This window comes from Pseudoalteromonas sp. BSi20495, from assembly GCF_000241185.1.
Lineage (GTDB): Bacteria > Pseudomonadota > Gammaproteobacteria > Enterobacterales > Alteromonadaceae > Pseudoalteromonas > Pseudoalteromonas fuliginea.
Genome location: NZ_BADY01000072.1, coordinates 1 through 57,671, shown reverse-complemented (window position 1 = coordinate 57,671; position 57,671 = coordinate 1). Strand labels below are relative to the sequence as shown.

Here is a 57,671-nt window from a genome sequence, read left to right as displayed (position 1 = left end):
CATGATTGTACTTTCATTTATTGTGATAATGTTGGATTTCACATTTTTACTCTTCATGCGTCTGTTCAGGTATGCAATTTATTTTATTTGAGTAAGGGATGGTTATGCCGCTTGTATGTGTGGATGGTGCTGCGATTAAAATTACAGTTAATGGCGCCCAGCAGCTAGTAAAAACCAGTGATAAAATTCCAACTGCGACTAAAAACAAATTCTCACAAGGTAAAAAAGCAGTGCTCACTGAGGATGATGTAAAACAGTGGTTGCAAAAATTTCAGTCAAACTACGATAACGCTGCTTTTAAGGGCGGTATTGCGATGGGTAAAGTCATTTCTGGTAAGCCAAATTTAACGGTTAAAGGTAAGTCTAAAACAGCGCTTGTCACCAAAGACACGCAAATAATGGCGCTACTACAAATTTCAAAACCAGCGCAAAGTCCACAAGGTGTACCCGATCCCGTACCTATGATCAATATTACTATTGAGTTTACTGATGCAGGGCAGACAAAGCTTACAGTTGTTTAGTTCGTGGAGTGTTATTACTCTTCATCAGTAAAAAAGCATATTTAATTTAAAGCAGGAGAATAAATGATGGGACTGTTATCGGTTTTATTTTCTTCCAAAGCACAAGAGCCTATTAACGCAATCGGCTCAATACTAGATGAGTTATTTACTAGTGATGAAGAAACGCTAAATTTAGATATTCTCAAACAACGTGTAGCGCAGCAACCTAATTTAGTTCAAGCAAAAATTAATCAAGTGCAAGCATCTCACCGTAGTTTATTTGTGGCGGGTGCCCGGCCTTTTTTAATGTGGGTGTGCGGCCTTGGCTTTTTATTTGCCTTTGTTATTAATCCTATATTGCAGTGGTTGTTGCCAGAGATTGGTACTCCACAATTACCACTCGACGTCATGATGGAGCTTACTTTGGCCATGTTGGGGTTAGCGGGCTTACGAACCGTTGAAAAACTCAAAGGTGTTTCTCGCTAGCTATAAAATAATGCATTACAAAATTATATTTCAATTAGTTTTCACATTTCTTATCGAACAACGTCTTCTGAACACAATATAAATAAACTTGTTATTAGGGCTGTTTACCTTTCGAGGTTGAATTTACAGCGGTATGTTTGGTTTGTAGGCAACGCAGCGCCTATGCTGCGTTATTCCCTATAAATAGGCGATAACGCAGTATAAAAAACCAAACATGTGTAGCCCTTTGGGTTCGCCCTAGGGGCGATTTACTCTTTGTTGCTTGGTTTCAATTTATTGTTACATGGATGTAAGCCAGTAGGGTAACGCAAGATCAGTTACCGAGCCCACTAGGTTATAAACCTCGCAACGCGATTAATCGTCCCTAGATAGAACAAGCTGTAATCTTAAAAGGTTAACAGGCCTTAACGTGACAGATGAAGCTGGTTGTGAGGTAACTCAAATTTTCTTCTAAGTAAGTTTCAATTATTTTGCCATCAGTTGTGACTGATGAGGCGGAGCCGTGGGTTAACCCATAAAGTCTTTTGAGTACTAAGTAGGATCCGCCAGGCGTTTATCCATTTTATTTGGTGGGTAGGCATTGATAAAAGGCTTGCTTGGTGCTCAATCCCTAATTCTTGCCATTTCGGCGTTTAAGAATGCGTTCTATTAACTAAAGGAAATACTATGTCTCAATATAAAACCCCTGACGTCTACGTTAGAGAAAAATCAATTCTACCGCCGTCAGTCGCAGAGGTGGCAACGGCTATTCCAGCATTTATTGGTCATACCACTCAACTTAATGAAGCCGGTGATGCTGCCAACTTTTTAAACATGCCAGTGCGTATTACTAGCATGGTGCAGTTTGAAGCAAACTTTGGTGGCCCATACAAAGAGAGCTTTACGCTAATGCCTAGCTCTAAAGGTTATGATATTACCAATGTAGCGGCTGTTGCTGATGATCTTGCAAAACTAGAAGGTGCTAAGTTCTTTCTTCATCAAGCAGTTAGTCACTTTTTTGCTAATGGTGGTGGGGCGTGTTATGTCGTTTCTATTGGTATGGCAGGTACACTTGCGTCAAAAGAGTCTTATAGCGCTGGCATTGACCTTTTAAATAAGGTTGATGAAGTAACACTTATTTCATCTCCAGAAGCAATTGGTTTAGACGAAGTTGGCCACTACGAGGTGCAAAATAAGGCGCTTAAACATGCAGAAAAACGCATGGACCGTTTTGCATTAGTTGATGTGCAAATGCAAGAAACGCCTGCTGGGACTACTGCAATTGTTCATGACTCTGAACGTTTGCGCGCCAAAGTAACGCAGGGTTTAAAATATGGTGCATCTTACTACCCATATTTAAAGACGACTATCGCACGCAGTTACGATGAAGCAAACGTGACTGTTAAGGTGGTAGAAGATGAAGCAGCAGACCCTATAACTTACAAAGATGTGATGCTATCTGTACTAGGTAATGATGACAGTACAAATACAGATTATAACGCGCAAATTTATAATCAAGCTAAGGCGGCGTTAGCAAAAAGTTATCTCGTATTGCCTCCGTCACCTGCCGTTGCGGGTATTATCGCTAAAACCGACAAAGAACGCGGAGTATGGAAAGCACCTGCTAACGTAGCTTTATCGCAAGTGCTTGCGCCAACGCTTGCTATTGATAGCACTGAGCAAGAGAGCCTTAACGTTGATGCCATTTCTGGTAAATCAATCAACGCGATTCGTACCTTTGTTGGTAAAGGGACTTTGGTTTGGGGTGCACGTACTCTTGCTGGTAATGACAATGAGTGGCGCTATGTATCGGTTCGCCGTTTATTTAACTTAGTGGAAGAGTCAATTCAAAAAGCCACACAGTTTGCGGTGTTTGAGCCAAACACGCCTTTCACTTGGTTAAAGCTCAAAACCATGATTGAAAGTTACCTTGAGAATTTATGGCGTCAAGGTGCTTTCTTTGGTGAGACCCCAGATCAAGCCTTCTTTGTAAACGTAGGCCTTGGCCAAACCATGACCGAAGACGACATCAATAATGGTGTAATGAATATAGAAATTGGTTTAGCTGCGGTACGCCCTGCTGAGTTTATTGTATTAACCTTCTCACATAAGAGCTTAGAAGGCTAACGAACCCGACCAAGGTTGGTTGGGGGTCATATTTATACGTTTTATGTTTTCTCAATCAGCCTTTTTAATTTACTTATTTACCTAAGTTTTATTGTAACTTGGGCACTAAAATTATTATTTTTTGGAGTTTTTTATGGCTACTACAGCAGCAGACATTGCAGCAGAATACCCGATCCCGGTATATCGATTTGTCGTTAGTTTTGGTGAGGAGAGCATTCCGTTTTCTGAAGTGTCGGGCTTAGACATTGGTGTTGAAACCATTACTTACAAAGATGGTTACGGCAAAAAGCACATGCCTGGGCAATCAACCGATGTGAATATCACACTTAAACGAGGTTTAGTGCGTCAAAAGAGTCAGTTTTATGATTGGATTTCATCAATTAGCTTAAATTTGGTTGATAAAAAAGACATTACTATTTCACTCACTAACGAAGACCGTTCACAGCCATTGGTTACTTGGAAGGTGATTAATGCTTTTCCTAAAAAGCTTACAGCGCCAAGTATTAATGGTGGCTCAAACGAAGCCAGTGTGGAGTCGTTAGAAATGATGGCCGATGATATTAAGATCGAATTCCACTAATTTTATTCTCCTTGTCTTGGGCACGTTAGTGCCCTTTTTGGACATTACTATGATTCAAGAACTAACAACACCTATGGTGGGATACCGCTTTGCTGCGCTAATTACATCAGCGGCTATACCGAATCCGATAGATATTTTTTTTAAGGAAATCAGTGGCCTAAAAGTTAATCGCAACATTGAGTATGACGGTAATCGAGCAACGGTAGGCAGTAATAAACAATCGCGCACCTTAACTTTGAAACGTGGTGTACTGCGCACTGGTAGCACCTTGGAATTAACAAACTTTATTAGTTTACCGCAGTGGAATCAGTTTGCGGTTCGCAACGATATTTTGATCACTTTACTTAGCGATAACAACCTACCCACAAAAGCATGGCTAGTCACTCGCGCATTTATGGAAAGTTGGGAGTGGGACAGTCTAGATGCAACGCGTAACGATGTACTCATTGAGTCTATTACGTTTAGCTATCAAAACTTGGTGACAGTGCCAATTCCTTTTACTTAACACATTAAAGACAAGGTGATGCTAATGGAAATTCAATGTGATGCGATTCATGTTAAAGCTCGTTTATCTGGACAAAGTGAACCTGATGGCGATAGGCCGCAATCACAAAGTACTAACACAGGCGAAAATACTGGGACTATTAATAATCAAGTTGAACAAATCGAAAAATCTTTAAAACGCTACATAGACAAGCAGTTTCAGCAATTTACTAAACAAAAAAGGCCATAAAAATGATAGGTATTGGCGCAAATGCGGCTGGGTCACCGCTATGTAAAGTGACCTTTTATAGTAAAATAGAGCGTGGCTCTGGTAACCAGCTGGCTGAGATGACACTTGCGTATGATGCAAAATCGTTGCAAACCAGCTATTCCAACAGTATTCAAAAATCACAAACGATAGGCGCCGAAAGCGGCGCAAGCCAATATCAAAAGTCTTCGCCTTCAAAGCTATCGGTGACCTTTTTGCTAGATGACACCATTATTGATTTACCCACCGAATTACTAGCAAAGTTGCAAGGGAACATAGAAACAGAAAAAAACATCCAAACTTTGTTGAAGTATGGCACCGCAGTTCAGAGTGAAACACACGAACCCACTTATGTGACAGTCCAACCATTGAATATGGTACTTAATCATGGCCCAAGTGGGACATTTGATGGCATGTTATGCACCACTAAAGTAGAAACTGAACTGGTAGATAACAAAGGACGCCGTTTAAAAGCCAAAGTTCATTGTTGCGTGGTGGAGTGTTTATCTGAAAAAGAAATGAAACTTAAATCAGGTAAAAGTTCTCCCGACTTAACTCATGTTATCCAACATAAGGCGGGCAGTTCGGTGCTTGTGCAAAGTGCAAAAATATACGGCAACCAACAGTTCGTGCATCAGGTGGCGATGGTTAATCGTCTACCTTCTATTCGTAGCGCTGAGGTGGGTACGCAAATCATTTATCCGCCGTTGGAGCGTTAGTATGGATTTGCGATATACCATTGCCGTAGAGGGCAACAAAATCAGTGATAAATTCGCCTTGCGAGAAGCAACTGTAAAAAACGGCGTTAATCAAATTGCGCATCTGAGTTTAGTAATTGACGACGGTGATATGGCCAAAGAAACCTTTGCTAAAACTGATGAAGGGCTATTCACTATGGGTAAAGCGATAGAGCTAAAAGCCGGCTTTGGTGATGGCGAACAAAGTGTACTATTTAGCGGTGTTATTACTGCTCAAGGTATAGGCTTTGAACGGCAACCATTTATGCATATTGAAGCTCGAGCCGATACAATTAAGCTGTGTCAAAGTGCCATGAGTAAACTCTATGATGAAAAAGCCAAAGACGGCGATATTCTCAGTGATTTACTCACTACATACGGTGCAACGCCTGGCACTATAGCGGCCAGTAAAATTGAACATCACCAATTTTTAGTGGTGGATGAACAGCCATGGGCGGTGTTTATGCGCCGAGTGCTGTGCAATGGTTTTGCATTTTTTAACGATGGCAAAAATCACGTTGTTGATTTGGCAAAACACACTCCCACTGCGCATGAATTTAACGTGGCAATGGATGGCTGTGTTGATTTCGCTTTGCACTGTGATGTGAGTTCGCATCTTAAAAAACTGCAATACAGTAGTTGGGATATAAAAGAACAAAAACTCTACGACAATGCTGATCCAGTCATGCCGGCTGCTAAGTTTAAAACTCACAGTGATGCAGATACGGCGATGGCTTTACCTGATACTTTACGCCTATCACAAGCACCTATTGAAAAATTAGAGTTGGCGGCTAAAGCCGGTGCTGAGCAATATTATCGATTACTCGATATGTACCAAGGGCATGTACGTATAGATATGTCTGCGCAAAAAGCGCTTACTAAAGTCAAGCATTTAGATGCACTGACACTCTCTGGAGTGGGAAAGGAATATAGTGGTGATTATGTGGTGGGTGAAATTCATCACCATTTGTCGAGTGATGGCTGGTTTAGTGAATTCATACTGGGTGTTCCTTTAACGCTAAGTATTTGGTCAGACTATGCTAAACCAAGTTATACCCCAATATTGATAGGGAAAGTAGCTGCATTTAAAGCCGATGCACAAGCATTACACCGTATCCCAGTTTTATTACCCAGTGCCAGTGGTGAAAAACCACTTTGGGCACGGTTAGCCAGTCCTTTCTCAGGAGCTGAAGAGGGGTTGTTTCTGCCCCCAGACATAGATACAGAAGTAATGGTTGGATTTATTGGGGGCGATAGTCGTTACCCTGTGATTTTAGGTGCATGTCATAACCCCAAAGCAAAGCCACCATTTGAATATGATGATAAAAATGAGCAGCGCGGATTGTTTTTTAAAGAGCAAGCATTAGCGTTGCAATTCACCTTAAAAGAGCCGCTACTTACACTACAAAGTAGCGCCGATCACACCATCACTTTTGACGCTAAAGAAGGCTTAAAACTAACCCAAAAAGACATGACGTCTTTGGTTGCAGGGGAGTCATTAATGATTGAAAGCAAAGATAAGTCTACCTTAGAGGTGGCAAAAGCCATTAATTTTAAAACTTCAGATAGCATCACACTAGAAGGCAAAGGTGTGGATGTAAAATAACCTCAAATTAAGGCTAAAAGGAGCAGCAATGTTAAATCAAGCTTTTCTAGGAACTGGCTGGAGCTTTCCCGTGCAGTTTAGCAACCCCGCCACAGGGCCTGGTATGGATAGCGGTGAAACCTTACTTAAACAAGCGATTCATTTGACTTTAAATACCTTAGTCGGAGAGCGGCCTTTGTCGCCCAATATGGGTTCTGGTCTTTCGAGTTATTCATTTGCTGATGCTAATGAACAGAGTTTATCGCAACTAAGACAAGAAATTGCCACCGTGTTACTTAATCATGAACCTCGTATTACTCTGCAAACCATCGAATTTGATAGTAGCGAATTGTACGACGGCGTGCTGTTAATTCAGCTTAACTACGTGATACGGCAAACCAACAGCCGTAGCAACATGGTGTTTCCATTCTACTTGACTGAGCAGTCAGTTTAGCCACTATCAAAGTACGTTCTGTCATCTTTGTGAGCACGCTTTATTTTATTGCATTTTAATTAAATCTATTACTTATCAAGGTACTATCATGACTTTGAAGTCTAACAACAACCTCACCGTTGCGACGCTTAATACAGTTAACCCAAGTGAAGTGGGACGAAGTCAACTAGGGCGGCATATTAAAGCGTTATCTCGTTCTTTTTTTGACATAGAGCCGCGTACTGTAGACGCTTGGTTGAAGTACTTATCTGTGCTGGCCAAACAAGTAAACTATATCGATGAGCGTGTATTATCAGCTAATGGCACATGGGAAAACCTACTACCCGAGCCAGAAAAGCTTGCGGGTCTTGCGCAGCTACTTGAACATGGTAACGCGGATGAACATATTAAACAGTTAGCCAGTCGTCCTGATATGGCGTTATTACTCACCTTTATAGATTTATTACAACACAGTAATGCTCAGTTTAATCAATTTGTAGCGCGGCATTTAGATCATTTTTATGGTGAAGTGTTGCGCTTTGAGCCGTTATCAGAAAGCGCAGACAGTGCGCATTTAGTAATGTCGTTGAATAATGTTGATATGCTGACTTTACCTGCGGGAACACAATTTGATGGTGGTAAAGATGCAGAGGGAGCCCCTCTTATTTACAGTACTGATGAAGTAGTGACTATTAGCAAAGCGCAAGTGGATTATGTTGCTACTGTTAATAAAATCAAGTCTTCAGACCGAATCAGTTTAAATCAGCAAGTATTACTTGATAATGAGCAGAGTATATTACTTGAGCAAAGCGAGCCTACTTTTGGGCAAAAGCTAGCTGAACAAGTGTCATCAAGTGTTGAGGTTGGCTTTAAAATTGCCTCACAAGATTTATTTTTAAGTGGCGGTGAACGTATCGTCAGCTTAGGTTTTGGAGAACAAGCACTGTTACAAAATTGGTTAACTTGGTTTGACTTCTATATTTCCACCAGTGAAGGGATAAAAGAAATCGATGCAGCTCAATTGAGCGTTGTTGAACAGCATCTGCAATTAACATTCAATAGTTTGTTTCCTGCCATAACACCATTAGAAGATACGCCTATTGGCGAAGATAAAGCCCTGCCTTTTATTGCTTTGGTACTTAAAAATGATTATTACTATCTGCTCTATAGTGATGATTCGAGTGTATTTACGCGCTTTAATAGTTTCACAATCTCACAAATGAGTTTAACTACACAAGTGAGCGGTCTAGGTGGCGTGGTTGCGAATAATGGCGAGATAGATTTAGATACCTCAAAGCCATTTGAGCCGTTTGGTCTGACGCCAAGGTTGGCGTCTAAAGTTCATTTTACTCACCCCGAACTGGTTATCAAAAATATCACTCATGCTAATGTCGAGTTTGCATGGCTAGATAGACCCGATAATTTTGATAATTATTATCGTGCCTACAGTTATTATTACAGTGAACAGCATAGTCTAGATGAACGCTATTTTGATAGCAGCGCCTCATGTGGTGTTGATCAACCTTGTGAAGGCATTGAATTGTTGGTGGAAACACTGTTTTCAAGTGATTGCCACTGCTTAACTTGGCCACACACTGTGGTGAATATTTCTCGCTCAGATGCGAGAAGTGATGCGCCAACGCATCTTGAGTTGTTTTATAATGAAGATTCGGGCGCGTTGCCTGAAGTAAAAAATAATATCGCTATTAACACACTAACCTTTGTGTATAACGATAATAATGCATTGCGTGACTATCAGTTATTACCCCTTGATGAGCCAACAGCTAGTAAATGGCCTAAGTATTATACCTTAGAGTTATCAGAGCAAGATTTTGCCCACAAAGATTATACCAAAGTGATTGAGCTATTTGCTTATAAGAATGCTAATTCAAATAACCCTGTATTAGTGAATGCACCTTACACCCCAACTCTTGATAGCTTAACTTTGCACTATGAGAGTGAAAGTATTACTTCATCAGCGCTGACAGTGGGTAATCCTATTTTTTTAGAGCATATAACTCCTGTTGGGCGACCAACTGAGCAATTGAACAAGCAAAGCCTATTGTCTTTACTGCCCAGAATAGAAAAATTTGGTTATTTGTATATAGCGCTTAGCCAAGTCAATACGCCAGGGCAAGTGCGTATGTACTATCAGGTTGACCCCGTTGATGGTTATAACATGGGTGATAACCCGTTATTTGTATGGGAGTACTTTAACGCAGGTACTTGGCATCGTTTCAAGCGTGAAGAATCACAAGGTCAAGCGGGTGAGGGGCGCATCCTCAGAGACAGCACTTATGATCTACTCGATTCGGGGTTAGTGGTATTTTATTTACCTGAACTGACACAAGACGGTTCATTTAATCACGATGGTAAGCTTTGGCTACGCGCCACGGTAGATCATAGTCAAACTGAAGTGCCGAGTAGCTTCGTTAATGCTTTTCCTATTTACTCCAAACTCAAAGGGGTGTTTGCGCAAGGTATGAAGGTGACTCTAACCAGCCAAGGTAATGACGCCTCTCATTTTGATCAACCATTACCCAGTGAGTCTATTAGTAAGTTGCTATTACCCAACCCTAACGTTGATAAAGTATTGCAGCCTTTTGCTTCTTTTGATGCCAAAGTAGCAGAAAAAACAGTGCAATTTGACCGTCGGGTGAGTGAACGATTACATCATCGACAGCGCTTATTAAGCGGGTGGGATTATGAGCACTTCGTTTTACAAACTTTCCCGCAGTTGCATTCGGTACGTCCTGTGGTTAATGCATCTGGTTTATCGCTTGTAGTTGTACCGCTTAATTATGATGTTACGGTGTTGCAGCCCAAGGTGCCGCGTTATCTTAAGCGACAAGTTAGGGAACAGGTAAATGCGTTGTCTGTACCAAACTTAACAATTGAAATAGATGATCCAAATTATGTTGAAGTACAGCTGGAATTGATCGTAAAAATTGATCCATTATACGATATTCAAAGCACTGTTATTGACCTGAACGAGATGGTAGTAGATTCACTAACACCATGGAATAAATTAGATAAACCGCTTGAGCGTACTATTTATTTAGCATCAATAGCACAAGTGCTAGAAACCCACCCTGCAGTGGATATGATTCAAGTGATCCGTGCCACTAAAAAAGGTCAAACTGAGAAACAATACAGCGTAATTAGCGCCGATAATGCACATGATATTTTAGTGCCTGCTCGCAATCACAAAATAGCCCTCGCTAATACCTTAGGCGATGTATTTGAAGGTATTGGCAAATGGGAAATTGAACTGGATTTTGTTGTTCAATAAGCCCGTATTCCCCCACTAAATTAATTATTAAACGGCCGCTTACAAAATAATTGAAATTAATTTTCACAGTTTTTGGATGCGTGCGTCTTGTAGTTATTCATATGACTAATTCAGGAATGTTATGGACAATCAAGTTCTGCAGATCTTAAATATTGCGCCCAGAAATACGGGGCAAGATTTAGAGGCACTGCGTCAGCAAGGCATAGCTAGAATACAACAATTCGCGCCCAATACCTGGACCGATCACAACCGTTTTGATCCTGGTGTAACGGTACTAGAAGTGTTGGTGTATGTGCTGTCTGATCTCAGTTATAAGTTGGACTATCCAATTCCGGAGCTATTAGCGCAACCACATAGTGGGGGGGGTGTTAAATTTTACGAGCCCGAGCAAGTGTTATTTAGTCACTGTGTGACAGAAGATGACTATCGACGCCTTATTTTAGATTTACTAGAAGTTAAAAATGTACATGTTATATCGCGTCAAACCGAAGACTCAAATGCCACTGTTTTAGATTTTAATGTGCTGTTGTACTCAACTAATGACGACAAAAAAACAAATGTAACACAGCTGATTAGCCGTGTATTTAGCCAAGCTCGATGCGTGAACCATAGACTAGGTGATATTACATTTTATGACGTCAGTAAAGTGACAATAGGCATGACCTTGTCATTACAACATGTTGATAATTTAGTGGCTTTATTAACGGATTTGTATACGTTAATCGGTCGGGAGATCTCCCCTGATATCCCTAAGTATTCTGCGCAGCAGTTATTACAACTTGGCATGTGTACTGGGCAAATCTATCAAGGACCCAAATTACATCATGGCTTTGTACTAGATGAAGACTTACATAAGTCATCTTATAGCGTGCGCTTGTTTAGCTCAGACATTTTAAGTGTATTACATGGGTATGAAAACATAGAGCGCGTTAACGCGTTTCGGTTTTTAGCCGATCAGAATAATGCGAATGGGAACTACAATGCTCAAGATGGTTATGAGTTTTGGCAAATTCAATTTGGTAGCGATGATAACGAGCAAATCGTTAACATCGCGCAATTAGGCTTTGATGAAGATAATTTTTTTAATGACTTAAATTTACTGATTGATGGTCAGTCATATCAGCTAACCGAACAAGAAAAAATCCTGATACGCCAAGGTTTGCAGGTGCTTAATCAAGCTCCTCAAGTTACTCAGTCAGTCATGTTACCTAAATTTGAGCAAGCAGGGCATTTAGGATTAAGTGACTATCGTTCATTACAGAATGAACTTCCACAAGTGTATGCTGTTGCAGAGCACACCTTAAATGAAGCTATTGATAGTACTGAAAAGGCTCGATTACTACAGTTTAAAGGGTATTTACATCTGTTTGATCAAATACTGGCAGATCAGCATAAACAACTTGATGTTTTGCCCGATATTCTCTCGCTTCCAAAGCCGCAATCATTTGAAAGTTTGGGTAAGTTACTCGATTGTATGTTGGCTAGTGAGTCGTTAAATGCTCAACAGGTCGACGTATTTTGGCAGCATGCTTGCACTTTACCGCATTCGCAATTAAGTCAGGCGCTAGAAGAAATAAGTGGAATTGAGCATTTGTTAGATACTCAATCGCTTAATTACAGGCAGCGGGGCATGCAACACAGCCTTGAGAGTGACTTTTCTATTGCACAATTGACACGATTAAATCAAAGCGTAGACCATTTACTAGCACGATTTGCTGAACGTCCTGTTGATAGTAATTTATTAAAATACAAAGCGGTATTTGCGCTTTATGCACCAAGCTTAAAAGATGAACGAGATCCTAACCCTGATGAATCATTGCTTGAGCGTTTGGTATTGTTGCGTCAGTACATAGATAAATGCCGTTTGCTAAGTGAGATTGGTGATTTAGGGCAGAATCGTTGTCGTGGTTTTGATTATCTTTCTAAAACTTTACAGTATCAGCATTGCAGTTCTATGGCTAAGGGTATTATGCGCCGCCTTGGCATGTCGCACCCTGGTCAAATGCCATTGGCCACCCATAACCGAGAAAGCTTTTACTTGGTTGAAGGGAGTTTACTTACAACGCCAGCACTGAGCGATACTTTACATGTCATTTTACCTGATTGGACAACTCGTTTTGCCACAGCAGAATTTCAGGATTTTGTACAACGTACGATCCGTGAATACACGCCGTTGCATATGCCTGTGCAATGTCTATGGCTAGACAGAGAAACGATGAGTTTATTTGAACGCTTATATTATGGTTGGTTGAATTATTTTGCGCAAACTCAACGTACTCGTTTTAGTGAGCAAAATGACACTCTGCTAAATATTACAGAGCAACTTAGCCAGCTACTAAGTTCTTTTTTAATTGAACCCAAAAGTACTGATGACAAAGGCCACACTCATTGGCTGCTTGCAGATTTAATACTCACGTATCAAGCACTGCAGCATGGTAATTGGAATGCAATAAAAGCCACCATAGTGGAGCTACTCAATACCTACGATAGTGAACATTCAAATACTGATTTTATTATCACAGGGCAAAACGCTGATCAAATACATGATTCGGTTAATGAGAATATCCTAAGCCACGATGCGAACTTTCCCGATGGATTTGATGCCGATACTATTTTTTATCTAACAGCACAGCATCACATTGATGAAATCTGTCGCCCTAGTCTACAAGAGCATGCATCCCGTCAGCAGCGGCTCGCCATTAGCTATACGCCTTTGGCTTATTTAAAGCCACTTTTTCCTGTGTCTATTTCTGCTATTAATCCAATTTCGCCAGAGAAGTACCAATTTATCGTTGCTAACAGCACGCCAAATCGAATTTAATTAAGGAACACATAATGACTACACTTAATGATCAAAATGCGACGTTACCTGCGCATGCAACAACAGTAATTGAAAAGGAAAACCGCGATTCACTTATTGAGAAGTTTGATGATCTAAAAACGCCCTCAGGCAATGATTTTGAGGCGTTGATCCGCTCTAGTTTCAATCAAGTAGATGATCCTATTCAAGTGGTTAAAGTAGATGATAAAAGTGAATTAGAAGTGTCTGCACCTCTGACTATCACATCTGATACACAAACCAATGAAAAGTTGAAATTAAGTGCTAACGAATTGAGCATGACACAAGGTGAGACGCAAACGCTAAATCTCGATAGTGACAGCATGGAAATGTTTGACGGTGTATTGTCGCTTTCAAAAGACGATAAAAAGCTGCAAGTTTCGGGCACTGTACAAGCAAGTATGCTCAATGCGACTGCTCAGGTGAATACGGTTCAACTTAATACTGATGCATTGCTGGTTAACAATGCCAGTACAGAAATCTTACGTGCCGAGCTTGATGAAAATACAGCACCTAAAGTCACGATATCTGGTGATGCAAACATCACAAAATCTGTTACAGCTCAATCACTTAATGTGACGGATACAATTGATGCGTCAGATTTGGTGGTGTCAGTATCATCGACACTTGCAAATGCCAGTGCCAATACATTAGTGGTTACAGGTAAAACAATACTTAGCGACAAGCTTGAAGGTGAAAATGCGATATTTACCAGGCATCTAGAAGTAAGTGACACATTAGGTGTGGGGATTGATGCGCAAAGTACGCAAGCTAAACTGCACATATCAAAACGCAGTAGTGATATGGATGCCTTGCTGCGAGTAGATGACTATAACAACGATACCACGCCATTTTTTATTAATTCTGAAGGTAAGGTTGGTGTGGGCACAACGGATGTTGCTGCCGATTTTCATGTGGCCAGTGATGCGCTTTTTGGTGATATACGAAATGCGCATTATGTGAAGCTTAACGGGCTAGATAAAAGTCACTTTGAAGGTAATGTTAGTGTCTCTGAATCAATGTCAGTGGGTGTGAATGAATTACCGATTGACGCTGGAAGCTTAGCGGTATCAGGTAAGCTTGCATTGGGCAAAGTTAACGCTACGGCTAAGTTAGATGTGAATGGTAACACCGGAGAGTCATTATTAAATATAGCGACGAACGCAGCACAGTTTGTCAAAGTCACAGATGCCCCATTGCTAGATGAATCAAAAATTACGGTGTACCAAGCAACTAAAATCAAAGATGCTTTAAGCGTTGAGGGACATGTCACTGGCGAAAGCGTAACAGTAAATCAGCACCTTGATAGTGATACAGCAACAATAAATGGCCAGTTAATTGCTGGCAGTACAACGACTGATAGTTTAACGGTGAATACTCACGCTGATATTGAACAAGCGCAGATTTATAATCAGCTTAATATTGCTTCAAACAATGATCAACTAAACTGGGAGTGCGACGCAAAGCTTGCTGTATTGAGTAGTCCAAGTAACCCTTCAGGCGTTGAGATCAGTCATTTTAACGGCCAAGCAGTGACGCCTATTATCACCAGTAAGATGGATAAATTAGGTCTTTTTGAATCTAACCCAATGAAGTCCTTGCACGTAGGAGCTGATGCGCTGTTTGCGCACTCTGTAGATTTTGCCAGTGATATTAATGTATTGAACAATAATGACGAAGCCATTTTTAGCGTCAACGATATGAATGTGGTTGTGGGGAACAGTAATTTTTCCACACAACTTAGTGTGCATGGCGGCGCTGGTATTTTTGGTAATACAGAGGTTCATGGTCAATTAACGGTGGGTGTTGCTGGTAATCCATTATTAAGAACTGCCAACTCGCAAGTGCATATCACCCAATTGAGTGAACAAGCGGCAATAAAAGTGGAACATGCCACTGAAGGTTTTGCAACTTATATGGCTGCCGGTCAACTTGCTATTAACCAGCCATTACCAGTATCTGATGTGAATTTTGCACTAACTGGCCAAGCTTGTGTGACTGGTCAAGTGCAGATCATGGGTGAGGCGAACTCAGGTGAAGAGGTTGCGCTTGAAGTTCAAGGCGACACTAAACTAAAAAACAAGCTGTGTGTTAATGGCACGGCTCAAGTTGATGATGGTTTATCACTTAGCGTAACGAATAATAGCGCGCAGCAACAAAAAGATGCCTTAGCTGTGCAAGGTTCTAGCCACCTAGCTGGCACTTTATCTGTGACAGATGCCGTTGATTTTCATAATGGCTTAACGGTAACAGATGGTGATGTGACCTTTTCTGATAACTTCAATGCTAATGGTCCAACGACCGTCGATAATACACTCACAGTGAATGGCCATGTGAGTGTTATGGATGGTATGAAAATATCGCCCACTGAAAGCGGTAATGCGTTACTTGTTGAAGGCGGAGCGCAATTTGATACTGATGTAGAGATAGAGGGTGACTTAAATCTATCAGATAAACCGGCAAACGCACGGTTACATATTCAAGAGCAAGGAAAGCAAGGGCTTTATATTGAAAGGCAGGGAGGCCAGGCGGGTTTAGTATTTAACGACGGTCGATTAGGTGTGGGTGTTGAGCGACCCGATTATGCGCTCGATGTTGCTGAAGATAGTCAGTTTAGAAAAGACGTTGGGATCAAAGGGCGCTTAGAGGTCGATGAAAGTTTACATGTTGATGAGTATGCCAGCTTTAGAAGTAACATAAATGTGTACGGTAATAGCGAACTCGCAGGAGAAGCGCGCTTTGGTTTACCTTTTAGTAGCGTTATTGATGACGAATCAGCCGGTATGCCTGCGGGTATAGCACAAGTGGCTATTGACCAAAATCATTTTGCAAAAGCTTTTGCTGTTTACCATCAAGGTGCAAAACCCGTTGTGATTGAAGACGGTAAGCTTGGTGTACAAACCGACTCACCAACACAAGCATTGGATGTTAACGGCAATGCAGTATTTAGAGGTGATGTTGAGCTTAAAGGAACGTTGCACGGCTCTGGTCGATTAGAGTGCTTGGATGGAGCAAAAATATTTGGCGATGTTGAGCTGCGATCGGACTTAACTGTTAGTGATGATGTTCATCTCAAAGATACGTTGTTAGTGGATGGTATCTCAACATTTAATCGCCATGTTGAAGTGAAAAGTGAAAGTACATTCCAAGGTTCGGTAAGGCTCAATGATGAGCTTTCGGTCCAAAATCACACGTCATTGCGAGATACCCTTACAGTTGCTAAGCAAGCAACGTTCCAAGGCGGTATAAACATTGAAGGATTAGAGGTTGGTTCACAGGTGTCTGTTACACCAGCAGCCACGTTCAATAATGCAGTAACAGTGCATGGTCAAGTTAATTTACTTAGTACTTTGCAAATGGGAAGCCGTATAACGGGGCCCTCTATGTCGGTATTTGGCACTGAGGGTGAGCATCTTATCAATGTTGAGTCGGGCAAAGATGCTGCTCCATTAATGATTCAAGCTAATGGCCACGATGCCCTACACATAACATCAGAAGGTAATGTTGGTATCGGCACGCAAACACCAAGCCATAAATTAGATATTGAAGGGGATGTACGTGTTCGCAATGCATTGCTGGTGGATAATAGCTTAAGCTTTGCTGATGGTGCCATCATACAAAGTGATTGCACTGTTAATGGGTCACTTAATTCATCAACACTCCAATTGGGTGAAACCCAAATGATTGACTGTATATCAGCTGATGTTGATCTTGGTGGTGATATGGCTTCAGATGAAGCTCTGGCAACACAGGCTGCCGTAAAAGCGTATATAGATGCGCATTGTTGGTCGTGGGCTAAAAGTAACAAAGTACTGTTGATACAAAATCAGCAAGAGTTTGATGAAGTGATGAGCCGAGAGTTGCTCTGCAATGTGACTCTTTTACTACTGCCACACACCAGTCATCCACAAATGAACCGAGTTTACAAATTGAAACAACAAGTACGCATAGGTTCAAACGTTAGTATTATAGGTTTTAATGAACGAGAAACGCGCATTGTAAAAGAACATGCAGGGTGTCGCTTTTTAATTCATGGTCAAAGTGACGCGCTGATCAAAAGTGTTGAAATGCGTGGTTTTACCTTCGATGGTTCATTACTTAATGGTGGCTTGTATGAAGGTAATGGAGGCGCATTTCATTTACGTTATGTGCAAAGCACAAAACTTAATTGTGTCATCGAAAATCACCATGTTAATGGTGATGGTGGGGCTATTTATGGTGAAGCTGACGTCAGTGGTCTCGAAGCTGGCAATATTAAACACTGTTCAGCAACACGCCAAGGTGGCGGTGTGTATGGTGTGCGAGAGTCAACTTTAGATGTGTCGTCATGTCACTCTGAATATGGCGCAGGTGTTGCGTATTGCGATGATTGTCAAGTAGTTGCACGTGCTAACACTGCGGTGCTATACGGTGGTGGCGCATATAAATGTCAAAACCTGATGGCACAGGGTTATTGGCGAAGTAACCGTGCGGAGGCGAGTGTTGGGCATCATATTTATAGTGCAGGAGGAGACATTAGTCACGATGACCATACACATCAAGATTACTGGTGGCATGCATTATATTTAGATGGCCCAGTGATGTGTGGTACTCAACCTTGGCGCAATGATCACTTTTAATTATGAAACTAACCATCAAACAGTTTAGGGCTGATATACAGGCCCCTCAATCAGCTTTGCGTGCATCAGACATAACCTTGGATGATGTTCAAAGTCAATTTTCAGAGTGGATCATGCAAGGTCTATCACAAATGGACTGGCCTGAATTAGATGAATCAGACTTACAGCTTGATACGATTAAGTTACCTGATTTGGTTATTGATTTGGCTGAAATTGATTGGCAATTTGTAATGCTAGACCCATTTGCAGCGTTTAAACATTATGTTTATCCGCTGCTGAGCGACAGCATAGCAAGGCCATTAAAACAATACCGTAAACAGAACTCTGCTCAGTTCGCGGTGATAAATAGCCAAGGTGCAACTCGTCTTAATAGGGTTTTACTTAGTTTACTTACAAAATTAAGTAAACAAAATCCACAGGGAATAATGGCCAAGACGACGCTTAGACTTGAGTTAAAAAGGCAAATTAGTGAAGCAATTAAAACCATCTCTAACCCGCTTCAACAACTCCAAGCAGAGCCAAATTGGCCGCAACTTAGGCAAAGGTTAGTACAGTTATTCAAACAAGATAAAACGGTACTCCTGTTGCTGGTGGCGCCACTTTATAATGCGCAAGAACAGCAAAGAGTTAGCAAATTGTTGGCTTGCTTAAGTATGGCGCAATGTGATCGTTTTATTTGCTTATTAGAATTTACGACGAGTATCACTGAGCATACTGAACGCGAACAACAGTGCATTTTGTTGCTCTCACTACATGAATTATTTGTTGCCCATAGCGCTTTTAGCGAGCGATTATTACTACAAACTACTGCTGTACTTAATACACCTAAATATAGGCAAATGCTCAGCATGTGGTGTGTATTAAATAAAGCGCAGTGTAATAAAAAATTACTGAGTGATTTACAGCGTATTATGACTAGTGCTGCGAAGCAAAGTGATCTAGCAATTGAGCTGGTTGAGCACACAGAGTTGGTTAACAATGACAGTAGGAAACTAAATATAGCCAAAAAAGTCAATGTTTTAGGGGTAAAGCAACAACAAACTTTAAAACAGGTATTAACATTATTACAGATCCTTGCTGATTCACATGCTTTACCAAAGCAAAGGCTAAAAGCTTGGTTCGCACTGCAGGTTATTCGCGCCAATCAAACACGACTCAGCGTAACTTTAGCTTCCAAATTAACCCAAATAACTCAAGCGGTCGGCGATATTTTTCGAAAGAGAGAAACACCGCAGCATACAGTAGATAAAATAGTAAAACTAACAGACAAGCTAGGTTCTGAAGGACTATTTAGTTGCCACGTAAATAACCAAAAATTGGGAGTGTTGAGGCTCTATAGCTTGTTGAGTCGGTTGCCTGATGTGCCAGCTCTACTCTTAGAGAGACCGATTAAATGGCAAGTAAAAAAGCGTATACCTGAACAAGAAATACAATTCTGGTTTGATGACGTAAATAGATGGAGTAAGCAATATCAGCAAATAGCGACGAAGAAGCAATTAGATGAGTTCGCTATACAAGTTAACCATAATGAACTATCGACTGTGCTCAAACAGATTAAAATTTGGTTGGTGCAGTATCAACAAACGATGTCCCTAGATGCCTATGATCACATAGTACTACCTTGTGTTATTGAACTATTGAAAAGCTTACCTATTCAAAAAAACTCGAACTTATGGTTGCAATTACACAGTACAGAAAGTGGTCATGCACTTAATCGGATCGTTGAAAAGTTACAGGTAGAGTGTCAACGCGCTCTTTCAGATGAATCAACTACTCAAGCTAACTTAACTGGATTGTTATTTGATGGTGCGCAGAGTGAAAAAGCTATGCATGAGTGTTTAGATAAACTTTATCAAAAACTTAACCGCAATTTAGTAAACATGGTTCAAAGTTTTGAGCAACAACATGCTTTAACATCTGGGCAAACTGCAATGAATAACCGTGGCTCTATTACTTGGCAATGTTACGCTAGAGTCACCCACATGGCTAAATTTGGGTATAAATTACAGTTTTGCTATCAGCCATCATTACAACGTGTTTATCGTTTTGTTTTAAATCAGCAAGTATGGCTTGCTAATGAACTAAGTTCATTACTTTTTGGTGAAATAAAGCAAGATGAGCAGTGCAAGCAGCTGCAAAAAATAATTACACAGCACGTTCAGTCGTTAGGTTTGATTGAAAAAGAGCTACTTCAAAAGTTACCGCTCATAGCGCGTGCCGAGGTTGGTTTGGATGCTTGGTTCACACCTTTGATTAGTCATGCAACAAAACATCTAACAGAAATGAATAGTGTATGGCTGCAGCCTTTTAATATTGAGGAACTTTATACATCACGCATAGCAAATTTCAATGATGAACAAGTTACGGTTTTTCAGCCACAAAAAAATGAGCGACGAGCTGACAGCGTTACTCATAACATAACCCAAGAATATGAGGTGGATGAAAAACCTCTAGCGGTGCAATGTAATTTGCAAAAGCATAAAGTTGATACGCATATTACACATGGAGCGGTATCAACCTTGGTTGAAGACGAGCAAGTGTCTTTCACTAAAGCTACCTTAAATGCCACTAAAGACGATGACAAACTACGTAATAATTTTCTACCAGATGTACTTACGCATGAAGATAACAATGACAGCGTATTGTTAAACATGCGTAGCGATATGAACATAAGTCATAAACCTTCAGAAACGTTTGAGTATAGCGATGAAAATCAAGTTAATGTCGATAAAACACAAGTGACACTCGATAAAAACTCAGCGCAAGTATCTAAGCTCAATATGCAAAAAATAGCGTTTGAAAATAATAATACACGTCAAAGTAAGGGGGGTATAAAACAAACTCAAAGCTCACATGTCGAGCTGGATATAGAGACAATTAAAGACGATGAAGTACACCATGGTTCAGCGTTATCAGCACAGAATAATAAGCTTAATAAAGTGAGTTCATATCCAGAGGAAACCATAGGTACTCATTCATCAATATTAGTTAAACATGACGCAAAAGAAGCATTGATAGCACAGACGCTCGTAACTTTGCCTCAAGGAGAGAAAAACCAAGTAGTAACCCCCTCAGAAACGCTACTTAACGCATTAATGGCGGTTGAACGCGTTGATGAAACGCAAAACTTATTAGCTCATATAGAAAAACGAGCTGATGTTCAATCAACACTGCAAAATTCTGATCTCAAACAGGCAATTAAACAAAGTAAAAGACTTTTAACAAAGCTTGCCAGAACCACGTCTTCAGAGTGCGAAAAAGGGGTTGTTCAAAGTGCTATTTCACAAGTTAAAACGCAGCTAGCGCAATTACAACAAATGAATGAACAGCAAAGTGAGCCTGTCACATTTGATGTGGGTTTGGTTATTCTATGGCCTTTTTTACCTACTTTGTTTACCAGGCTTGAGCTGATGGATGAAGGGGAGTTTAAAAACGATGACACGCAAATGCAGGCGCATGCCGTGCTTTGTTATATCGCTAATATTGATCCACTTATTGAAGTTAGTTTAACCGTTAATGCGTTGCTGGGACTGCCATTAGATACCCAAATAGAGGAACCCATTGAGTTGAATGAACAGACAATTATGGCAATTGATCATATGTTACATGCGCTTGTGAATCGTTGGGAAGTGTTAAAAAGAATGCCAACGATTGAGTTTTCTAAGATGTTTATTACACGAGAGGGGACGGTTGAGCAAACAGAATCAGGTTGTCATATTCGCGTAGTGACTATGCCGCAAGACGTTCTAATGTCAAAGTTGCCTTGGGGGCTTGGCATGGTGACATTGCCTTGGTTAGGTCAAGCGTTACTTCATATTGAATGGAAGTATGGTTTTTAACAAACAAGTTACAGAGGATTTTTATGCATACCTATAGCGAAACCAACACGCATGAGTTGATTCTTACACATCAGCATAAATCAACACTTTATGACGCTGCTAAAGCGAAAGCCGATAGCACTCGCCTACTTAGCGAATACGATCGCAAGCGTTACTTTGACGAGCTGTTTTCACACACAGTGTTAGCGCAGTTAAGTGATATAAAAATAGAGTTGGCCAGTCATGGTTACGCGAGTGAAGTTATAACGGAAACAGCTCAGTTAGAGAGTGGCAACACTGTTGTTGATTTTATTTATGAAGTCACATTTAAATTTAATGGTAATTTACAAAGTGACGACACAATAGCCTCCGGTGATAGTCAAATGGTATTTTTCACACAACCAGGCAGCAATCATATTGCTTGTCGTTATAAAACAGCACAGTTAAATAGTCAGATACAACACTTATATTTTGACGATGAAGGATACAGTCATTTTCTAGCGAATGGCGAGTCTAAGACTTTGTGGCACGGGCATTTAAGGAATCATTCAGAGCTAGCATCAATCCTTGATGATTTTATTTCACTTATTTTTATTGAAAAAAGGACTAGTTTGAGTCGAATTTAATTCACATTTCTAATGCCCGCACGTTATTCCTAGAAGTTCTAACAAAGGAAGTGATAATGGCAAATTATGTGCAGGCATTTGAAAAAGTCTTTGCTTTAAAGCGTGAAGCAGCAAACATTTATAGTGTCAATATTGAGGATCTCACCTGCTGGCAAACCATGAAGGACATTGGCTTCTCCTCATCTGAGCTATATCAACTATTTAAACATCATTACTGTGAAGAAATATGGCTGCAGTTGCAGGGAGAAAATATCCAGCAACAAAGTATTGCTAATTTATTATTTAAAGCATCAGTTAAAGGCTATGTTGACGAATTATTAGTGCAATTTCAGCAGTGTTTTTCACTCCCTATTAGTGGCGTAATGTGTTCGTACACGCTGCAACAAATTAATCAAACTGATCAGCCTAGGCTCACTATATGGCTTCGTTTATATACTCTTTATTTTGATATTTATGCCAATCAAACACACCTATATTCTCAACTCGAATATTCACCGGAACAACACTTTTTTAGTCCTCAAGTTTGGCTTCATTAAGTAGCCCTATTTAAAGACATAACCCTCTTCCATACTCTCCTTCCTTCTCCTGTTAATAACGACTATTGCAGCGACTGACTAAGGAGGCTTTTGCCTCCCCCTCCTTCCCCAAAAAAATTTATCAATCAGAGGAGTAATTTTGATGAAAAAAAATTTTGAGAGTTCATCGGACTGCGATGCAAAAACCAAATCTAACCCCGAGCTTGAGCAAACAAATATAGATCAATCTACCAATCGTACTATGCCTCAAGATATTGTCATTATGTTAATAGGACGATGGGCGATGCCCACTACGGTAGTGTTAGTCTTAGTAACTTGCCTTGCTGGATATTTTCTTGAGCTTCAAGCGTTTACTGCCGTGGTAGGAATGATATCGCCGGTAGTGATGGCACTAATTATGGTTATAAAAGAAGCTTTGATAGGAGGTAGAAACAAGCGTAACCGAAAGAAGTAACAAAGCTGGCAGTAAGTTCCCATACTGTTATCCAATTCAACAAAACATAAGACCGTAAGGCGATAATAAGGGTAGGGCGTTTATCAAGAAGTTTAAAAGTAGAATGGTTACCTACAGCCGTTTATCGAAATAACTCAGAAATAGAGAAAGATATAGGTTGTTACTGTATAGATTAAAGCTTGGAGGGCTACATAGTCACAATAGGCGGCTCGCCTTACTGCTACGGATGGAAAAATTAATTTACTGTCTAAAGTTAGTTGATCACTCCCCTCATTGATAAAGTGATTAATGCGGGGAGTTTAACGTTTTCAGATATTGAAAACGTTTATGTGTATCTTTTTTACACTAACCTCTCATGGTTACAAACTCTTCTGAGCCAGTCGGGTGAATAGCCACAACAGCATCAAAATCAGCTTTAGTTGCACCCATTTTCATGGCAACGGCAAAACCTTGAATCATTTCATCAACCGCAAAACCAATACCATGTAGGCCAACTACTTTTTCGTCTGGGCCGGCACATACAAGCTTCATTTTACAAGGCTGGCGATGTTTAGTTACCGCTGTGTACATAGCCGTAAAGCCAGATTGGTAAATCTTAACGTTTTCTTCGCCATACTGAGAAATAGCTTCTTGTTCAGTAAGGCCAATAGTACCAATTGGTGGGTGACTAAATACAACAGTAGGAACTAGGCTGTAATCCATTTTTAAATCATCAGGTAGTTCTTTATTAAATAAACGCTCTGATAAAGTTCGCCCTGCTTTAACTGCTACAGGCGTAAGTTCAATACCGTTTTCGATAATATCACCAACAGCATAAACGTTTTTAGCTGTGGTATTTTGAAACTCATCAACTTTAACAAAACCATCGCTGTTAACTTCTACGCCGGCAGCAGCTACATTAATTGCGTCTGTTGTTGGCTGGCGGCCAATTGCCCAAATTACTTGGTCAACGTTATGAGTTTTGCCATTATCTAAATGTAGCGTTACAGAGCCATCATCTTCTTTAACTAATTTATGAGGTACAGATTCTGTATGAAGAGTAGGGCCTTCAGCAGCCATAACATCAACAAGTGTTTCAACTATGTATGGGTCAAAGTTACGAAGTGGAGAATGTTTACGAACAAATAAATGTGTTTCAGTACCAAGGCCGTGTAATACACCAGCAAGTTCGACGGCTATGTAGCCTGCGCCAATAACGGCAACGCGCTTAGGTTGCTCTTTAAGCTCAAAAAAGCCATTTGAATCAATGCCGTGTTCAGCACCTTCAATATTTGGAATACTTGGGCGCCCACCAACTGCAATTAATATATGATCAGCTGTGTAATGCTCGCCATTTACTTCAACTGTTTTGCTATCTATAAATTTAGCAAAGCCTTTAATTACAGTAACGCCATTGCTGGCAAGGCCACTGTCATAACCTTTATGAATTCGGCCAATATAGGCTTCACGGCTTTCTACTAACTTGCTCCAGTCAAAACCTTTAACTTCAACATTAAAGCCGTAATCTGGGGCATATAAATTAATTGCTTCAGCAACCTGAGCACCATGCCACATTACTTTTTTAGGTACACAGCCTACGTTTACACACGTGCCGCCCATGTGTTTTGCTTCTATAAGTGCTACTTTAGCGCCACGCATTGCTGCTCTATTTGCAGAGGCAATACCACCACTGCCACCACCGATTGCAATATAATCAAAGTGTTGTGTCATTTTATGTCCTTAGGCGTTGAGTTTTATGCGCATTAGCATAACATTAAGTTTTAAAAATAAAGAGTGTTTAGGTGACCTATGTTTAGTAAAAAAACATTCGAATTTATCACTTTGCTTGAACAAAACAATAACAGAGAGCGGTTTAACAGTCACAAAATCAGAATATCAAGAATACGTAACAGAGGCCGCTTTAGATTCCATTAGGTAAAGTAAGCGTCATTTACCGATTAGATAAGAGTTGTTTTTTTACTTTTAGACCCAACTTAAACGTAATGCATTAACGCAAAGAGAGTATTTATGAGCAACCCATTAATTGGCCTTGAAGGCTTACCACCATTTTCAAAAATAAAGCCTGAGTACGTAGTACCAGCACTTAAAGACGGTATTGAGCTTTGTCGTAAAGCCATTGATGACGTACTTGCAAAAGGTTCGTACACCTGGGATGACTTAGTATTACCCCTTGAAGAAGCTGACGATAAATTATCGCGCATGTTCTCTCCTGTATCGCATTTAAATTCAGTAATGAATAACGACGAATTACGCGAAGCTTACGAGCAGTGCTTACCGTTAATATCTGAATATTCAACATTTGTAGGTCAGCATCAAGGTTTATACAACGCGTATAATACGCTTTATAGCAGCGACGAATTTAAAACGCTGACTACAGCACAACAAAAAACAATTACTAATGCGCTTCGTGATTTTAAATTATCGGGTATTGCATTATCAACAGAAGATCAAAAACGCTACGGTGAGATTAGCGCGCGTTTATCAGAACTTGCCTCAAAATTTGGCAACAACGTAATGGATGCCACACTTGCTTGGCACAAACACATTACTGACGAAGCCGATTTAGCCGGTTTACCAGAATCAGCCTTAGCACTTGCAGCCGACACTGCAAAAAGTAAAGAATTAGACGGTTGGGTATTTACCCTCGATTTCCCGTCGTATTTACCAATTATGACTTATGCCGATAACCGCGAGCTTCGCAGAGAAACCTACACTGCGTTTTCTACCCGCGCATCCGATCAAGGCCCTAACGCCGGTGAATTTGATAATTCTGATATTATGAGTGAGGAGCTTGCGCTTCGCCATGAACTTGCACAGTTACTAGGATTCAACAGCTACGCTGAAAAATCACTGGCAACTAAAATGGCCGAAACACCGGCGCAAGTATTCTCGTTTTTAGAAGACCTAGCGGCTAAATCAAAACCACAAGCAGAGCAAGAAGTGGCCGAGTTAAAAGCTTACGCTGAGCAAAAGCATGGTATTTCTGAATTAGAGGCATGGGATTTTGGTTACTACAGCGAAAAACTTAAGCAAGAAAAATACGCAATTTCAGACGAAGTCCTACGTCCTTACTTCCCAGCAAATAAAGTATTAAGTGGCTTATTCGAAACCGTTAACCGCTTATTTGGTATTAGCGTAAAAGAAGTTACTGACTTTGACAGCTACCACAAAGATGTACGCTTTTTTGAAATTGTAGACAGTAGCAATACTCTACGTGGACGTTTTTATCTCGATTTATATGCACGCGACCGTAAACGCGGCGGTGCGTGGATGGACGACTGTATGGGTCGTAAAGTACGTGCTAACGGCGAGTTACAAACACCGGTTGCTTATTTAGTATGTAACTTTAATAAAGCGGTAGGCGATAAGCCTGCACTGTTTACTCATGACGAAGTGACAACCTTGTTCCACGAGTTTGGTCATGGTGTTCACCACATGTTAACTCAAGTTGATGCAGCACCAGTAGCGGGTATTAATGGGGTTGCATGGGATGCAGTAGAGCTTCCTAGTCAGTTTTTAGAAAACTGGTGTTATGAAGAAGAAGCACTGAGCTTTATTTCAGGTCATTATGAAACGGGCGAGCCGTTACCTAAAGAACTACTTGATAAGTTACTAGCGGCTAAAAACTATAACTCAGGCATGCAAATGCTACGTCAAATTGAGTTCTCGTTATTCGATTTTAAAATACATAATGATTATAAAGCCGGTGAAGAATGCCAAATTCAAACGGTATTAAACGATGTACGTAGCCGCACGTCGGTGGTTAATCCGCCTGAATTTAATCGTTTTCAACATGGTTTTAGTCATATCTTTGCTGGTGGTTATAGTGCTGGTTATTATTCATATAAGTGGGCTGAAGTTCTTTCTGCTGATGCATTTTCTAAGTTTGAAGAAGAAGGTATTTTTAACCCAGAAACAGGGCAAGCCTTCATGCAAAATATTTTAGAAAAAGGCGGCAGTGAGGAGCCGATGGAGCTATTTAAAAAATTCCGTGGCCGCGAGCCAAATGTAGATGCTTTACTGCGTCATAGTGGTATTGCGGCTTAAAAATAAATTTTTTAGCACAAACCAAACTAAAGCGCCTTGATGGCGCTTTTTTATTATCTAAATTTTAGGGCGTGTTGATCTTTGGTGGGTGAATTTGCAGCAGACTGTTTGGTATTTAGGCAAGGCAGCGCCTATGTAGTGTGGTTATTCCCCATAAATAGGCGATAACGCAGCATAAATGCCAAACATGCGCTGCCCTTTGTGTTATTTATAGGGACAAATTTCAATCCACAAAGATCAATACGCCTTAACTTATTCACTAAAATTTTTAGTAAATTCAGTCTACCGAGCTATGCTCTTAACATACCTAATAAAATGGACTAGGGCATGGCAAAGCTAATATTGGCAATTGATGACGATAAGTTGGTTCACCATATAATAGAGGAGTCTTTAGCAGGGTTTTGTAAAATTATTCATGCAAAAGATGGGGATGAAGGTTTAAGGCTCGCTAATAAATATAACCCCGACATTATTTTGCTCGATATAGAAATGCCGGGTAAATCAGGCTTTGAAGTTTGCCAAACGATTAAAAAAAATGAGCTAACCAAAGATATTCCCGTTATGTTTTTATCATCCAACATTGAGTTGGCTGATCGTGTTAAAGGTTACAGTGCTGGTGCATCTGACTATATAGCTAAGCCTTTTAACGCAGAAGAATTAATGGCGCGTATAAAAGTGCTTTACGAATATCGACAGCAAGGCATAAAGTTAAAATATGATGTAGCTCACGCAAATAAAACAGCCGAAATGGCCATGACTGAATCAGGTGATATGGGCCGAATAATACGCTACGTTGGGCAAAGTTATCATGCTAATAATTTCTCATCATTAAGCGAATATTTTTTAGCATTTTTTACACATTTAGATTTAGATGTTGTTGTTGTTTTTTGGTATGAAAGTAGAGGCATATTTTATTCTCAGCAAAGTGCAGTGTGCCCATTAGAACAAGAGTTATTAGAACAACATAGGCATGCACAGCGGTTTGTCGATATTAGCTCCAGCACAATTATTAATTACCCTAAAATATCATTACTGATAAAAAACATGCCCGTTGACGATAGCGCTAAATTTGGGCATTACAAAGATTTGTTTCCACACATATTGGAGATCACCAATGAAAAAGTGATCACTATACAAAATAATGAAAATAGCTACGAACAGGCCACGCAAATAGGCATCGTGCTTGAAGACATAGTGAAGCAATTAGATTCTCAGGGCCAGGCAAAAAACAGTATTGCTAAACAGCTTATAGAGCAATTAAGTGAGCTTGATAGTGCAATTAAAGTGCAAAAAGAGAGTGATAATATTTGTGACTTAACGCCTTACTTTACCAAGCTAGATAAAACTATGCAGTTGTTTACTTCTGCTAATAGCGATCTAGCATTTATTAAATGTCAGCTTAAGCAAATTAGTGAAACTCGTAATGGGCTACTCGCTAGCTTGCGTAGTAACGATAGTGAAGTTGTCTTACAAAATACCACTGAAAATAACGATATAGAGCTATTTTAGTGCTTTAACCTGTACTGATTGATATACTAAATAGGTATTTTATCGTCGGAGTGTAGAGTGGTTATTCAGTGTGCTTTTAAAGAGTGTCGCCCTTATTTAAATGAGTTAGAAACGCGTTTTGGTTTGGCTCAATGGGCAGAGCAAAACAATGGTTTTCGGCTGAATTACGACGATAGCGGCCTGAGTTTATATAAAACGGATGAACCCAAATTAGGCGCGATCAACGTTGATTTTGTAACCGGCGCAGCGGCGCATAGGCGCAAGTTTGGTGGAGGTAAAGGCCAAGCAATTGCCAAAGCGGTTGGCTTAAATAAAGGCGCAACGCCCGTAGTGCTTGATGCAACTGCCGGCTTAGGGCGTGATGGTTTTGTACTTGCGTCACTTGGATGCAACGTTATATTACATGAGCGCCACCCCGTAGTCGCCGCGTTATTGTATGATGGTTTGCAACGTGCTTATAACGACATTGAAATTGGCGCATGGATGAAGCAAAGCATGAGCCTTATATTTGGTTCAAGCCACACTCTACTATCGCAATGTGAAAGCATGCCCGATGTGGTTTATTTAGATCCTATGTTCCCGCATCGCGAAAAATCAGCATTAGTTAAAAAAGAAATGCGCGTGTTTCAAGAGCTAGTTGGTGCAGATAACGACGCTGACGACTTACTCGAATTCGCCTACCCACTCGCTAGTAAGCGCGTAGTAGTAAAACGTCCCGATTACGCCCCATTTTTAAATGACAAAACCCCAAGTATGCAAATTAAAACCAAAAAGAATCGTTTTGATGTGTATGTAAAAGCGGCAATGGTTTAAAAATAACAACGCGATAAGCTTCCTACACAGATGTCTTGTCGCTGAAACCATAATTTAAAATAATTGCCTACATTAGGATAGTCGTTATCTTTAAGGTGGGTAATTGACTTCGCAATAAATTCATAACACCTTGATTATTATTTATCCATCCCAGATTAACATTCAAAAGCATTAATGCTGTCGTTAATAATTTTTAATTTATATTGATTAGATGTTTTTTAAATGTTAAAAAGACAACGTTGTTTATTTTCTGTGCCCAAGCGTAACCATAAAATTTGAGTGCAGAAAATATATTCACACGATAAAAAGACAACGTTGTTAATTTGTATGATGAAATCAACATTAATAATTAAAATGAGGACACACACAATGCTCATATTTCGAAAAAACAAACTTGCAGTTAGTGTTAATACAATTCTACTGGGCTGCACGTTACCACTCAGTGTTGTTGCCGCTGAACAGCTGCCAGAAAAAGCTATATCTAGTGATGGTATTGAAATAATAGAAGTTTCATATGGTTATGGTAGTGTCAAAAAGAAAGATTTAACAGGTGCGGTGAGCACTGTTAGCCTTGAAGATGTCGTTGACTTGCCGTCTGGTAATATCATGAAAAATTTGCAAGGGCGTGTACCTGGTTTGCAAATTACGACGAGTGGCTCACCCGATTCTACAGCAACTGTGCGTATTCGGGGGCAAGGTTTGGGACCTTTAGGTAACAACGATCCCCTTTATGTTGTTGATGGTGTACCCACTAAATCGGGCATGCATGAACTAAATAGCCACGATATTGCAGATATACAGGTACTAAGGGATGCGGCAGCTGCAAGTATTTTTGGTGCTCGCTCTGGTAATGGTGTCATTGTTATTACAACAAAAAAAGGGAATGAAGGGCTCGACTTCAATTTTTCTTTTAATCAGTCATATGATGATTTTAATTATGAGTTAAATCCATTAAATACACAGCAAAGATCACAAGCAGTCTGGCAAGCTGCAGTAAATGATAGGTCAGATCCAAATGCAGCAAGTTCTCTTTATACTTATGATTGGAATAATGATTTTAATAACCCTCAATTAAACAACGTTGTTTTACCTGAGTTCACAGATGCTGCACAGGTGCAGCGTCCTGCAGATACAAACTGGTTTGATGAAGTTACGCGATCTGCAAAAGTAACGGATCTTAATTTTTCAGTTTCAGGAGGTTCAGACAAAGCTTCGATATATAGTTCACTTGGATATTACGGCTCAGAAGGTATTGTTGATGGCTCAGAATTTGAGCGAATTAGTTTTCGCGTTAACTCGGATTATCAGTTAACAAATAAACTTAAGATTGGTGAGAACTTTATAGTGACAAACCAAGAGTCAAACTTGGTTAATGATCTGGCCGGTAATATTCTAAATTTGGCTATAGAGCAACAATCTATCGTTCCTGTATATAACGAAGATGGAGACTGGGGAGGACCGGTTCCTGGTGTAACTGACCGTGATAATCCAGTTCGATTAATTGAAATGAATCGAGATAATGTCAGTAGATTCAATAAATTAATGGGGAATATTTTTGTTGAATATGAAGCAATAGAGGGCTTAACGTTAAAAAGCTCTATCGGCTTAGATTACGGACAATACTATTTCAGGAATTATACCCGTGCTTTTCAAGCTGGTTCACTAAACTATGGTGATCAGCTGTCAGTGACAGAAAATTGGAATAGCAGTTTCAGTTGGACTAATACCGCAGAGTATAAGCTTGATTTAGATGCAAACCATTTCACGTTTTTGCTTGGTACTGAACAAATAGATTACGAGTATGAAGGGTCTATTGGTTATGGTTCTGGTTTTGCTTCTGATGATCGCGATTACGCTCATTTATCACAAGCAACTGGTGATGTTCGTGTGGAGGGGGATGGTGATAAATGGTCTCTTAATTCTTATTTTGCGCGTATGGACTATAACTATGATGATCGATATTTAGCAGGTCTAACAATACGTCGTGACGGTTCGTCTCGTTTTGGTAGTAATAATAACTATGGTAATTTCCCCGCTATTTCTGCAGGTTGGGTGATTAGTAACGAATCATTCTATGATATTGAGTTTTTATCTACTCTAAAGCTTCGTGCTAGTTGGGGCAAAACAGGTAATCAAGAAATCCCTACAGATGCAACGTACACAACCTATTTAAGTCGTTATGCAACGCAATCCTTATTCACTGATCAGCAAGATGAAGGAACGGCTTATGATATAGGCGGGGCTAATGGCGGCACGCTACCTTCTGGGTTTGTAAAAGCACAGACGGGGAATGATGACCTAAAGTGGGAAACATCAACGCAAACAAACATTGGTCTTGATTTTGGCATGCGTTACGAAACCATATACGGCAGTATCGATTGGTTTGAAAAAACGACAGAGGATATTTTAACTTTAACCAATCCACTTGCAACATTAGGCGAAGGCGCTCAGCAATGGGTTAATGGTGGCACAATTGAAAACTCTGGTTTTGAGTTTCTCATTGGATATGCCGACTATCTTACTTTTGATAGCTTAGATGGCGATATTGATGTCGATATTAGTTTTAATATTTCTTCAGCTAAAAATAAAGTTGTATCACTTCCAGAAGATGTTGTTAATTCATTCGGCGGTAATGGCAATGATAAAACGATTGTTGGTCATTCTATTAACTCTATTTATGGTTATGTCGCCGATGGTTTATTCCAAAATCAAGGTGAAATAGATACTCACGCAGCGCAATCAGGGGCTGGTTTAGGTCGAGTCCGCTGGAAAGATTTAGACGGCAATGGCGTGATTGATGAAAACGATCAAAGCTTTTTCACCGATACTGATCCTGACTTTATGTATGGATTGAACATGAATTTCAAATACAAAAATTGGGATTTAAATATGTTCTGGCAAGGTGTTGAGGGAGGTGAAATACGTAATAGCTGGCGTGGATTTACTGACTTCACATCATTAAATATAGGCTCTAACTACGGCGACCGAGTTCTTGATGCATGGTCAGTTAACAATACTGACACCAATGTACCTGCATTAACTTTAATTGATAACAATGGCGAAGGCCGTCAATCAAGCTTATTTTGGGAAGATGGTAGCTACCTAAAGCTCCGTAACTTATCTATCGGTTATACACCTGATGAACAGTGGCTAAGTCAATACGGTATTAGTTCTGCGCGAATTTATTTGCAGGGAAGCAACTTATTGACCATTACTCCATCCGGGACGCTAAGTCAGGATCCAGAGACGCCAAACAGTAACTTTCCAATTCCAAAACGTATCACGTTAGGCGTGAACCTTTCTTTCTGATTTATTAAAACGACAACGATACGAGCACATATTATGAAAAAAATAAAAACTCTATTTGCAGCAACTACATTTGTTCTTTCTTTAGCTTCTTGTGGTGGGTCTGATCTTGATGTTGCACCTTCGGGAGTATTGACCGAAGAACAAGTTTCTAATAGTGAAAATGTAGATGCGTTGATTATTGCTGCTTACTCATATCTAGGTAACGATCATTATACCGCGCCTAATTTTTTATGGCCGACAGGGAACTTACGCGCAGGAGATGCCCATAAAGGTGGTAATGGACCCGGTGATATATTTGCTTATCATGCTTTGTCTTTATATCAGCCAATAGTTCCAGATATGGAGTCTTTCCCGCCAGATTTGATTGATTTGAATAATAAAAAATGGACACGTAATTACACGGGGATCTCAAGAGCAAACTCAGCATTAGCAGTCATCGCAAATGCGCCCGATGCAATTGAAAACAGCGCTGAAAAACAATCTGAACTGCGATTTATTCGCAGTGTTTTTTACTTTGACTTAAAAATTCATCATAAGCATATTCCGTGGATTGATGAAACGATGACTCAAGATCAGATACTTACAGCAACTAATCGTGAGCTAAGCGATCAGGAGCTATGGGATAAGATTGCAGCAGACTTTGAGTTTGCCGCAGGCAACTTACCACAAACCCAAGATGATGTAGGGCGAGCTTCAGCGTTATCAGCCAAGTCATATTTAGCTAAAACATTGCTCTATCAGGCTTATGAGCAAAATGAATTACATCAAGTTATTAATATTAATAAAGATAAACTTGTAAAAGTAGTAAATCTCATTGATGAAATTGAACAAGCCGATGTATATGGTTTGTTTGATGATTACGCAAATAACTTTTTATTTGAAACTGAGAATGGCAAAGAATCAGTGTTTGCTATTCAGCGTTCTTTAAATGACGGTTCACCAGATGGTCGTGGTAGTTGGCCTAGTGCATTAAATGCACCAATGGCTGGAGGTTTTGGTTGTTGTGGTTTTCACGTTCCAACAGAAAATTTTGTTAATGCGTTTAAAACAGATCAACAAGGCTTGCCGTTATTTGACTCTTTTAACGATTTTAACTACGACATGACGACTGACTCAGTTGACCCTCGCCTAGATCATACTGTTGCAATGGAAGGTAAGCCATTTAAGTATGACGAAAACTTGATTCATGGCGGTGATAGTTGGTCACGTGCTCCAGGCATATATGGCAACTTTACGGCAATGAAAGATCTTGAACACCCAGACTGCAGTTGTCGCGGTGAGAATGGACCATTTCCTATTTTTTCATTAAATACACCGCTAATTCGTTACGCAGATGTATTGCTTTGGAAAGCAGAAGCATTAATTGAGTTAGACAGGTATGACGAAGCATTGCCAATTATTAACCGAATTCGTGAACGAGCTAAGCAAAGCACCGATAAATTACATAATGCCAGCATTTATAATATTGGCGCATATATAAGCTTTGATTCTAAAGAGCAAGCAAGAGAGGCACTGCGTTTTGAGCGACGCTTAGAATTAGGACTTGAAGGGCATCGCTTTTTTGACTTAGTTCGTTGGGGGATAGCTAAAGAAACTATTGATAAGTATTTAGCAATTGAGGCTGTACGTAAACCTTACTTAGTCGACGCTGTTTTTACTAAAGGTAAGCATGAGTATTTACCTATTCCAAACCAGCAAATGATTTTAAGTGGCGGGTCGTACACACAAAATCCAGGTTATTAATAGTGGTGGGTTTCGGCCCACCTTTTAATTGTTAAGTTTTAAGAGTGATTATGAAAAAAATTATTTACTGGTCAGTCACTGTTGCTGTGGCTGGTTTTTTATTTGGCTTTGATACCGCAGTTATATCCGGTGCTGATAAACCTATTCAAGCATTATGGAATACGAGTTCATTATTTCATGGCCTATTTATTATGTCTTCGGCTTTATGGGGAACACTCCTTGGCGCCTTAACAGGTAATTACCCGTGTGATAAGTGGGGTCGAAAACCCACATTGATTTTAGTTGGGGTGTTATTTTTTATCTCAGCACTTGGCTCTGCTATGGCTCCTGAAGTTTACAGCTTTGCAATATTGCGATTTATTGGTGGTGTGGGAGTGGGGATTTCTTCAATTGTTGTACCAGCCTATATTTCTGAGATTGCTCCAGCTAAGTTTCGAGGACGTTTGGTCGCACTTTATCAATTTCAAATTGTATTTGGTATTTTAGTTGCGTTTATTTCTAATTTTTTAATCGCTGGTACATCCGCAATTGATTGGCGTTTAATGTTAGGTGTGGAAGCAATACCTGCCTTAGCCTATTTATTAATGATTATTAAGGCACCTGAAAGCCCTCGTTGGTTAGTGCAAAAGAAAAATGAAAAAATGAAAGCGCGTTCAATTTTAGTCACTTTAGGTGAAGAAAATCCTGACCAAGTATTGAATGAAATTGAACAGGACAAGTTACAGAACAATCAATCAAAACTATTTGGAGGTAGTTACAATAAGGCTGCACTATTTGCATTTTTATTCGCTGCATTTAATCAGTTATCAGGGATTAATTTTATTATTTATTATGCACCGCGGGTATTTGAACTTGCTGGACTGGACGTAAATCAATCATTACTTTCAGGCGCAGGAATTGGCGTGGTTAACTTATGTTTTACCATGCTAGGTTTATCTTTGATTGATAAGTATGGTCGACGGTCACTGATGTATATTGGCTCAATTGGTTACGTTATTTCTCTTTCTATGGTGGCGTGGGCGTTTGGTACAGATTCTGGTGGCTTAACGGTTGTTGCGTTTGTCTTTGTTTTTATTGCCGCTCATGCCATTGGTCAAGGTACCGTTATTTGGGTTTTCATTGCGGAAATATTTCCTAACAAAGTCCGTTCTAAAGGTCAGTCTTTGGGCTCTGGTACGCATTGGTTTTTTGCCGCTGCAATTACTTTATTTATGCCATTTTTCTTAGAACATTTTAGTGCAACTGAAGTGTTCACTTTCTTTACTTTAATGATGTTAGGGCAGTTGATTTTTGTTGCGTGGTTCATGCCAGAAACAAAAGGACGTTCTTTAGAAGCTATTTCATCAGATACCAATAATAAACATGGAGCATTAGATGCGAACCGTTAATTTAGTTTTAATTTCATCATTTTTGGCAGCATGTAGCATGACAAACCAAACTGAAAAAACCACCCATGAGGGTTTAGATAAACTTGGTAAAGAGGCGTTTCGTCCCGCTTTTCATTTTACTCCAGAGAAGCATTGGATGAATGATCCTAACGGTATGGTTTTTTACCAAGGTGAGTATCATCTATTTTACCAGCATAATCCTGATTCATCTGTATGGGGACCAATGCATTGGGGGCATGCGATTAGTAAAGATATGGTTGATTGGCAGCACCAAGAAATTAAGTTGTTTCCTGATGAACTCGGTACTATTTTCTCAGGCAGTGCGGTGGTTGATTGGAAAAATAGTAGCGGTTTTGGCAGTAAAGAAAATCCACCATTAGTGGCTATATTTACCTATCATGACGATAAAAAGGCTGCACAGGGGGCAATTGATTTTCAAACACAAGGCATCGCTTATAGTATCGATAAGGGTCGTACATGGAAAAAGTACGCGAACAATCCTGTATTGAAAAACCCTGGGATCCGAGATTTTCGTGATCCTAAAGTAAATTGGCATGAGGGTACCCAGCAATGGATCATGGTATTGGCTCAAGATGATCATATTGGCTTTTACAGCTCAAAAGATTTAAAAACATGGCAATTTGAAAGTAACTTTGGCGCTGATTGGGGCAGTCACGCCGGTGTATGGGAGTGTCCAGATCTGATTCGCGTGCGTATTGAAGGCACTGATGAATATAAATATGTTTTATTAGTGAGTATAAACCCTGGCGCTCCAAATGGCGGCTCTGGTACGCAATACTTTGTTGGCGATTTCGACGGTGAAAAATTTGTACTTGATAGCGATTATCAAAAAATGCTCACAGCAACGCCAGCAGTTTTCCCCCATGGACTTGATTTTTCTGACTTCAAAAGTGGTTTAAAAAATTGGCAAGTATCAGGTGAAGCATTCCATATAGTTAATGCTCAACCGTCAAATACGATTGCTAGTTCTTTTAAAGGTTCGGATAAGGCAATTGGCACGTTAACCTCAAAATCATTTGCGATCGATCACGATTTCATTAACTTCAAGATTGCAGGCGGAAAGCATCACAATAGTACTGCAATACAGCTGTTAGTTAATGACGAGATAGTTAAAACCGCAAGCGGAAATAATACAGGTACTATGACTGAACGTTCTTGGAACGTGAGTCATTTAAAAGGTCAGCAAGCTTATATTAAAGTGGTAGACAATGAACGAGGTGATTGGGGGCATATAAAAATTGCTGATATCGTATTTTCGGATAAAGCAGCAAATGAAAAGTATGAACCTTCGATATGGTTAGACTACGGCACAGATAATTATGCTGGCGTGACTTTTTCTGATGTTCAAGACGGTAGACACTTATTTATGGGGTGGATGAGTAACTGGCAATATGCAAATCAAGTACCTACAGAAGCATGGCGCAGCGCAATGACTATTCCCAGAGAATTAAAGTTATTGCAAACGCCAACAGGCGTGCGTTTGGCATCCCAACCTATTAAAGAGCTAAATAGTTTATTGAGTAAGACACAACAAAAGGCAACCCTAACTGGCGCAAAGAGCTATCAGTTAGATGAGTTTTTTACTGTTGAACCTGGGCAATTTAAGGTGAGCTTTAGTTTATTAAATACTGAACAAGTTATTGATATCTTGCTTAGCTCTGAAACAGGTGAGTACACTAAGTTACAGCTAAATCCAGCTCAAGGACAGCTTGTACTTGATCGCAGACAATCAGGTTTAAAAGACTTTGAAGATGGTTTTGCTTCTTTACAAACTGCGCCATTACAGACTGGGCTTAAATCTTACGATGTCGATATATGGGTAGATAAAGCGTCGATAGAAGTGTTTGTAAATAAGGGGGTTAGCTCTATGACCTCGATTGTTTTTCCAACATCTCCTTACGATAAAATACAAGTTAGTGCTCAGCAGTCCATATCACTGAGTGACATTCGCTTAAATAATATAGCAATAGAAAAATAACTTCCAAAATGGCTCTATATTAATATAGAGTCATTAACCTTTCTCCAAGGCTATGCGATATATGAGTAGCAATTATCGGCTATTAAGTGTCATTTTCTTTGTCTATTTTATGGCATGGTCTTTTTCTTTTTCATTATTTCCGATTTGGCTTAGTCAAGAGGTAGGCCTCAACAGTGCTAAAGTCGGGGTTATCTTTAGTATTAATTCCATCATGGCTTTACTCGTGATGCCTTGCTATGGCATTTTTCAAGATAGACTTGGTTTACAAAAAACACTGCTTTACTTCATTGCATTTTTTATGATGTTGATTGGCCCGTTTGTTAGTTATGTATACGCACCACTGCTACAAACGCAGTTTTACCTGGCTGCGATCTTAGGTGGTGGGATTTTTTCATGTGCATTTTTGGCTGGAGTGGGAGTAATTGAGAGTTATATAGATAAACAAAGTCGAATCACGTATTTTGAATTTGGTAAGGCGCGAATGTGGGGATCTCTAGGTTGGGCTGCAGCAAGCTATTTCGCAGGTTTATCTTATAATTTAGCGCCCAACTTAAATTACTGGTTATCAAGCATTGCAGCGCTCTGTTTAATTGGTTTATTAGTTTTTGTTAAAGTCGCAAAAAGTAACCACGGGCGAGTTCCTTCTCAGGCTTTTTCTTCTACACGACAGTTTAAGTCATTTTTTAAAACGACGGGGTTATGGCGTTTAAGTGTATTTGTGATCGGTGTAAGTTGTATTTATGCGGTATTTGATCAGCAATTTGCTATTTATTACACTTCTTTTTTTGACACCCCAGAACAAGGTCGAGAGTTTTTTGGCTATTTAACTTCAGCGCAAGTTATGCTTGAGGCTGCTGCTTTGTATTTAGCTGTAAAGTGGGTGAATTATTTAGGCGTTAAAAACTCGTTGCTGTTAAGTGGTGTATTGATGGCGGTACGAATATATTGCTCGGGGATTGTTAATGACTCTATCAGTATTAGCGTATTGAAATTGTTACACGCAATTGAATTACCACTTATGCTGATTGCGTTATTTAAATATATAAACATGCATTTTGACGCTCGTTATTCAGCAATGATCTATATAATTGGCTTTCAATTTACGACTCAATTGATGGCGTCAATTCTAGCTGTCGTGGTAGGCGTTGTATATGATCATTTAGGCTTTGCGCTAGCCTACCAGTATTTGGGTTTGGTTATCAGTGTGTTTATCGTATTGTCGTTTTTCACATTAAAAAAAGACGTTATTAAAACGAATCGCGAGCAATCAATTTAAATGCTAAGTGGTGGTGAACAATATCAGTGCGCTGCTCTATAAGATACTCCATTGCCCAACGTCCCATTGCAAGATGTGGGAGTGCCATGGTGGTTAAGTTCGGTTGTAATAACTGTGGAATACTGCCCCAATCATCAAAACTGGCAATACCAATATCCTTACCAACGACCATTCCTTTGTCATGCACTACAAAGTAAATTTCCAGCGCCATGGGGTCTTGACCACATATAATGGCATCGGGTTTAAACTCGTCTATCACTCGCGCGGCTGACTCTCTTGAGGTAGAAATTTCACTGCCGTCTGCTTGGCTAATAATAACCGATTCAATGAGCAAATCTTCTAATGGTAAACCGTGCCTTTTAAATGAATTTATAACGCCTTGTTTTCGCCCTTTAGCTGCAACTATATTCTCATTTAAGTTTAAAAAAGCAATTCGACGATAGCCTTTACGTATTAATGCGTCGGTAATATCTTCACCTGCTTGTTGTTCATCAGGTACAACACAGGGGAAATTATTCGAAGCAGGAAAACAGTTGGCCAAAATAGTGGGTATTTTTTTTAATTCATCAGCGATAATAACTTGGCGATGGTACATTGCTGAATATATAACGCCTTCAACACGATACTCTAAAAGACTTTCAATCGCTCTATCTATACTCGCTTGGGTTTCGTTAACATTGAGGATCAATAGTTCTTTATTTTTCTGCCAAGCAATTTCTTGGGCACCACGAATAATATCAAACGTATAAGGAACACTAAGTAATTCATCTGCGATAATAGCGTAAATATTTGATTTTTTACGTCGTGTTAAGCTTGCAGCGCGATTAGGTCGATAACCTAATTCTTTTATCGATCGAAGAATCTTTTCACGGTTAGCATCCTTGACCGTGGGATCATGATTTACAACACGAGATACTGTTTTAAATGAAACACCAGCGTGGGCAGCCACTTGTTTAATTGTAACCATACTAGAATAAGACCCTCTCTGAATAAAAAGAGTATAACAGCAGATTACGTTTTATTTATATGTTTTTATAAAGGTTTATCGTTGATATAAGCTATAAGTTTACTTAAATTGAATTAATAAATATTTGGAATTGTTAGAGCTTGTTTATTTTTAGAGATTAAATTTATAGCCGTATATTTGGTTTTTTCATGGTGTGTGGGTTATCCGCACAAATAGGTGATAATGCAGCATGAATGCCAAACATACACAGCCCTTTGAGTTCGTCCTCGGGGAAATTTTCCTTTTTTTATATAGATGTGGGAGCAGAGTTACCGAGTCTACTCGCTTACAAATTTCACACCGCGATTAAATTACTTCTAGATAAAATAAATTAAATATTCAAAATCAGCTGTTAACGAATTTGGTTTACTGTACTGAGTCTACTAACCATTTCCATTAGATCTGTAAACTATGTCGTTTTATTTTATATGATCGTATGGTTGTTAAAGTATATGTAAGCATTTGTTCTTTAATATCACAGTTGTTATCTCATAAATTCAGCGACAAGAATTCACTCACGTAAGATGCCTTATATTAGGCCAGATCTTAGGATCTCGCCTTTTGAATCTAGGATCTTATTACACTTTCGTGTTAGAATTCGCGCAATTTTTTGGCATAGGTAAGTAGCATAGCAATGATCTTAGATGATATTCGCGTTGTTTTAGTTAACACATCACACTCAGGCAATATTGGTTCGGCGGCTCGCGCCATGAAAACCATGGGTTTATCAAAACTGTATTTAGTTGACCCTGCATGTGAAATAGACAGCCACGCGAGTGCTTTGTCTGCAGGTGCTAGTGATGTTTTAGGTAATGCTGTTATTGTTGGTACAGTTGAAGAAGCCATTGCCGATTGTGCATTAACAATTGGTACAAGTGCACGTTCACGTACGCTTTCTTGGCCTATGGTTGAACCTCGTGAATGTGGCGAAAAACTAGTTACGGAAGCAGTAAATGGCCCTGTGGCATTAGTATTTGGTCGCGAAAACAGTGGTTTAAGCAACGACGAATTACAGCTTTGTAATTACCATGTATGCATCCCTGCGAATCCTGAATACAGCTCGCTTAATTTAGCGATGGCTGTGCAAACTCTGTGTTACGAAACGCGTATGGCGTTTTTAAATCAACAACCTAAAAAGGTTGAAGAAGATGACACTGTTTACCCAAGCTCAAAACAAACTGAGTTGTTTTATGACCACCTTGAAGAGACACTATTTAACACCGGTTTCATCATAAAACAGCACCCAGGTATTGTAATGACAAAACTACGTCGTTTATTTAACCGTGCTCGTCCAGAAGATGCAGAGATGAACATTCTACGCGGTATTCTCACTTCAATTAATAAGTCTATCCCTAAGTAACCAGAGTTCAGGTTAAGTAACTTAGGTATAGCGATTAGTTATAAAAACCAGTGGTTAAATAACTAGCTAATACTTGACTAAAATACTCAGGTAATTACAATGGCTGTAATACTTGACCAAAGAGGTCAGGTATTAAAAAATTTGTTAACTCTACAATTTAATAAGTAAGAGTTTTAAATCAAATTTTTATCAAGTGATAATACTTGACTAATTTACTCTGGTAATTAAAATTTGCACTCTTTGTGCAGGGGGCGTTATGAAGTTAACATCAAAAGGCAGATATGCCGTTACAGCGATGCTGGATGTTGCACTGCACACAGGTGTAGGTCCTGTAGCCCTTGCTGATATTTCACAGCGACAAGAAATTTCTTTGTCATACCTTGAACAATTATTTGCTCGTTTACGTAAAAATGGCTTAGTAAGTTCTGTTCGTGGGCCTGGTGGTGGTTATTTACTAGGGCGTGAAGCGGGCGTTATCTCTGTTGGCGATATTATTAGCGCCGTAGACGAATCGGTCGATGCTACACGTTGCCAAGGTGCCGATACCGGCTGTCAAAGTGGTATGCGCTGTTTAACACATAATTTGTGGTCAGACTTAAGCGCACGCATAGAAGAATTTTTGAATAATATTACCCTTGCTGAATTGGTGGAAAAATCAGATGTGAAAGAAATAGCATCGCGCCAAGATAACAGTATCAATAATGCAATTAAGCAGTTGGAAAACATTCAAGTAAGCTGTCAACTTTAAGGTTGACCTGCAGCGGAGAGAGAAATGAAGTTACCGATTTATTTAGATTACGCAGCGACCACGCCTGTTGACGAACGTGTTGCTAAAGAAATGATGCAGTGCCTGACAATGGACGGTAAGTTTGGTAATCCTGCGTCACGCTCACATCGTTTTGGTTGGCAAGCAGAAGAAGCTGTTGACCAAGCACGTACAGATATTGCTGATTTAATTAATGCAGACCCACGTGAAATTGTTTTCACATCGGGTGCAACAGAATCAAATAACCTAGCTATTAAAGGTGCAGCACAGTTTTATAAGAAAAAAGGTAAACACGTTATTACCGCTAAAACTGAGCATAAAGCTGTAATCGATACATGTCGTGAGCTTGAGCGCCAAGGTTTTGAAGTAACTTACATGGACGTTGAAGAAAACGGCCTACTTGATCTGCAAAAACTTGCCGACACAATGCGTGACGACACAGTACTTGTAAGCATCATGCACGTTAATAACGAGCTAGGTGTAATTCAAGATATCGCGACTATAGGCGAAATGTGTCGCGAACGTAAAATTATGTTCCACGTAGATGCAGCGCAAAGCGCGGGCAAAGTATTAATCGACGTGCAACAGCTTAAAGTTGATTTTATGTCGTTCTCTGCACATAAAGTGTATGGCCCTAAAGGTGTTGGTGCACTTTACGTTCGTCGTAAACCACGTGCTCGCCTTGAAGCGCAAATGCACGGTGGCGGACATGAACGTGGTATGCGTTCTGGTACACTAGCAACTCACCAATTAGTGGGTATGGGTACTGCGTTTAAAATTGCTAAGCAAGATTTCGAAAAAGATCACGCACACATCAGCGCACTACGTAATCGTTTAATCGACGGCATTATGGCTGATATGGACGAAGTATACTTTAACGGCACACAAGACCAATCAGTACCTGGCATTGTAAACATCAGCTTTAACTTTGTTGAAGGTGAGTCGTTACTTATGGCAGTAAAAGACATTGCAGTATCGTCAGGTTCAGCCTGTACATCTGCAAGCTTAGAGCCTTCTTATGTACTGCGTGCACTTGGCCGTAACGACGAATTAGCACATAGCTCAATTCGTTTTAGTATTGGTCGCTTTACTACCGAAGAAGAGATTGATTACACCGTCGAATTAATGAAAAACTCTATCGGTCGCCTACGTGAGATGTCTCCACTTTGGGAGATGCATCAAGAAGGTATTGATTTAGATTCAGTTGAATGGGCTCACCACTAATAGTGTGAGCACATACCCTAGCAGGTAATGAGGATAGAATAATGGCTTATAGTGATAAAGTAATCGACCACGTAGAAAACCCACGTAACGTAGGTACTCTAGATAAGAACGATCCGTCAGTGGCAACGGGTATGGTAGGCGCACCAGCATGTGGTGACGTAATGAAATTGCAAATCAAAGTATCTGCCGAAGGCGTTATTGAAGATGCAAAATTCAAAACCTACGGTTGTGGTAGCGCAATTGCTTCATCTTCACTTGTAACAGAGTGGGTTAAAGGCAAAACGCTAGACGAAGCCGCGACAATTAAAAACACTGATATCAGTGCAGAGCTTGAATTACCACCAGTGAAAATTCACTGTTCAATTTTAGCCGAAGACGCAATTCAAGCAGCAATTGCAGACTACAAAAGCAAACAAGCGAAGTAAGAAGAGAAACTCATGGCAGTGACATTGACAGATGCGGCAGCAAACCGCGTACAATCATTTTTAGCAAACCGCGGCAAAGGTTTAGGCCTGCGCGTTGGCATTAAAACGACGGGCTGTTCAGGTCTTGCTTATGTACTTGAGTTTGTTGACGATTTAAACGAAGACGATGAAACTTTTGCGGCTAAAGGTGTCACGTTAATTGTTGACGCTAAAAGCTTAGTTTACATTGACGGCACAGAGCTCGATTACACTAAAGAAGGCTTAAATGAAGGGTTTAAATTTAGAAACCCTAATCAAGCAGATGAGTGTGGTTGTGGCGAAAGCTTTACCGTTTAAGCTTAAAATATCTTTGTAGTATAAATAAGCCCTGCCAGTTAATGTAGGGCTTTGTTATTTTTGAAATTAATTTCTGAATTTTATTGGTTGAAGTTATGCGCTATTTTGAGTTATTTGCAATACCCGTTAACTACAATATTGATTTAGTAACAGTTAACAAGCACTACTTGGAATTACAGCGTACTGTACATCCAGATCGCCACGCGAATGCGAGTAGCCGTGATAAGTTAATGGCCGTGCAAAGCGCCGCCGAAATTAACGATGCGTTGCAAATATTAAAGCACCCAGTAAAGCGTGCCGAGTATATGCTGAGCGAGCTAGGCGTTGATATTCGTGCAGAGCAGCAAACCTTGCAAGATCCAATGTTTTTAATGCAACAAATGGAACTTCGCGAAGAACTTGAAGAGCTAACATCAGCAAGCGATCCTGATACTGCGATTGCAAATTTTGAAAAACAAATTAAGCAACTAAACACGCAGTACAGTGCACAACTTGCCGAGCAACTCGCAAGTAACGATGAGCAGCAATATCAACTTGCCGCTGATAATATTCGTAAACTGAAGTTTGTTTATAAGTTACGCGACGAACTTGAACGTATTGAAGATAGTTTATTTGACGATTAATTACTTGCTGCAAAGCGAGCAACACGAGTTTAAAGAGCATTATGGCATTATTGCAAATTGCTGAGCCGGGGCAGAGCGCGGCACCACACGAACATAAACTAGCGATTGGTATTGACCTTGGTACAACCAATTCATTAGTTGCAACAGTGCAAAGTGGCGAAGCCCGCACGTTAACTGATGATCTTGGCGCGGCTATGTTACCGTCGGTTGTTCGTTATCAAGCAGGCGGTATTACTGTTGGCGCAGAGGCAGCGCAAGCTGCAACGCAAGACCCTGCTAATACACTTATTTCGGTTAAGCGTTTTTTAGGTAAAACTCAGGCTGAAATAGAGCAAAGTTATGGGCAACTACCGTATGAATTTTGTGAGCACAATGGTGCGCTAGCAATAGAAACTGCGGCAGGTAAAATTAGTCCAATTAAAGCATCAAGCCATATTTTAGCTGCACTAAAAGCACGAGCTGAGCAAAGTTTTGGCAACCAAGAAATTTTAGGGGCGGTAATTACAGTACCTGCGTACTTTGATGACGCACAGCGCCAAAGTACTAAAGATGCCGCAGAGCTTGCTGGTATTAACGTACTGCGTTTATTAAACGAGCCAACAGCAGCAGCCGTTGCCTATGGTTTAGATTCTGGCCAAGAAGGCATTATTGCTGTTTACGATTTAGGCGGTGGTACATTTGATATATCAGTACTTAGATTACACCAAGGTGTGTTTGAAGTAATGGCAACCGGTGGCGACTCTAGCCTCGGCGGCGATGACTTTGACTCGCTCCTTGTTGATTACTTTAAGCAGCAAACTGGTGTGTCGGCGTTATCGTCTTCAGTTTTACGTTTATTCATCAATAAAGCAAAAGCGTGTAAAGAAGCATTAAGCCAATACGCTAAAGTAAACGTGGGTCTTGAGTTTGACGATCAAAAATACACAGTAGAAGTAACGCGCGAAACGTTTGACGAAATGGCTATGCCGCTGGTTAAAAAAACACTGCGTTCGTGTCGTCGTGCTGTAAAAGATGCTGGCATAGAAAACGAAGAAATACTGCAAGTTATTATGGTAGGCGGCTCAACCCGTATGCCATTAGTACGTAGCCAAGTACAAAGTTTTTTTGATAAAGAGCCGCTAACTTCAATCGATCCTGATCGTGTTGTCGCCTTAGGTGCCGCGCTTCAAGCCGACGTGTTAATTGGCAATAAGCCAGATTCTGACATGTTATTGCTTGATGTATTACCGTTATCACTGGGCCTTGAAACGATGGGTGGTTTGGTTGAAAAAATCATCCCACGCAATACGACGATTCCGGTAGCACGCGCACAAGAATTTACAACGTTTAAAGATGGCCAAACAGCCATGTCATTACATGTGCTGCAAGGTGAGCGTGAGCTTGTTGATGATTGTCGATCGCTTGCTAAGTTTAGCTTAAAAGGTATTCCACCAATGGCGGCAGGCGCTGCGCATATTCGTGTAACCTTTAAAGTTGATGCAGATGGCTTATTAAGTGTTTCAGCTATGGAAAAATCAACAGGTGTACAAGCTGAGATTCAGGTTAAGCCTTCGTTTGGTTTATCTGATGACCAAGTAGCTAACATGCTAAAAGAGTCAATGAGCAACGCCAAAGGTGACATGCAAGCACGTATGCTTAAAGAGCAACAAGTAGAAGCGTTGCGCGTAATTGAGGCGCTTAATGCATCACTTGCAAGCGATGGAGCATTGCTTGACGATACGCAACTAGCTAACTTACGCGCTGAAATTGCAGAACTGGTAAAAGTGCGCGAAAATGCACAAGAGCCTGGCGAGATTAAAGCAGCTATCGAAAAAGTCGATAATGCGAGTAGCGACTTTGCATCGCGTAGAATGGATGCATCAATTAAAAAGGCCCTTACAGGGCAGTCAGTAGACAACATTTAAGAGAGATTAGAATGCCACAAATTGTTTTTCTTCCACATCCTGAATTATGTCCTGACGGCGCTGCAATTGAAGCACCAACAGGCCAAACGGTACTCGACGCTGCACTTAAAAATGGTATTAGCATTGCGCATGCCTGTGAAAAGTCGTGTGCATGTACTACGTGTCACTTAGTGATTCGTGAAGGATTTGATTCACTTGACGAAAGTGATGAGCTAGAAGATGACATGCTAGATAAAGCATGGGGTTTAGAGCCTGAATCGCGCCTTGGTTGCCAAGCAATTATAAGAGATGAAGACCTAGTGGTTGAAATACCTAAGTACAATCTCAATATCGTTAATGAAGAGCACTAGTTTTTAACGATGTATATATTAAAAGCCGCTGTTTGATACAGCGGCTTTTTTGTTTGTGAATTGTATATGTGACGAGCAAAGCTCGTATGTTATTTTGTAGACGCACAGCTTGCTGGCGTGACGAGCAAATCTCGTAAGTTATTTTGTAGACGCACAGCTTGCTGGCGTGATGTGTTTTAGCTCAAGAGTAAAAATATAGAAGCTGCGCTTCTCACGTGAGCAAGCTCAACGCCTACAGCAAATTTAAAATTATATATTTATTTTGTAGACGCACAGCTTGCTGGCGTGATGTGTTTTAGCTCAAGGGCAAAAATATAGAAGCTGCGCTTCTCACGTGAGCAAGCTCAACGTCTACAGCAAATTTTAAATTATACATTTATGTTGTAGACGCACAGCTTGCTGGCGTGATGTGTTTTGGCTCAAGGGCAAAAATATAGAAGCTGCGCTTCTCACGTGAGCAAGCTCAACGTCTACAGCAAAGTTTAAATTATATATTTATGTTGTAGACGCACAGCTTGCTGGCGTGACGAACTTAAAACGTAATTTTGGAGGTTTATTTTGAGTAATCTTATTTTTTCAGACTCATTTATTAACGGCGAATTTTATAAAACTGACACGCGCTTTAGTGTTAACGATCCCGCTACCGAAAAAAGTATTGTTGAAGTAAGCGATATTGACGAGCAGGGTGTAAATAGCGCAATAACCGCAGCTCAAGGGGCTTTTGTTAAGTTAAAAGAGACGAATGCGACTGAGCGAAGTGAAACCTTGATGCGCTGGTATGAGCTAGTTATAAAGCACAAGCAAACACTCGCAGAGCTGATGACTAAAGAGCAAGGCAAGCCGCTCAAAGAATCCCTTGGCGAAATTAACTACGGTGCAGGGTTTATCAAATGGTTTGCAGAAGAAGCCAAACGTAGTTACGGAGATGTAATTCCGCCAACAGATGACTCGCATCGTTTAACTAGCTTTAAGCAGCCTGTAGGTGTTGTAGCTGGTATTACGCCATGGAACTTCCCTGTTGCTATGGTTACTCGTAAAGTAGCGCCAGCTTACGCTGCGGGCTGTAGCTTTATACTTAAACCTTCTGAACATACGCCACTATGCGCTATTGCACTTGCTTATCTGGCCGATCAAGCTGGTTTTGTTAAAGGTGCATTTAATGTACTGGTTTCACAAGATGCCAAAACAGTAGGCAAAATGTTAACCGACTCAGACGTTGTGCGTAAGTTTACATTTACCGGCTCTACCGGTGTAGGTAAGCAATTACTATCGCAGTGTGCAAGCACAATCAAGCGTACTTCAATGGAGCTTGGCGGCAATGCGCCTTTTATCATTTTTGATAATGCAGATTTAGATGAAGCTGTTGAAGGGCTAATGGCGGCTAAATTTAGAAATAGTGGGCAGGCGTGTGTTGCTGCAAACCGTATTTTTATACAGCGTAATATTATCGACAAAGTACTGTCAAAAATCACGCCTAAGGTTGCAGCGTTAAAAGTGGCAAATGGTTTTGAAGACGATGTTGATATTGGTCCGCTTATTTATCCTAAAGCCAAAGAGAAAGTGCAGCAGTTAGTACAAGACGCACTCGATAAAGGCGCGACGCTGATTGGTGATAATAGTGACTTAGGTGGCAGCTTTCAAAACCCATTAATAGTAAACAACGTCACTGCAGAGATGGATATTTACCACGAAGAAGTATTTGGGCCAGTGTTAACGGTTATTCCTTTTGATGAAGAAAGTGAAGTGCTTGCGCTTGCCAACGATGTACCATTTGGTCTAGCAGCATATTTTTACAGCCAAAATATTAAGCAAGTCTACCGAATTAGTGAAGGGCTTGAATTTGGTATGATCGGCGTAAATGAAGGTGTTATATCAAACCCTGTTGCACCATTTGGTGGCGTTAAACAATCAGGTTTAGGGCGTGAAGGCGGCCATCAAGGACTTGATGAGTACTTAGAAGAAAAGTACGTGTGTATTAAAATTTAATAACGTCTTATTTACGCGGTTTATTTGCTTATAACGCTTAATTTATGGGCAAAAAAAACTAACAGCTATATTGTCAATATGGGTACAAGTGATTGTAAACGTAAATCTTTATAATCAATTTTTTATTACAGTAATGTGGCAGATATATGATCTTTATCCTTTACTGTTGCCACACAAGGCACTAAATGCTACCTTTGGCAGTATATTTTTTGTTAAAAAAATAAGACAAAAACTAATAAAAAGTAAAAGGATTTCTATAAGTAGAAATAACCCCGTGTGTAAATGCCACCGTAAGGTGGCATTTTTTTGTTCAAAATTTAAAAAGGTTAATTTTAGCAAAATAACTGGTAGAGAATTTTAAATTAAGCATTCAATAATCAGATCTTTGGATAATAAATTTTTGCCTAGTTATAGCGTGATTTTCTTAACGTTAAATAGACTCTATATAAGCGAATTGGTATAACGTGTGAGGATTTTTAATTTTATTACAAACTGGTCTGTGTTATTTAAATCACACAAACCAGCTTTTGTAATAAATAGATCAACGGATAGGTGAGTAACCGGGAAGGTTATCGAGGTCGACTTCATCTAGCTGCTCAGGTTTTGCATATTCATTGATGTAATGTTTATACACTTCGGATTCAATAAATACTGCAAAAATGTCTGCATCAAGATGGTTCTGACTAACCATAGAGCCTAAAATATGCAAACATTCACTTACTGGTTTTGCTTTTTTGTATGGTCGGTCTACAGCCGAAAGAGCTTCAAAAATATCAGCGATAGCCATTAATCTAGCAGGTACTGACATTTGTTCTTTAGTCAATCCGCGAGGATAGCCTGTACCGTCAAGTTTTTCATGATGCCCTAGAGCATACTCAGATACATTACTTAAATGCTTTGGAAACGGTAAGATATCTAAAATATTCTTAGTTATATCCATGTGGCGCTTCATAATGTCACGTTCACCTTGAGTAAGCGTACCACGCCGAATCATTAAGTTTTCAACTTCATTATCAGACAGTAATGGGATTTTTTCGCCATTAATTTTTAATTGATATTGGGTTGATATTCTTTGGATATGCGCCTGTTCTTCCTCACCTAAAAACTCTCCGCCAACGTTCACGCGTTGTAATAATGCACGATCTAATGCGAGTTGTTTCAGTTCGGTATCAAGCAATCGTTCAAATTGGAGTACTTCAATTGGCTTATTTTTTTTCATCGCAGAGATTATTTTCTGCTGATACGCTATTTTTAAATCTCTGCTAATTATTTCAAATTTTGCATCGATAAATTTGATTCGATCAAAAATAGTTTCTAACTTTGTTGATTTTTCCATGACGTGGTCGGGAGTCGCAATTTTTCCACAATCATGTAGCCATCCTGCAATATCTAACTCATGGCGCTCTGCATCACTCATTTTAAATGTAGCAAGTGGGCCTTTATCTATTAGATGAACAGCATCGGCAAGCATCAATGTTAATGCGGGTACTCGTTTGCAATGACCTCCTGTATGAGGTGATTTTTCATCTATCGCCATGGCAATAGCCTCAGCAAAAGTTGCAAACAACTCTTCCATATCTTTAATTAATGCAGAGTTTGTTAACGAAATAGCACCTAAAGAGGCGAAAGAACGAACTAGCGTAACAAGCTCCTCACTAAAAGGAATATTATTATTTTCGTCGTCTTTTACATTGATAAGCTGGATAACGCCAATAATATCATCAGCATGATCTTTTAAGGGAATAGTTAACATTGACTGGGTACGATAACCTGTACGAGCATCCATAGCGCGAGCTGCGCTCATATCAAAAGGCAGTGCAGCATAAACATCAGGAATATTAATAACTTCCCCAGAATTAACCGCATGAGCAACAATCGCTGTTTTATTTTCTTTTCCGTCGATAAAAAGATCTATATTAGGAAAATCAACAGGCTTACCTAAACGACCGCCTAAATACAGATCCAATGATTCATTAATAACCGTTTCAAACTTAAGTTGTTTGTTATCTGTAATCGAATAAATAGTCCCAGCATCTGAATTAGCTATAGACATAATTACTTGCAGTATATCATCGAGTAATTTACTCGAATCTTTTTCGGTTGTTAACCTAACGCTGATATCAATAAAGTGATGCAGGTTTATTTTATCTTTGATGTGCTGCGGCATATTTCCACTACTTTTTGGTATGAATAAAGGCACCATTCCAATCCTTTGCGAGTGCTTGTAAATCAGTATTTTGAATTCGTTTGATAAAAACACCGTACACATGCGAACTAAACAGTGTAGTACTTTGTAATTCAGTAAATAAACTTAGTGCTTGCGGCCAATCTTTATTATAAAAATGGGTCATGGCGATAAATGATTTTTTTATTTCAGCGAATTGTTTTGTATCTAATTTATTTGTTAAGCCAATGGGCTCAAATAGCTGCGTTGCGGTCGTTTTTCCAACGACCTGCACTTTATCTATCAAGCGAAACGTTATATGTGGACATGCATTCATTGTTTCTTCAGCTACTAGAATAGCTACGCCGTAAAACTTGGTCAAGTTTTCAATTCTTGCACCTAAATTAACTGTATCACCTAGTACGGTATAAGCTTTACGATAAACGGATCCCATATCGCCCACATTCATATCACCGGTACTTAAGCCTATACCAATTTTGACCGCCGGTAGTTTTTGTTCGGCAAATAATTTATTAATGAGAGTCAGTCCGTTAATCATAGCCATTGCTGCTTCAACGCCGTTTTGTGCATGGTTTTCATCTTTTAATGGAGCATTCCAAAACGCCATCACCATATCACCAACGTATTTATCGATAGTCCCGTTATGATCAAATATTATTTGCGTTATTGAAGTAAGGTATTGGTTTAAGTACTCGCTTAATTGATGCGCAGTCATGTTTTCAGATAATGAGGTGAAACTGCGAATATCAGCAAATAATACTGTCATGTTTCTTTTTTCACTGCTTTGAGATAGCTCATTGCCTTGTTTTATAAGTTGTTCAATACGCGCAGGGGGGACATATTGATTGAACATAGATTTAATTTTTCGGCTGTGGTGCATCTCGGCGATAGAGCCAACAATAATGTAATAACCAGCTAATAATATTATGAGTAAGAGTGGCATTAATAATGGCAAACTAATTTTTTGTACTGACCATAAATACACGTTAAATGATATAACAGCTACCGTAATAGTTAACGAAAGAAAAATAATAAATCGGGCACTTCTGCCGTGGCTAAAAAGTGATAAAACGACACCCGTTAGCGCAATAATAAATAGGCTCGCACCTAAAGACCAGTTGGGCTTGGCTGGCAGTATCTCTGGGTGCATCAGTCCTTCAAATATATTGGCATGCACTTCAACACCAGGATATTGCATACCAACTGGGGTTGACCTTAGGTCAGCTAAGCCCACAGCTGAAGTACCAATAAAGGCAACTGTTCCTTCTAGTTCATCAGAGCCAACTCTTTGCATCAGCACATCGGTTGCTGAATAATAAGGGAAGCTATGTGCTCGGCCTTTATAGGGAATGAGTATTTGGCCGTGCTCATCTGTCTGAATCCATTTATCTTGAAACTTAATTCCTTCAAACAAAGTAATACCATCTAAAATATTTGAGCGCGTTTCAATTTTATTAGCAAGGACATACAGTCGAGCCACTTCAAGTGCTAAAGAGGGATAAAGTTTATCACCGACCCGATTAATAAGAGCGGCTCTGCGGATAAAGCCATCGTTGTCGCTATGCGCATTTATAAAACCAATACCAGCAGCGGCATTTTGTAATTGTGGGATATTTACAATAGCCCCCGAAAACTCACTTATTTGTGAGTTCGCATGTTCAGCATTTTGCCATAAAACGCTGCTTTTTTTTGGTGGACTGTGGGCTGCAAGTTGGTCATCGGTTAGTAAAAACCCAAGGGCGGTATCATTTTTAGCAAGTGCGTTAGCAAACTTGGTATCGGCGTCTACTTGCTGTTTAATTTTGGCAAGTGGTAAGCTATATTGCTTTGATAAGTTAGGTATTTCAGAAATGATTTGTGTAACTGGATTTACTTCAGGCTCGGCAAAAAATATATCAAAAGCGATAACAATAACACCTGCATCGGTGAGTTTTGTTACAAGATCAGCTATTTTCGATCTACTCCAAGGAAATCGACCTTGCTCTCGCATACTTTTTTCATCAATATCGATAATAACTACTGATTCGTCGATATGTCTAGGTGTTGCAGGTGTTGTTAATAAGAGCCGAGAATCATAAATGATGCCTTCCACACGATTAACTAATTTGGCTAATGTTCCTGTCGCAAATAACTCTATTGATGCAATGAATAAAGTTATAACGGCACCAATAAAAAAATGCCTGGAAATTATAGGCTTTAAAGATCTAATGGGCGTTTATCCTTGATAGATTAAAAATCAAAAACTCGTCCTTCTCGGCCGCATTCTATCAGTAACTTGTCACCGTATTTAGCTTGCAATGAGTTTTCTATTGCTAGAAGTTCATCATCGCTTCTTGCAGGGTCGTGGCTGATAATAACAATGTTTTTGATGTTCGCCTTTACGGCGAGATCGGCAACTTGATTAATCGTGCTGTGTCCCCAACCATGCTTAAGTGGTAAGTCGATATCTATAAATTGTGCGTCATGGATCAGTAAATCAGCGCCTTTAATAAAGTGAATCCACTCGTTGATATCGGTTCTTAGATCTTCTGGGGGGTTTAATTCATTATCAGTAACATATGCTACTTTCTTGCCGTCAGCGTTAACACAATACGCAGTACCGCCATCGGGGTGATTAAGCGGCGCAGTCGAAATTGAAAAACTATTAAGGCTAAATGTTTTTTTAGCCGACAATGTCGTATTTAGCGTAATATTTGCAGGTAACTCTTGGTATTTAACCGGAAATTGAGAGCCACTCATTTGTTTTAGTATGGCATCTTTACTTTCTTCGTCATCTACATTTCCAGCCACTATTGTTATATTTTGGTTAGATTGATAAATAGGGGTGAAAAAGGGGAAACCCTGAATATGATCCCAATGATTATGTGTCAGTAATATAGCGATAGGTTCCGCTTTTACCACTAAACGTTTACCTAGTTCAACAATACCTGTACCTGAGTCTAAAATAAGGGATTTGCCATTTTTCTGCTCTATATATACGCAAGATGTGTTACCACCAAAAATGTGCGTATGTTTTCCTGTTGAGGGCATTGAGCCCCTAACACCAAAAAGTTCAACTCTCATAAATTAAGGTGTAACTCCATCAACATAAAAATTGAATTTAGATGCACTTATATTATTAGAAGTGCCGTTATTACAGGTGCTGCTAACAATAACTTGGGTATCACTTTGTAAAATCATTGATGTAAATATTTGTTCATTTGCACATTGCTCGGCCTTGTAAAAACCAACACCGTTGTGGCCAAATGTGCCATCTAATACACCATTACTTAAAATGCGCGCTAACACACCTTTATTATTACCCATACCACTTAGTACAATGTTACCCATGCTATCAAGCGCGGCATCTTTTACCTTAGTGTCACCGGTTTGCGTTAGTATGTACTGGCCAGCTCCACCTTCAGCAAAACTAGTCTCTTTTATTCCTGCTGATGATAATTTAACAATGACAGCTTGGTTTGGCGTATTCGTTTCATTACCAATTAAATACAGATTATTTAAGGTATCAGCAAATATTTTAACTATTCTATCGTCGTTATCTAAACTCATTACAGAGTCTATATAGCTAAATTCGCGTTCACCATCAACACTTAGCTTTACTGCTAGTATCTGAGAATCAGAACCCGAAACAACTTTTCCGCCAATAAAAATTTTATCGCTATTATCAATGTAAACAGTTTTATAGGATTCGAAAGCGGTTCCAATAATTTTACCATTGTTACCAAAGTCGCTCTCCAGTGAGCCTTCTGGCGTTAACTTCATAACAAATGAGCTCGGTGTATCTGCCACTGTTAACGAGCCTACGGCAATAATATCGTTATCGTTATCCAGTGCTGCGTCAGTTAGATTGAGCTTCTGCGTCGTTACGGTTGTAGTGGCGTAAATCCCTTCTGTTGCAAAGTCTGTATCAAAATAACCATTTTGATCTACTCTTGCTACAAAACCTTCTTCATTATTTTCAGTTTTACGCGAACCCGCGATAATAAGTTTGCCATCATTTTGCTCAATTAATGCAAAATTAGATGTACTTAAGTCGATTGCAATTTGCTTGTGCCCACTTTCACTAAAGCTAGTGTCTAACAGCCCGGCAACGGTTAGGCGCGTTAATACTAGTTTAATTACGGAGCCTTGCTGAGCTGTTGATGCGATAATATATTTACCAGCATGGGTGCCATGGCTAAGCTGTATCACCTGCTTTGATTGATCATTAGAGTCAGTCCCTAAGTTGCTCAATGTAAGGTAACCAGATCCTGCTAAGCCAGTAAACAATGCCGCGTGATTGTCTATTGCTACAATAAATGGCTGACTACTTGAATCATCGCTGATGCCTGATACCCAAAGCGTATCGTTTAAATCTATTGTTGCAGCATTAGCTATTTGTTTACCGTTAATATCCGAAATAATATTAATGCCGTAGGTGTCATCAAGTGCCCCATCGGTTGCTAAAATACGCGTAGAAAACAGCTTTTCAGTCTCACCTTTCCCCGTTGTGCCCGATAAAGTAATTTGATTATTTATAGGTTCATATTTTACGCCAGTAATTTCAGCACCACCGTTGCCAGCACCTGTATTACCATCAATGTCATAAACGGCAATACCATGATTACCTATACTCGTTACCAAATCGCCTTTTTTATCAATAGCGAGAACAACAGCTTCTTTTTCACCTGAATGGCGAGTGGTATATCCGCCAACAAAGGCGGTAAAATCAGCTGTATTTAAACCGCCAAGTGCAAAGAGTTCATCGTCGGTGTTATTCCCAGATAAATCGATGCTAAGTGCATTATAATCATTAAAATTACCGTTATTTTCACCATCTGAAATAAGGTAACGGATTAATGCATCTTTATCACCGTTTGCACTGGTAACACTCCCCACAACCATAAGATCAGAACCATTAAAGTTTTTAATGGCAAATGCTTCATCATCGCGTTGTTGACCACTTACATCTTTAATTTTAGGGCTAGACGCTTCGTAAGCTAATGTCGAAATGTCATATTTTATCCATAAACTATCATCGTCATTACCATTAAACTGTTTGCCAACAGCTTGAATTTTATTGTCGCTAAATTCAAGATCATTAATAACCAGCGTACTTGCCATTTTAGTACAGTGAATACCTGAATTATTGTCACCTGAGGTGTTGCTTATCACGCCTGTAACGCTCATTTTTAATAAACATGCTTCGGTGTTGGTACCATCAAAACTAGAAAAGGCGATAAACAAGTCACCGCCACCTGAAATTATGGCCGTTGCTTTTTCATCGTGCCCTAAATCCAGTATTTTTATGCCATCTTCATCGAACTCATTATTGGCCGCACCATTATTAGTATATGAAGCAATGACAATATCTTGGTCTGTGTTTTGACTAAACCCAACAAAATAAAGATTATTATTTAACTCAATACTGTCGTTAAATTCACCGTTTGAAAAAACACTAGACAGCTCTAACTCACCAGTCACAGGGCGTCCAAAAGTTTCATTTTCGACAGGTATGAGGTAGTCGTCAGCATTAATTACATTAACAGTAATATTAATAGAAGTTGTTTCATTAGGAGTACCATCGTCGGCAACGGCTACTGTTATCAAATGCTGAGTCGCATTTTCATAATTAAAAGGGCTCGGGCCGCTTGCTGTTAATAGGCCAGAGCTGCTGTTAATGTTAAACAAACCTATGTCGCCACTGACCAGTGTGTAGCTTAAATTTTCGTTTTCAATGTCGCTGGCAACAATGGTGCCGACAACGTCACCGTCTGTCGAATTTTCACTAACACTAAATGTTTGATTTGATGCAGTAGGTGCATCGTTTACAGCTGTGATTGTAATCGACAAATTTGCCGAGGCAGTGCCTTGGTTTCCATCACTTACATAATATAAAACGGCTGCCACGCCATTACTATTTACAGCGGGTGTATATTGCAGTTGATTGCCAATAATTAATACCGCCCCTGAGTCGGCGGTTGCTGAGGTGATTGTTAAGGTATCTCCGTCAATATCGGTGTCATTGGCGAGCACATTAATTAATAGCGGGGCGGCATCTTCGGCCATTGTTGCTGTATC

At 39.8% G+C, this 57,671-nt stretch carries 39 protein-coding genes; 33 read left to right on the top strand and 6 right to left on the bottom strand.

Features of this window, described 5'->3' with window-relative positions:
* Positions 1-104 precede the first annotated feature (104 nt).
* From P20495_RS10095 to P20495_RS20565, 16 genes are all read left to right on the top strand, one after another.
* Positions 105-521, top strand: a complete 417-nt coding sequence (locus P20495_RS10095; RefSeq protein ID WP_007377702.1) for a hypothetical protein — start codon at positions 105-107, stop codon at positions 519-521.
* 63 nt (positions 522-584) lie between these two features.
* Entirely contained in the window at positions 585-986 is a 402-nt protein-coding gene (locus P20495_RS10100; RefSeq protein ID WP_007377701.1) for a 3TM-type holin, read from the top strand.
* Between the two features lie 666 nt (positions 987-1,652).
* The gene (locus tag P20495_RS10105; protein WP_008136323.1) at positions 1,653-3,092 is read left to right on the top strand and encodes a phage tail sheath C-terminal domain-containing protein; all 1,440 of its coding nucleotides are present in this window, start codon (positions 1,653-1,655) and stop codon (positions 3,090-3,092) included.
* Between the two features lie 133 nt (positions 3,093-3,225).
* A complete protein-coding gene (locus P20495_RS10110) occupies positions 3,226-3,672 on the top strand; it encodes a phage tail protein (RefSeq protein WP_007377699.1) in 447 nt (148 codons plus the stop codon).
* Between the two features lie 49 nt (positions 3,673-3,721).
* Positions 3,722-4,177, top strand: coding sequence for a phage tail protein (locus tag P20495_RS10115; RefSeq protein WP_008136322.1), 456 nt, complete (start codon positions 3,722-3,724; stop codon positions 4,175-4,177).
* 24 nt (positions 4,178-4,201) lie between these two features.
* On the top strand, positions 4,202-4,405 hold the full coding sequence (locus P20495_RS10120; protein WP_008136321.1) for a hypothetical protein: 204 nt from the start codon (positions 4,202-4,204) through the stop codon (positions 4,403-4,405).
* A 2-nt stretch (positions 4,406-4,407) separates the two neighbouring features.
* Entirely contained in the window at positions 4,408-5,142 is a 735-nt protein-coding gene (locus P20495_RS10125; RefSeq protein WP_007377696.1) for a hypothetical protein, read from the top strand.
* A gap of 1 nt (position 5,143) precedes the next feature.
* A complete protein-coding gene (locus P20495_RS10130; protein ID WP_008136320.1) occupies positions 5,144-6,766 on the top strand; it encodes a phage baseplate assembly protein V in 1,623 nt (540 codons plus the stop codon).
* A 70-nt stretch (positions 6,767-6,836) separates the two neighbouring features.
* Entirely contained in the window at positions 6,837-7,199 is a 363-nt protein-coding gene (locus tag P20495_RS10135) for a GPW/gp25 family protein (RefSeq protein WP_237113683.1), read from the top strand.
* Positions 7,200-7,287: 88 nt separating this feature from the next.
* Positions 7,288-10,470 (top strand): hypothetical protein, encoded by a 3,183-nt coding sequence (locus tag P20495_RS10140; protein WP_008136318.1) that lies wholly within the window; start codon positions 7,288-7,290, stop codon positions 10,468-10,470.
* Positions 10,471-10,591: 121 nt separating this feature from the next.
* The gene (locus P20495_RS10145; RefSeq protein WP_008136317.1) at positions 10,592-13,291 is read left to right on the top strand and encodes a hypothetical protein; all 2,700 of its coding nucleotides are present in this window, start codon (positions 10,592-10,594) and stop codon (positions 13,289-13,291) included.
* 14 nt (positions 13,292-13,305) lie between these two features.
* Positions 13,306-17,928 (top strand): hypothetical protein, encoded by a 4,623-nt coding sequence (locus tag P20495_RS10150; protein WP_008136315.1) that lies wholly within the window; start codon positions 13,306-13,308, stop codon positions 17,926-17,928.
* 2 nt (positions 17,929-17,930) lie between these two features.
* Positions 17,931-21,767 (top strand): contractile injection system tape measure protein, encoded by a 3,837-nt coding sequence (locus P20495_RS10155; RefSeq protein ID WP_008136311.1) that lies wholly within the window; start codon positions 17,931-17,933, stop codon positions 21,765-21,767.
* 23 nt (positions 21,768-21,790) lie between these two features.
* Positions 21,791-22,372 (top strand): hypothetical protein, encoded by a 582-nt coding sequence (locus P20495_RS10160; RefSeq protein ID WP_007377689.1) that lies wholly within the window; start codon positions 21,791-21,793, stop codon positions 22,370-22,372.
* Positions 22,373-22,428: 56 nt separating this feature from the next.
* The gene (locus P20495_RS10165; RefSeq protein WP_007377688.1) at positions 22,429-22,908 is read left to right on the top strand and encodes a hypothetical protein; all 480 of its coding nucleotides are present in this window, start codon (positions 22,429-22,431) and stop codon (positions 22,906-22,908) included.
* Between the two features lie 142 nt (positions 22,909-23,050).
* Positions 23,051-23,362: a hypothetical protein gene (locus P20495_RS20565; protein WP_033015760.1), complete on the top strand. Its 312-nt coding sequence runs from the start codon at positions 23,051-23,053 to the stop codon at positions 23,360-23,362.
* 345 nt (positions 23,363-23,707) lie between these two features.
* Here the strand turns inward: P20495_RS20565 and gorA are convergent, their stop codons facing one another.
* Entirely contained in the window at positions 23,708-25,072 is a 1,365-nt protein-coding gene (gene gorA, locus P20495_RS10170; RefSeq protein WP_008136310.1) for a glutathione-disulfide reductase, read from the bottom strand.
* A 297-nt stretch (positions 25,073-25,369) separates the two neighbouring features.
* On the opposite strand from gorA, the gene prlC reads away from it, so the two are divergent.
* The 8 genes from prlC to P20495_RS10210 all read left to right on the top strand — a co-directional run bounded on the left by prlC (position 25,370) and on the right by P20495_RS10210 (position 39,446).
* Positions 25,370-27,409: an oligopeptidase A gene (gene prlC / locus P20495_RS10175; protein WP_008136309.1), complete on the top strand. Its 2,040-nt coding sequence runs from the start codon at positions 25,370-25,372 to the stop codon at positions 27,407-27,409.
* A 327-nt stretch (positions 27,410-27,736) separates the two neighbouring features.
* Positions 27,737-28,918, top strand: a complete 1,182-nt coding sequence (locus tag P20495_RS10180; RefSeq protein ID WP_008136308.1) for a response regulator transcription factor — start codon at positions 27,737-27,739, stop codon at positions 28,916-28,918.
* Positions 28,919-28,975: 57 nt separating this feature from the next.
* Entirely contained in the window at positions 28,976-29,731 is a 756-nt protein-coding gene (locus tag P20495_RS10185; RefSeq protein WP_008136307.1) for a class I SAM-dependent methyltransferase, read from the top strand.
* A 369-nt stretch (positions 29,732-30,100) separates the two neighbouring features.
* On the top strand, positions 30,101-33,040 hold the full coding sequence (locus tag P20495_RS10190; protein WP_008136306.1) for a SusC/RagA family TonB-linked outer membrane protein: 2,940 nt from the start codon (positions 30,101-30,103) through the stop codon (positions 33,038-33,040).
* Positions 33,041-33,073: 33 nt separating this feature from the next.
* Positions 33,074-34,783, top strand: a complete 1,710-nt coding sequence (locus tag P20495_RS10195; protein WP_008136305.1) for a RagB/SusD family nutrient uptake outer membrane protein — start codon at positions 33,074-33,076, stop codon at positions 34,781-34,783.
* A 50-nt stretch (positions 34,784-34,833) separates the two neighbouring features.
* Positions 34,834-36,171 carry a sugar porter family MFS transporter gene (locus tag P20495_RS10200; protein ID WP_008136304.1) on the top strand — a complete coding sequence of 446 codons (1,338 nt, stop codon included), beginning with the start codon at positions 34,834-34,836 and terminating at the stop codon, positions 36,169-36,171.
* Positions 36,158-38,170 (top strand): glycoside hydrolase family 32 protein, encoded by a 2,013-nt coding sequence (locus P20495_RS10205; RefSeq protein ID WP_008136303.1) that lies wholly within the window; start codon positions 36,158-36,160, stop codon positions 38,168-38,170. Before P20495_RS10200 ends, P20495_RS10205 begins: the two co-directional genes overlap by 14 nt.
* A gap of 61 nt (positions 38,171-38,231) precedes the next feature.
* Complete coding sequence (locus tag P20495_RS10210) at positions 38,232-39,446, top strand: oligosaccharide MFS transporter (protein WP_081824585.1); 1,215 nt, start codon at positions 38,232-38,234, stop codon at positions 39,444-39,446.
* Here P20495_RS10210 and P20495_RS10215 read toward each other — a convergent pair.
* A complete protein-coding gene (locus P20495_RS10215) occupies positions 39,418-40,413 on the bottom strand; it encodes a LacI family DNA-binding transcriptional regulator (protein ID WP_008136301.1) in 996 nt (331 codons plus the stop codon). The genes P20495_RS10210 and P20495_RS10215 overlap by 29 nt on opposite strands.
* A gap of 673 nt (positions 40,414-41,086) precedes the next feature.
* Here P20495_RS10215 and trmJ point away from each other — a divergent pair.
* The 9 genes from trmJ to P20495_RS10260 all read left to right on the top strand — a co-directional run bounded on the left by trmJ (position 41,087) and on the right by P20495_RS10260 (position 49,426).
* Positions 41,087-41,812, top strand: coding sequence for a tRNA (cytosine(32)/uridine(32)-2'-O)-methyltransferase TrmJ (gene trmJ, locus P20495_RS10220; RefSeq protein WP_007377676.1), 726 nt, complete (start codon positions 41,087-41,089; stop codon positions 41,810-41,812).
* Between the two features lie 256 nt (positions 41,813-42,068).
* On the top strand, positions 42,069-42,560 hold the full coding sequence (gene iscR, locus P20495_RS10225; protein ID WP_002958424.1) for a Fe-S cluster assembly transcriptional regulator IscR: 492 nt from the start codon (positions 42,069-42,071) through the stop codon (positions 42,558-42,560).
* A gap of 24 nt (positions 42,561-42,584) precedes the next feature.
* Positions 42,585-43,802 carry an IscS subfamily cysteine desulfurase gene (locus tag P20495_RS10230; protein ID WP_002958425.1) on the top strand — a complete coding sequence of 406 codons (1,218 nt, stop codon included), beginning with the start codon at positions 42,585-42,587 and terminating at the stop codon, positions 43,800-43,802.
* A gap of 41 nt (positions 43,803-43,843) precedes the next feature.
* Positions 43,844-44,227, top strand: a complete 384-nt coding sequence (iscU, locus tag P20495_RS10235) for a Fe-S cluster assembly scaffold IscU (protein ID WP_007377675.1) — start codon at positions 43,844-43,846, stop codon at positions 44,225-44,227.
* 12 nt (positions 44,228-44,239) lie between these two features.
* Positions 44,240-44,563: an iron-sulfur cluster assembly protein IscA gene (gene iscA, locus P20495_RS10240; protein ID WP_007377674.1), complete on the top strand. Its 324-nt coding sequence runs from the start codon at positions 44,240-44,242 to the stop codon at positions 44,561-44,563.
* Positions 44,564-44,658: 95 nt separating this feature from the next.
* The gene (gene hscB, locus P20495_RS10245; protein ID WP_008136298.1) at positions 44,659-45,186 is read left to right on the top strand and encodes a co-chaperone HscB; all 528 of its coding nucleotides are present in this window, start codon (positions 44,659-44,661) and stop codon (positions 45,184-45,186) included.
* A 41-nt stretch (positions 45,187-45,227) separates the two neighbouring features.
* Positions 45,228-47,090, top strand: a complete 1,863-nt coding sequence (gene hscA, locus P20495_RS10250) for a Fe-S protein assembly chaperone HscA (RefSeq protein ID WP_008136296.1) — start codon at positions 45,228-45,230, stop codon at positions 47,088-47,090.
* Between the two features lie 11 nt (positions 47,091-47,101).
* A complete protein-coding gene (fdx, locus tag P20495_RS10255; protein ID WP_007377671.1) occupies positions 47,102-47,440 on the top strand; it encodes an ISC system 2Fe-2S type ferredoxin in 339 nt (112 codons plus the stop codon).
* Positions 47,441-47,998: 558 nt separating this feature from the next.
* Entirely contained in the window at positions 47,999-49,426 is a 1,428-nt protein-coding gene (locus P20495_RS10260; RefSeq protein ID WP_008136295.1) for an NAD-dependent succinate-semialdehyde dehydrogenase, read from the top strand.
* A 541-nt stretch (positions 49,427-49,967) separates the two neighbouring features.
* On the opposite strand, the gene P20495_RS10265 is transcribed toward P20495_RS10260, so the two are convergent.
* The 4 genes from P20495_RS10265 to P20495_RS20555 form a co-directional block, all read right to left on the bottom strand.
* Complete coding sequence (locus P20495_RS10265) at positions 49,968-51,629, bottom strand: HD-GYP domain-containing protein (protein WP_007376714.1); 1,662 nt, start codon at positions 51,627-51,629, stop codon at positions 49,968-49,970.
* Positions 51,601-53,703, bottom strand: coding sequence for a CHASE2 domain-containing protein (locus tag P20495_RS10270; protein WP_237113682.1), 2,103 nt, complete (start codon positions 53,701-53,703; stop codon positions 51,601-51,603). Before P20495_RS10270 ends, P20495_RS10265 begins: the two co-directional genes overlap by 29 nt.
* 137 nt (positions 53,704-53,840) lie before the next feature.
* A complete protein-coding gene (locus tag P20495_RS10275) occupies positions 53,841-54,674 on the bottom strand; it encodes an MBL fold metallo-hydrolase (protein WP_033015747.1) in 834 nt (277 codons plus the stop codon).
* 3 nt (positions 54,675-54,677) lie between these two features.
* Positions 54,678-57,671, bottom strand: a 2,994-nt coding sequence (locus P20495_RS20555; RefSeq protein WP_033015745.1) for an Ig-like domain-containing protein, incomplete at its 5' end; no start/stop codon positions are given.

Excerpts from the sequence above, each read along its gene's own strand:
- iscR (WP_002958424.1), top strand. The coding sequence starts at position 42,069 with ATGAAGTTAACATCAAAAGGCAGATATGCCGTTACAGCGATGCTGGAT.
- P20495_RS10160 (WP_007377689.1), top strand. The coding sequence starts at position 21,791 with ATGCATACCTATAGCGAAACCAACACGCATGAGTTGATTCTTACACAT.
- P20495_RS10140 (WP_008136318.1), top strand. The coding sequence starts at position 7,288 with ATGACTTTGAAGTCTAACAACAACCTCACCGTTGCGACGCTTAATACA.
- P20495_RS10215 (WP_008136301.1), bottom strand. The coding sequence starts at position 40,413 with ATGGTTACAATTAAACAAGTGGCTGCCCACGCTGGTGTTTCATTTAAA.
- P20495_RS10210 (WP_081824585.1), top strand. The coding sequence starts at position 38,232 with ATGAGTAGCAATTATCGGCTATTAAGTGTCATTTTCTTTGTCTATTTT.
- P20495_RS10265 (WP_007376714.1), bottom strand. The coding sequence starts at position 51,629 with ATGGTGCCTTTATTCATACCAAAAAGTAGTGGAAATATGCCGCAGCAC.
- P20495_RS10200 (WP_008136304.1), top strand. The coding sequence starts at position 34,834 with ATGAAAAAAATTATTTACTGGTCAGTCACTGTTGCTGTGGCTGGTTTT.
- P20495_RS20565 (WP_033015760.1), top strand. The coding sequence starts at position 23,051 with ATGAAAAAAAATTTTGAGAGTTCATCGGACTGCGATGCAAAAACCAAA.
- P20495_RS10205 (WP_008136303.1), top strand. The coding sequence starts at position 36,158 with ATGCGAACCGTTAATTTAGTTTTAATTTCATCATTTTTGGCAGCATGT.
- P20495_RS10180 (WP_008136308.1), top strand. The coding sequence starts at position 27,737 with ATGGCAAAGCTAATATTGGCAATTGATGACGATAAGTTGGTTCACCAT.
- P20495_RS10195 (WP_008136305.1), top strand. The coding sequence starts at position 33,074 with ATGAAAAAAATAAAAACTCTATTTGCAGCAACTACATTTGTTCTTTCT.
- P20495_RS10095 (WP_007377702.1), top strand. The coding sequence starts at position 105 with ATGCCGCTTGTATGTGTGGATGGTGCTGCGATTAAAATTACAGTTAAT.
- P20495_RS10275 (WP_033015747.1), bottom strand. The coding sequence starts at position 54,674 with ATGAGAGTTGAACTTTTTGGTGTTAGGGGCTCAATGCCCTCAACAGGA.
- gorA (WP_008136310.1), bottom strand. The coding sequence starts at position 25,072 with ATGACACAACACTTTGATTATATTGCAATCGGTGGTGGCAGTGGTGGT.
- P20495_RS10125 (WP_007377696.1), top strand. The coding sequence starts at position 4,408 with ATGATAGGTATTGGCGCAAATGCGGCTGGGTCACCGCTATGTAAAGTG.
- P20495_RS10145 (WP_008136317.1), top strand. The coding sequence starts at position 10,592 with ATGGACAATCAAGTTCTGCAGATCTTAAATATTGCGCCCAGAAATACG.
- P20495_RS10110 (WP_007377699.1), top strand. The coding sequence starts at position 3,226 with ATGGCTACTACAGCAGCAGACATTGCAGCAGAATACCCGATCCCGGTA.
- iscU (WP_007377675.1), top strand. The coding sequence starts at position 43,844 with ATGGCTTATAGTGATAAAGTAATCGACCACGTAGAAAACCCACGTAAC.
- fdx (WP_007377671.1), top strand. The coding sequence starts at position 47,102 with ATGCCACAAATTGTTTTTCTTCCACATCCTGAATTATGTCCTGACGGC.
- P20495_RS10120 (WP_008136321.1), top strand. The coding sequence starts at position 4,202 with ATGGAAATTCAATGTGATGCGATTCATGTTAAAGCTCGTTTATCTGGA.
- P20495_RS10105 (WP_008136323.1), top strand. The coding sequence starts at position 1,653 with ATGTCTCAATATAAAACCCCTGACGTCTACGTTAGAGAAAAATCAATT.
- P20495_RS10115 (WP_008136322.1), top strand. The coding sequence starts at position 3,722 with ATGATTCAAGAACTAACAACACCTATGGTGGGATACCGCTTTGCTGCG.
- P20495_RS10190 (WP_008136306.1), top strand. The coding sequence starts at position 30,101 with ATGCTCATATTTCGAAAAAACAAACTTGCAGTTAGTGTTAATACAATT.
- P20495_RS10155 (WP_008136311.1), top strand. The coding sequence starts at position 17,931 with ATGAAACTAACCATCAAACAGTTTAGGGCTGATATACAGGCCCCTCAA.
- trmJ (WP_007377676.1), top strand. The coding sequence starts at position 41,087 with ATGATCTTAGATGATATTCGCGTTGTTTTAGTTAACACATCACACTCA.
- P20495_RS10130 (WP_008136320.1), top strand. The coding sequence starts at position 5,144 with ATGGATTTGCGATATACCATTGCCGTAGAGGGCAACAAAATCAGTGAT.
- P20495_RS10150 (WP_008136315.1), top strand. The coding sequence starts at position 13,306 with ATGACTACACTTAATGATCAAAATGCGACGTTACCTGCGCATGCAACA.
- hscA (WP_008136296.1), top strand. The coding sequence starts at position 45,228 with ATGGCATTATTGCAAATTGCTGAGCCGGGGCAGAGCGCGGCACCACAC.
- prlC (WP_008136309.1), top strand. The coding sequence starts at position 25,370 with ATGAGCAACCCATTAATTGGCCTTGAAGGCTTACCACCATTTTCAAAA.
- P20495_RS10100 (WP_007377701.1), top strand. The coding sequence starts at position 585 with ATGATGGGACTGTTATCGGTTTTATTTTCTTCCAAAGCACAAGAGCCT.
- P20495_RS10165 (WP_007377688.1), top strand. The coding sequence starts at position 22,429 with ATGGCAAATTATGTGCAGGCATTTGAAAAAGTCTTTGCTTTAAAGCGT.
- hscB (WP_008136298.1), top strand. The coding sequence starts at position 44,659 with ATGCGCTATTTTGAGTTATTTGCAATACCCGTTAACTACAATATTGAT.
- iscA (WP_007377674.1), top strand. The coding sequence starts at position 44,240 with ATGGCAGTGACATTGACAGATGCGGCAGCAAACCGCGTACAATCATTT.
- P20495_RS10230 (WP_002958425.1), top strand. The coding sequence starts at position 42,585 with ATGAAGTTACCGATTTATTTAGATTACGCAGCGACCACGCCTGTTGAC.